At 70.3% G+C, this 55741-nt stretch carries 50 protein-coding genes (2 of these 50 running past the window's edge); 26 read left to right on the top strand and 24 right to left on the bottom strand.

The window, feature by feature from the left end:
• From DFR41_RS14965 to DFR41_RS14975, 3 genes are all read left to right on the top strand, one after another.
• Positions 1-472 carry the 3' portion of a hypothetical protein gene (locus DFR41_RS14965; RefSeq protein ID WP_211322595.1) on the top strand. Its footprint begins 404 nt before the window's first position, so only the last 472 of its 876 coding nucleotides appear in the window; its start codon lies beyond the left edge, outside the window; it ends in the stop codon at positions 470-472.
• Positions 473-557: 85 nt separating this feature from the next.
• Positions 558-1100 carry a hypothetical protein gene (locus DFR41_RS14970; RefSeq protein WP_114803280.1) on the top strand — a complete coding sequence of 181 codons (543 nt, stop codon included), beginning with the start codon at positions 558-560 and terminating at the stop codon, positions 1098-1100.
• A gap of 69 nt (positions 1101-1169) precedes the next feature.
• Positions 1170-2444, top strand: a complete 1275-nt coding sequence (locus DFR41_RS14975) for an MFS transporter (protein ID WP_244917760.1) — start codon at positions 1170-1172, stop codon at positions 2442-2444.
• Here the strand turns inward: DFR41_RS14975 and DFR41_RS14980 are convergent.
• The gene (locus tag DFR41_RS14980) at positions 2371-2949 is read right to left on the bottom strand and encodes a sensor histidine kinase (protein ID WP_114803281.1); all 579 of its coding nucleotides are present in this window, start codon (positions 2947-2949) and stop codon (positions 2371-2373) included. The two genes, DFR41_RS14975 and DFR41_RS14980, sit on opposite strands and share 74 nt — an antisense overlap.
• A gap of 33 nt (positions 2950-2982) precedes the next feature.
• The gene (locus tag DFR41_RS14985; protein ID WP_170159379.1) at positions 2983-3543 is read right to left on the bottom strand and encodes an RsbRD N-terminal domain-containing protein; all 561 of its coding nucleotides are present in this window, start codon (positions 3541-3543) and stop codon (positions 2983-2985) included.
• A 152-nt stretch (positions 3544-3695) separates the two neighbouring features.
• Between DFR41_RS14985 and DFR41_RS14990 the strand changes: the two genes are divergently transcribed.
• The 5 genes from DFR41_RS14990 to DFR41_RS15010 all read left to right on the top strand — a co-directional run bounded on the left by DFR41_RS14990 (position 3696) and on the right by DFR41_RS15010 (position 9278).
• Positions 3696-4619 carry a LysR family transcriptional regulator gene (locus DFR41_RS14990; protein WP_114803283.1) on the top strand — a complete coding sequence of 308 codons (924 nt, stop codon included), beginning with the start codon at positions 3696-3698 and terminating at the stop codon, positions 4617-4619.
• Positions 4620-4720: 101 nt separating this feature from the next.
• Positions 4721-5737, top strand: a complete 1017-nt coding sequence (locus DFR41_RS14995; protein ID WP_114803284.1) for an ornithine cyclodeaminase family protein — start codon at positions 4721-4723, stop codon at positions 5735-5737.
• Positions 5738-5769: 32 nt separating this feature from the next.
• Complete coding sequence (locus DFR41_RS15000; RefSeq protein ID WP_114803285.1) at positions 5770-6789, top strand: dihydrodipicolinate synthase family protein; 1020 nt, start codon at positions 5770-5772, stop codon at positions 6787-6789.
• Entirely contained in the window at positions 6783-8276 is a 1494-nt protein-coding gene (locus DFR41_RS15005; protein ID WP_114803286.1) for an NAD-dependent succinate-semialdehyde dehydrogenase, read from the top strand. The genes DFR41_RS15000 and DFR41_RS15005 overlap by 7 nt, the downstream gene beginning before the upstream one ends.
• A 39-nt stretch (positions 8277-8315) precedes the next feature.
• On the top strand, positions 8316-9278 hold the full coding sequence (locus DFR41_RS15010; RefSeq protein ID WP_114803287.1) for a tripartite tricarboxylate transporter substrate-binding protein: 963 nt from the start codon (positions 8316-8318) through the stop codon (positions 9276-9278).
• A 57-nt stretch (positions 9279-9335) separates the two neighbouring features.
• On the opposite strand, the gene DFR41_RS15015 is transcribed toward DFR41_RS15010, so the two are convergent.
• From DFR41_RS15015 to DFR41_RS15055, 9 genes are all read right to left on the bottom strand, one after another.
• Complete coding sequence (locus DFR41_RS15015; protein WP_114803288.1) at positions 9336-10322, bottom strand: Bug family tripartite tricarboxylate transporter substrate binding protein; 987 nt, start codon at positions 10320-10322, stop codon at positions 9336-9338.
• 99 nt (positions 10323-10421) lie between these two features.
• Positions 10422-11411, bottom strand: coding sequence for a Bug family tripartite tricarboxylate transporter substrate binding protein (locus DFR41_RS15020; protein WP_170159380.1), 990 nt, complete (start codon positions 11409-11411; stop codon positions 10422-10424).
• A gap of 26 nt (positions 11412-11437) precedes the next feature.
• Positions 11438-12604: an alpha/beta hydrolase family protein gene (locus DFR41_RS15025; protein WP_114803290.1), complete on the bottom strand. Its 1167-nt coding sequence runs from the start codon at positions 12602-12604 to the stop codon at positions 11438-11440.
• A 56-nt stretch (positions 12605-12660) separates the two neighbouring features.
• Entirely contained in the window at positions 12661-13452 is a 792-nt protein-coding gene (locus DFR41_RS15030; RefSeq protein ID WP_114803291.1) for an SDR family NAD(P)-dependent oxidoreductase, read from the bottom strand.
• Positions 13445-14464, bottom strand: a complete 1020-nt coding sequence (locus DFR41_RS15035; protein WP_114803292.1) for a Bug family tripartite tricarboxylate transporter substrate binding protein — start codon at positions 14462-14464, stop codon at positions 13445-13447. Before DFR41_RS15035 ends, DFR41_RS15030 begins: the two co-directional genes overlap by 8 nt.
• A gap of 28 nt (positions 14465-14492) precedes the next feature.
• Positions 14493-15458, bottom strand: a complete 966-nt coding sequence (locus DFR41_RS15040) for an NAD-dependent epimerase/dehydratase family protein (RefSeq protein WP_114803293.1) — start codon at positions 15456-15458, stop codon at positions 14493-14495.
• 6 nt (positions 15459-15464) lie between these two features.
• Positions 15465-16250: a cyclase family protein gene (locus DFR41_RS15045; protein ID WP_114803294.1), complete on the bottom strand. Its 786-nt coding sequence runs from the start codon at positions 16248-16250 to the stop codon at positions 15465-15467.
• Positions 16251-16264: 14 nt separating this feature from the next.
• On the bottom strand, positions 16265-17254 hold the full coding sequence (locus DFR41_RS15050; protein WP_114803295.1) for a fumarylacetoacetate hydrolase family protein: 990 nt from the start codon (positions 17252-17254) through the stop codon (positions 16265-16267).
• Positions 17251-18288 carry an SMP-30/gluconolactonase/LRE family protein gene (locus tag DFR41_RS15055; protein ID WP_114803296.1) on the bottom strand — a complete coding sequence of 346 codons (1038 nt, stop codon included), beginning with the start codon at positions 18286-18288 and terminating at the stop codon, positions 17251-17253. The genes DFR41_RS15050 and DFR41_RS15055 overlap by 4 nt, the downstream gene beginning before the upstream one ends.
• 177 nt (positions 18289-18465) lie before the next feature.
• On the opposite strand from DFR41_RS15055, the gene DFR41_RS15060 reads away from it, so the two are divergent.
• The 6 genes from DFR41_RS15060 to DFR41_RS15085 all read left to right on the top strand — a co-directional run bounded on the left by DFR41_RS15060 (position 18466) and on the right by DFR41_RS15085 (position 24486).
• The gene (locus tag DFR41_RS15060) at positions 18466-19383 is read left to right on the top strand and encodes a LysR family transcriptional regulator (protein WP_017761602.1); all 918 of its coding nucleotides are present in this window, start codon (positions 18466-18468) and stop codon (positions 19381-19383) included.
• A gap of 131 nt (positions 19384-19514) precedes the next feature.
• Positions 19515-21806 carry an FdhF/YdeP family oxidoreductase gene (locus DFR41_RS15065; RefSeq protein WP_114803297.1) on the top strand — a complete coding sequence of 764 codons (2292 nt, stop codon included), beginning with the start codon at positions 19515-19517 and terminating at the stop codon, positions 21804-21806.
• Entirely contained in the window at positions 21803-22915 is a 1113-nt protein-coding gene (locus tag DFR41_RS15070; protein WP_114803298.1) for a catalase family protein, read from the top strand. The genes DFR41_RS15065 and DFR41_RS15070 overlap by 4 nt, the downstream gene beginning before the upstream one ends.
• A 126-nt stretch (positions 22916-23041) precedes the next feature.
• Positions 23042-23401, top strand: a complete 360-nt coding sequence (locus tag DFR41_RS15075; protein WP_114803299.1) for an NIPSNAP family protein — start codon at positions 23042-23044, stop codon at positions 23399-23401.
• Positions 23398-23769, top strand: coding sequence for an antibiotic biosynthesis monooxygenase family protein (locus DFR41_RS15080; RefSeq protein ID WP_114803300.1), 372 nt, complete (start codon positions 23398-23400; stop codon positions 23767-23769). Before DFR41_RS15075 ends, DFR41_RS15080 begins: the two co-directional genes overlap by 4 nt.
• Before the next feature lie 12 nt (positions 23770-23781).
• On the top strand, positions 23782-24486 hold the full coding sequence (locus DFR41_RS15085; RefSeq protein ID WP_114803301.1) for an ArsR/SmtB family transcription factor: 705 nt from the start codon (positions 23782-23784) through the stop codon (positions 24484-24486).
• Positions 24487-24534: 48 nt separating this feature from the next.
• Here the strand turns inward: DFR41_RS15085 and DFR41_RS15090 are convergent, their stop codons facing one another.
• The 5 genes from DFR41_RS15090 to DFR41_RS15110 form a co-directional block, all read right to left on the bottom strand.
• Positions 24535-25002, bottom strand: coding sequence for a carboxymuconolactone decarboxylase family protein (locus DFR41_RS15090; RefSeq protein WP_114803379.1), 468 nt, complete (start codon positions 25000-25002; stop codon positions 24535-24537).
• Between the two features lie 33 nt (positions 25003-25035).
• A complete protein-coding gene (locus DFR41_RS15095) occupies positions 25036-25956 on the bottom strand; it encodes an RNA polymerase sigma-70 factor (protein WP_017761232.1) in 921 nt (306 codons plus the stop codon).
• 68 nt (positions 25957-26024) lie between these two features.
• Complete coding sequence (locus tag DFR41_RS15100; protein WP_114803380.1) at positions 26025-27326, bottom strand: aspartate aminotransferase family protein; 1302 nt, start codon at positions 27324-27326, stop codon at positions 26025-26027.
• Between the two features lie 100 nt (positions 27327-27426).
• Complete coding sequence (locus tag DFR41_RS15105; protein WP_017761230.1) at positions 27427-27915, bottom strand: DUF421 domain-containing protein; 489 nt, start codon at positions 27913-27915, stop codon at positions 27427-27429.
• A complete protein-coding gene (locus tag DFR41_RS15110) occupies positions 27915-28442 on the bottom strand; it encodes a hypothetical protein (RefSeq protein ID WP_114803302.1) in 528 nt (175 codons plus the stop codon). The genes DFR41_RS15105 and DFR41_RS15110 overlap by 1 nt, the downstream gene beginning before the upstream one ends.
• Positions 28443-28678: 236 nt before the next feature.
• Between DFR41_RS15110 and DFR41_RS15115 the strand changes: the two genes are divergently transcribed.
• The 3 genes from DFR41_RS15115 to DFR41_RS15125 all read left to right on the top strand — a co-directional run bounded on the left by DFR41_RS15115 (position 28679) and on the right by DFR41_RS15125 (position 33288).
• Entirely contained in the window at positions 28679-29695 is a 1017-nt protein-coding gene (locus DFR41_RS15115; protein ID WP_114803303.1) for a tyrosine-type recombinase/integrase, read from the top strand.
• Positions 29696-29932: 237 nt separating this feature from the next.
• Entirely contained in the window at positions 29933-32536 is a 2604-nt protein-coding gene (locus DFR41_RS15120) for a glucose/quinate/shikimate family membrane-bound PQQ-dependent dehydrogenase (protein ID WP_114803304.1), read from the top strand.
• A 137-nt stretch (positions 32537-32673) separates the two neighbouring features.
• Positions 32674-33288, top strand: coding sequence for a DUF4142 domain-containing protein (locus DFR41_RS15125; RefSeq protein WP_170159381.1), 615 nt, complete (start codon positions 32674-32676; stop codon positions 33286-33288).
• Here the strand turns inward: DFR41_RS15125 and DFR41_RS15130 are convergent.
• From DFR41_RS15130 to DFR41_RS15145, 3 genes are all read right to left on the bottom strand, one after another.
• Positions 33273-35138, bottom strand: a complete 1866-nt coding sequence (locus tag DFR41_RS15130; RefSeq protein ID WP_114803306.1) for a phage integrase family protein — start codon at positions 35136-35138, stop codon at positions 33273-33275. The genes DFR41_RS15125 and DFR41_RS15130 overlap by 16 nt on opposite strands.
• Before the next feature lie 1217 nt (positions 35139-36355).
• Positions 36356-37438, bottom strand: coding sequence for a ParB/RepB/Spo0J family partition protein (locus DFR41_RS15140; protein ID WP_114803308.1), 1083 nt, complete (start codon positions 37436-37438; stop codon positions 36356-36358).
• On the bottom strand, positions 37435-38667 hold the full coding sequence (locus DFR41_RS15145) for an AAA family ATPase (RefSeq protein WP_196933612.1): 1233 nt from the start codon (positions 38665-38667) through the stop codon (positions 37435-37437). The genes DFR41_RS15140 and DFR41_RS15145 overlap by 4 nt, the downstream gene beginning before the upstream one ends.
• A gap of 634 nt (positions 38668-39301) precedes the next feature.
• Here DFR41_RS15145 and DFR41_RS15150 point away from each other — a divergent pair.
• On the top strand, positions 39302-40693 hold the full coding sequence (locus DFR41_RS15150; protein WP_170159383.1) for a replication initiation protein: 1392 nt from the start codon (positions 39302-39304) through the stop codon (positions 40691-40693).
• Between the two features lie 42 nt (positions 40694-40735).
• On the opposite strand, the gene DFR41_RS15155 is transcribed toward DFR41_RS15150, so the two are convergent.
• On the bottom strand, positions 40736-41680 hold the full coding sequence (locus DFR41_RS15155) for a LysR family transcriptional regulator (RefSeq protein WP_017760940.1): 945 nt from the start codon (positions 41678-41680) through the stop codon (positions 40736-40738).
• 230 nt (positions 41681-41910) lie between these two features.
• Here DFR41_RS15155 and DFR41_RS15160 point away from each other — a divergent pair, with 230 nt between their 5' ends.
• The 4 genes from DFR41_RS15160 to DFR41_RS15175 all read left to right on the top strand — a co-directional run bounded on the left by DFR41_RS15160 (position 41911) and on the right by DFR41_RS15175 (position 49303).
• Positions 41911-42792 carry an alpha/beta hydrolase gene (locus DFR41_RS15160; RefSeq protein ID WP_114803310.1) on the top strand — a complete coding sequence of 294 codons (882 nt, stop codon included), beginning with the start codon at positions 41911-41913 and terminating at the stop codon, positions 42790-42792.
• 199 nt (positions 42793-42991) lie between these two features.
• Positions 42992-44242: an efflux RND transporter periplasmic adaptor subunit gene (locus DFR41_RS15165; protein ID WP_114803311.1), complete on the top strand. Its 1251-nt coding sequence runs from the start codon at positions 42992-42994 to the stop codon at positions 44240-44242.
• A 133-nt stretch (positions 44243-44375) separates the two neighbouring features.
• Positions 44376-47657, top strand: coding sequence for an efflux RND transporter permease subunit (locus tag DFR41_RS15170; protein ID WP_114803312.1), 3282 nt, complete (start codon positions 44376-44378; stop codon positions 47655-47657).
• A gap of 89 nt (positions 47658-47746) precedes the next feature.
• Positions 47747-49303: an efflux transporter outer membrane subunit gene (locus DFR41_RS15175; RefSeq protein WP_114803313.1), complete on the top strand. Its 1557-nt coding sequence runs from the start codon at positions 47747-47749 to the stop codon at positions 49301-49303.
• A gap of 56 nt (positions 49304-49359) precedes the next feature.
• Here the strand turns inward: DFR41_RS15175 and DFR41_RS15180 are convergent, their stop codons facing one another.
• From DFR41_RS15180 to DFR41_RS15195, 4 genes are all read right to left on the bottom strand, one after another.
• Positions 49360-49626 (bottom strand): YkgJ family cysteine cluster protein, encoded by a 267-nt coding sequence (locus tag DFR41_RS15180; protein ID WP_017759195.1) that lies wholly within the window; start codon positions 49624-49626, stop codon positions 49360-49362.
• A 68-nt stretch (positions 49627-49694) separates the two neighbouring features.
• Positions 49695-51050 (bottom strand): type II toxin-antitoxin system HipA family toxin, encoded by a 1356-nt coding sequence (locus tag DFR41_RS15185; RefSeq protein ID WP_114803314.1) that lies wholly within the window; start codon positions 51048-51050, stop codon positions 49695-49697.
• 3 nt (positions 51051-51053) lie between these two features.
• Positions 51054-51320: a helix-turn-helix transcriptional regulator gene (locus tag DFR41_RS15190; RefSeq protein ID WP_114803315.1), complete on the bottom strand. Its 267-nt coding sequence runs from the start codon at positions 51318-51320 to the stop codon at positions 51054-51056.
• Between the two features lie 109 nt (positions 51321-51429).
• Positions 51430-52356 carry a LysR family transcriptional regulator gene (locus DFR41_RS15195; protein ID WP_170159384.1) on the bottom strand — a complete coding sequence of 309 codons (927 nt, stop codon included), beginning with the start codon at positions 52354-52356 and terminating at the stop codon, positions 51430-51432.
• 122 nt (positions 52357-52478) lie between these two features.
• Here DFR41_RS15195 and DFR41_RS15200 point away from each other — a divergent pair, with 122 nt between their 5' ends.
• From DFR41_RS15200 to DFR41_RS15215, 4 genes are all read left to right on the top strand, one after another.
• Entirely contained in the window at positions 52479-53444 is a 966-nt protein-coding gene (locus tag DFR41_RS15200; protein ID WP_342354302.1) for a Bug family tripartite tricarboxylate transporter substrate binding protein, read from the top strand.
• A 22-nt stretch (positions 53445-53466) separates the two neighbouring features.
• Positions 53467-54504, top strand: a complete 1038-nt coding sequence (locus DFR41_RS15205) for a zinc-dependent alcohol dehydrogenase (protein ID WP_114803317.1) — start codon at positions 53467-53469, stop codon at positions 54502-54504.
• A complete protein-coding gene (locus tag DFR41_RS15210) occupies positions 54497-55081 on the top strand; it encodes a DUF4286 family protein (protein WP_017759189.1) in 585 nt (194 codons plus the stop codon). Before DFR41_RS15205 ends, DFR41_RS15210 begins: the two co-directional genes overlap by 8 nt.
• 249 nt (positions 55082-55330) lie before the next feature.
• A protein-coding gene (locus tag DFR41_RS15215; protein WP_114803382.1) for a TerC family protein crosses the window boundary here: on the top strand, positions 55331-55741 show its start. The gene runs 1164 nt beyond the window's last position; 411 of the gene's 1575 nt are visible here — the first part of the coding sequence; its start codon is at positions 55331-55333; its stop codon lies beyond the right edge, outside the window.

Consider the following 55741-nt stretch of genomic DNA (forward strand, 5'->3'; position numbering starts at 1 on the left):
GGTCCGCCCCGGCGAGCGCATCGACGTCACCGGCTTGCGTGCGACGGATGGCGCGCCCATCCAGGCGCAGCAGATCGGCGCGCGCGGCCGCATGGTGGTCGACCAGCCCCCGGCCCCCGGTGCGGTGCCGCCCGCACCGCGTCCGATGGGCGCCCTGGCCGCGATGAACGCCGGCGGCCGCATCGTCCGCGTGCTCGCCACCGGCCGTGGCGACGTCAACGGCGTGCTGCTGGAAGACGGCACCATCGTGCGCTTCCCGCCGCATGTGGGTCGCATGATCAGCGGCCTGCTGCAGCCTGGCGCACCCCTGTATGCGCAGGGTTGGGGCACCCGCGGTCCGCTGGGTGCCGCGCTGGAGGCCACGCGCCTGGGCGCCTCGCCGCAGGCCCTGCAGGACGTGCTCTCCGGCAGCGTGGACATGCCTGCGCCCCGGCCCGGCCCGGTGCCGGGACCGCAGCGCCGGCCGGTCTGAGAGCGTCTGATCCGCGCCCACGCCAACGCGGCGCGGCATGCCTGCGCCGCCATCCCTCTCCCTTTTGCCAAGAACAGGAGCATCCATGCCCCACCATGAAGAAATGATCGACGTCTATGCCGTCGAAGGCCAGTTCCAGCACCTCATCTACAGCCCGCGCGGCGGCTACGAGGGATTGCTGATCGACACCTACGGCATCCCCACCCAGTTCGTGTTCGACAAGCACGACGAGACCGCGGCCGATGCCTTCGCCCACCTCCAGCCCGGGCAGTCCGTGACCGTGGAAGGCAGCCTGCGCCAGCCTTCCGACAAGGGCGAAGGCGACCATGTGGTCTACGACTTCCACCGCCTGAGCCATGTGGCGGGCAAGCCGGTCGAATCCGCACACACCGAAGGCCCGGTGCGCGGGCGGGTGGTGCGCATCAACCATGCGAAGCATGGTGTGCCCAATGGCGTGGTGCTCGACTCCGGCGACTTCGTGCACCTGAAGCCCGAGGGCTTCGCCCTGGCCGGGCTGGAGGTCGGCGACGAGGTCGAGGCCGACGGCCCCTCGCGCCCGCTCGCAGGTGGGCAGGGTCGCGTGATGGAGGCCCGCACCGTCAACGGCCACGCGCTGGCGCCGCGCTGACGCGCGTTCGAGGCGCCCATGTCCAGCCCCCCGACCACGCGAACGATGCCCGGGGCCCCCTCCCTGCGCATGGCGCCCTCTGCCTCCACGGCCACGGCCGGCTCCCTCACGGCCCTGGCCTGGATGGCCTTCTTCCTTGCAGATGTGCGGGATGGCCTGGGGCCCTTCCTGGCCACCTACCTGCAGAGCCAGCAGGTGGACCAGGCGCTGATCGGCGCGACCCTGACCGCTGGCGGCTTGGCCGCCGTGGTGATGACACCGCTGGCCGGCGCGTGGGTGGACCGCTCGGCCGCCAAGCGCCTGCTGCTCGGCGTCGCCGTGGTGCTGGTGCTCCTGGGCAGCGCCTTCGCCTTCACCACACGCTCGCCGGCGCTGCTGATCGCGTCGCAGGCGGTGGCCGGCGCGGCAGGGGCCCTGCTCGCCGCTGCGCTGGCCGGCCTCACGCTTGGCCTGGCGCGGCAGGAAGGCCTGCGCAGCCAGACAGGCCGCAACGAGGCCTGGAGCCATGCGGGCAACATCGTCTCGGCGCTCGGCGCCGGCGTGGTGGCTCACCTGTTCGGGGCGCCCTGGATGATGGCCGTGATGCTGGCCATGTCGGTGGGCGCGCTGCTGTGCGTGGTGGCCATCCGGGCTGGTGACATCGACCATGCGGCCGCGCGCGGCGTCGACGCGGCCCCGCGCTCGGAAGGCCGGCCAACGTCGCCTGCGGCGCCGGAAGGCTTCGGCGACCTGCTGCGCCACAAGGCCTTGTGGCTTTTCGCGCTGACCTGCGCCCTCTTCCACCTGGGCAATGCCGCGATGCTGCCCTTGCTCAACCAGCGGCTGGCGGCGACCCAGCCGGATGCGGCGCCGCTGCTGTGGACCGGCGTGGCCATCGTGGTGGCGCAGCTCACCATGGTGCCGGTGGCGCTGTGGGTGTCGCGCAGCCGGCGCTGGGACCTGTCGGCCTTCATCTATCTCGCGATCCTGATCCTGCCGGTTCGCGGCCTGCTGGCCTGGGCCTTTCCGAGCGTGTGGGCCAACCTGCCGGTGCAGGTGCTGGACGGCATCGCCGCCGGTGCGCTGGGCGTGGCCACGCCGCTGATGGTCGAGCGCTATGTGCGCGGCTCCGGCCGCTACAACCTGGCGCTGGGCCTGGTGCTCACCTGCCAGGGCGTCGGTGCGGCGCTGAGTGCCGGGGTGGCCAACGGTGTGGTCGGACGCGAGGGGCACTTCGGCCTGGCATTCGCGGTGCTGGCCGGCTGTGCGTTGTTGGCGTTGCCGATCTTCGTCATGGCGCAGCGCGCTGCGGGCCGGGTGCCAGCGCCAGCGCCGCTTCGGGCGCGGTCTCGCGTGGCAGCGTGAAGCGGAAGGTGGTGCCCTGCGCGTCGGAGGCCACCTCGATGGTGCCCCCGTGCGCGAGCACGATCTGGCGGCAGATGTAGAGCCCCAGGCCGATGCTGCCCTTGTGCGGCGGCAGCCGGCCACCGGCGCCGCGTGTGAGCGGGTCGAAGATGCGCGCCCGCAGTTCCTTCGGGATGGCCGGTCCTTCGTTGTGCACCGACACCCGCACCTCGGCGGCCAAGCCCTGCAGCCGCACGGTGATCGGCCGCTCGGCGCGGCCGTGCTGCACGGCATTGCCGCCCAGGTTGGAGATCACCTGCGCCAGGCGGCCGGCGTCCCAGTCGCCGTTGAGGTCCCCGTCGCGCTCCAGGACGAAGGTGGATGCCGGGTGATAGGCCTCCAGCTCGTCGATCACATGGCGGGCGACGGGGCCGAGGTCGGTGCGCTGGCGGTGCAGGGTCAGGGCGCGGCCCAGGCGGGTCTGGGTGAAGTCCAGCAGCTGGTCCAGCATCTGGCGCAGCCGCACGCAGCTGCTGTAGATGCGCGCGGAGACCTTGGTTTAGACGGGCGACAGGTGGTCGTCCTTGAGCAGCACCTGCGAGCCCGACATGATCGCGCCCAGCGGCGAGCGCATGTCGTGGCCCAGCACGCCGAGGAACAGGTCGCGGCCGTGGTGAAGCTGGTCCTCCACCGAGTTGGCCGACACATTCAGGGCTTCGTCGATGGCCTCGTTGAAGCGCACGATCTCTTCGGCGTCCGTCGCCTCGTTGGCGCCCTTCTCGGCCCACAGCCGCATGACGCTGGCACGCGCCGCGCGGTACTCGGCAATCAGGGCCAGCAGCGAGAACCCCTGCGCCAACCGGGCATCCGCATGCACCAGCGCATGCCGCGTGATCGCCTCGGAGTTGCCAGGCCGCAGCCCATGCGACTTGTCGCGCTGGGCCTTCTCGGATTGGATCTTCTCCATGTCGTCCGCGATGGCGCTGAACAGCTTGCCGGCGCTGTCGCGCAGATCGTCCCGGCTGAGCACCTGTGCGGCCTTGATCTGCGCCGACGCATAGCTGGCCCATTCGTCGACCAGGCGCTCCCGGTAAGTACGGATGAGGTCGGACAGGCTCATGCAGGGCTCCTTCCAGCAGGCAGGGTGACGCACTGCCCGGCACGGCCGAGCGGTAGGCGACACCGTGCGGCGAGCATGGCGCACCGACATCCAGCTCCAAGGCTGGCCTTTTGTAGGCGAATACGGATGGCGCGGGTGCGCACAATCCCGGCATGGCCGCAGCAACCCCCACCATCCTGGACGCCAAATGGCAGCTCTTCGTCAAGATCGCCCAGGCCGGCAGCGTCACGGGCGCTGCCGTCGCGCTGGACATGCCGGCCTCGGTGGTCAGCCGCACCCTTGCCCAGCTGGAGGCGGATGCCGGGGCCCGGCTGTTCCGGCGCACCGGCCGCGGCGTGGTGCTGACCGAGTTCGGCGAGCAGGTGCGCCCGCGCATCGAGGCGCTGCTGCGCGACGCGGCGCAACTCGCCGACGAGATGCGCACCCGCAGCGGACTGCCGATGGGCGACGTGCGCTTCGGCCTGCTGCCCTCCACCGTGGCCGTGCTGGCCGGGCCGCTGTTCACCGAGGTGCGTCGGCGATGGCCCGAGGTGCGCCTGCACCTGACCGAGGGCGCCAGCGGCCAGCTGGAGGAGTGGCTGGGCCAGGGCCGGCTCGACATGGCCACGCTGCTGCGCGAGACCGACACGCCGGACGACGCCACCGAGCCCGTGCTTGCGCGGCTGCACCTGAACCTCGTGATGCCGCGCCAGCATCCGCTGGCCGGGCGCAAGACCGTCTCCTTCGATGAGCTGGCCGGTCTGCCGCTGGTGCTGCCGAGCGACCCGCATCCGCTGCGGGCCCGGCTGGTGAAGCTGGCGCGGGACCGTGGCGTCGCGCTGACCTGCGCGCTCGAGGCCGATTCCATCCGGCTCCAGCACCAGATGGTGGCCAGTGGCGGCGGCGTGGCCATCACCGCCGGCACGCTCGACGCGCCGCTCGCGCGCCAGCTTGCCGTGGTGCGCATCGCGCGCCCCACGCTCACCCGCGCGGTCGTACTGGCCGAGACGGCCCAACGGCCGAGCACGCTGGCCACGCGTTCGGTGGCGGCGCTGCTGCGCACGCTGGCGCCGGGTGTGCTGCGGCTGCACGGCTGAGTCTCTCCGCTTTGCGTTTGCGCGAATTCTGCTTTCGCGCCGATGCGCTCGCCTGGGAGGCAGGGGCTCCTTAGCATCGGGTCTCTTTCCAAGGAGACACCATGGGCTCGCCCCACTCAGAAGCGGCTTCTGCGCCGCCGCCGACCCTGTTCCTCAGTGACGAGGACGTGGGCCAACTGGCCGATTGGCCGGCCGCCATCGCCGCCCTGCGCCAGGCCTATGCCCAACCGACCGCACCGGCAGCAGTGCCCCCTCGCTCCATGGCCCGCGGCGACGGCCTCTGGCTGCGGGGACTGAGCGCCGTCTCGCCCACCGGCGCGCACATGGGCTGCAAGCTCATCGCCGCGTCGATGACGGCGCGGTGCGCGAGCTACCTGGTGTCGCTGTTCGACCAGCGCACCACCGCGCTGGCCGCCCTCATCGACGGCAACCGCATCACCGGCATCCGCACCGCCGCGACGGCGGCCCTGGCCGTGGATGCCGCAGCGCCCCGGCGGCCGCTCAGCGTGGCGGTGATCGGTGCGGGCTTCGAGGCGCGGGGCCTGCTGTCGGCACTGGCCGCCGCCCGCGCACTGTCGCGGGTGCGGGTCTACAGCCCCACGCCTCAGCGCCGCAAGGCCTTCGCGGCGGACTTCCACCAGCAACTGTGCGACGACGTGCAGGCCAGCCCCAGTGCCGAAGCGGCCGTGGCCGGCGCGGACGTGGTGCTGTGCGCCGCCCGCAGCCGCGACGAGACACCGGTGCTACAGGGCCGCTGGCTGGACGTCGGCACCACCGTCGTCTCCATCGGCTCCACCCTGCCCGAGCAGCGCGAGGTCGACGCGGACACCGTGGCCCGCAGCGCCTTCATCGTGGCCGACATGCCCGAGGAAGTGGCGCACGACACGGGCGACATGCTGGCCGCCCGGTCGGCCGGCGTGGCCTTCGAGGACCGCCTGCACCCGCTCACCGAACTCGTGGCCGGACGGCTGCCCCGCAAGGCGGAGGACATCGTCCTCTACAAGTCGGTCGGCTCGGCGCTGCAGGACGTCGTCGTGGCCGAGGTGCTGCTCCAACGTGCCCTGGCCAGCGGCCACGGGCAGGCACTGGCGCGGTCCATCGTGCCGGTTGCCAAGTGACGAATCCATTTCCCTTCCACCGGAGACTTTCCATGCCCTCCTATGCCCGCAAAGACGCCCGTGCCTGGGCGCGCGAACACCTGACCGGCTGCTCGGCCGTGACCATTCCCAGTTACTCGGCCGACCTCAAGCGGCTCAACGAAGCCGGCATCCGCCATGACGTGGCCCTGGCGCGCGAGTTGGGCTACCGCTACACCCTGCTGTGCAGCGAGGTGGCCATCACGCCGCAGGAGAACGCCCAGTTCACCGCCTGGGCCCGCGACACCGTGGGCCAGGAGATGGGCCTGTTCTTCCATGCCGCCTTCGGCACGCTGGCCGAGAACATCGAGGCCGTGCAGCTGGCGCAGAAGGCCGGCGCCGACATCGTGCTGCTGTCGTACCCGCCCCAGTTCTGGCCCACGACCGAGCAGGAGATCTACGACTACACCCGAGCCTTCTGCGAGGCGACCGACCTGGCGGTGATGCTCTTTCCCATTCCCCTGTGGGGTTTCGAGCGGGTGCACCCGGCCGGCATGTCGGTGAGCCTGGTGCGCCGGCTGCTCGATGACTGCCCGAACATCGTCGCCATCAAGTCCGAGCAGGGCTTCCCGCTCATCGCCGGGCTGTGCGAGATGTACCGCCACTTCCGCGACGAGGTGGTCATCAGCTGCCCCATCGAGGGCGACGCTATTCCCATGATGAGCCTGATGCAGCTGCAGTTCTCGGGCACCAGCAACACGCAGTGGATGAGCCACTATTACCCGCGCGCCTTCGAGCTGGCCCGTCGCGGCGAATGGGACGCCGCCATGGAGGCCTACTGGCGCGTCGGCCCGGCGCGCAATGCCAATGGCGCCGCTGCACAGACCTACGCGGGCGGCACCGGCGTGCTCAACCGCACGATGTGGAAGTACCAGGATTGGCTGGCCGGCTTCAACGGGGGGCCGCTGCGCGGGCCCGCCATGCGGGTGCCCGACCGGCTGATGAAGATGCTGCGGCAGGGCCTGGTGGCCTCGGGCCTGCCGGTCACGGCCGATGCCGACAGCGCCTTCATGACGGGGCGCCATCCATGCTGAACGCATCGCCCGTTGCATCGCTGCTCCAGGACGCCTGCCTCCTGCGAAGCGCGGCCTTCGTCGATGGCCGCTGGATCGACGAGACGCCCCATGGCCGCTCGGCCGTGCACAACCCGGCCGACGACACGCTGCTCGCCGAGCTGCCGCGGCTGCGCGAGGCCGAGACCGAGGCCGCGATCGAGGCCGCCCAGCGCGCCTTCCTGCGCTGGCGCGCGACCACGGCGCGTGAACGAGCCGATGTGCTGCGGCGCTGGTACGACGGCATGGTGACGCACCGGGAAGACCTCGCGACGCTGATCACGCTCGAAGGCGGCAAGCCGCTGGCCGAGGCGCGTACCGAGGTGGACTATGCGGCCTCCTTCCTGCGCTGGTTCTCCGAAGAGGCGACCCGGGTGGCCGGCGAGGTGCTGGCCGGGCCGCGCACCACGGCCCGCATCGTCACGCTGCGCGAGCCCATCGGCGTTTGCGCGGCCATCACGCCCTGGAACTTCCCCGCGGCCATGATCACCCGCAAGGCAGGACCGGCGCTGGCGGCCGGCTGCACCATGGTGGTCAAGCCCGCGAGCCAGACGCCGCTGACCGCGCTGGCGCTGGCCGAACTGGGCCGGCGCGCCGGCGTGCCCGACGGCGTCTTCAACGTGCTCACCGGCCACGACACGCGGGCCATCGGCGGCGTGCTGTGCACCCATCCGCTGGTGCGCAAGATCACCTTCACCGGCTCCACCGAGGTCGGGCGCCTGCTGCTCGCCCAGGCGGCGGACACCATCAAGAAGTGCTCGATGGAGCTGGGGGGCAACGCGCCCTTCCTGGTCTTCGACGACGCGGACCTGGATGCGGCCGTGGAAGGCGCCGTGGCCGCCAAGTTCCGCAACACCGGCCAGGCCTGCATCAGCGCCAACCGCCTGCTGGTGCAGTCGGGCGTGCACGACGCCTTCGTCGAGCGCCTGGTCCGGCGGGTCGCGCAGCTGCGCGTGGGCCCGGGGCTGGAGGCCGGCTCGCAGCTCGGCCCGCTGATCGACGACGCGGCCGTGGCCAAGGTCGAGGCCCACATTGCCGATGCCTGCGCGCACGGCGCCCATATTGCCCACGGCGGCGGGCGGCATGCGCTGGGCGGTCGCTTCTTCGAGCCCACGGTGCTGGTCGGCGCAACACCGGCAATGGCCGTGGCGCGGGAAGAGACCTTCGGCCCGCTTGCGCCGGTGTTCCGCTTCGACACCGAGCAGGAGGCGCTGCAGATGGCCAATGCCACAGAGTTCGGCCTGGCAGCCTATTTGTACAGTCGCGATGCCGCACGCCTGTGGCGCGTGTCGGCCGGGCTCGAATCGGGCATGGTGGGCATCAACTGCGGCCTCATCTCCAACGAGGTGGCGCCCTTCGGCGGGGTCAAGCAGAGCGGCCTGGGCCGCGAGGGCTCGCGCCACGGCATCGACGAATTCATGGAGATCAAGTACCTCTGCTGGGACGGGCTGGCGCCCGCCGGCGGCTGAGGACGCCATCCCCAGGACAGACAACGACGGAGACACCTCATGACAGCCCACCCCTCCCTCCTCCGCCGCGCGCTGCTGCTCGGCCTCGGCGCCCTGGCCTGCGGGCCGGCTCTGGCCCAGCCGCAGGCGATCAAGATCGTGGTGCCCTTTCCGCCGGGCGGCGTGACCGATGTGGCCGCCCGCGCGCTGGCCGAGCGCATGTCGCGCCTGCTGGGCGAGACGATGATCGTGGAGAACCGCCCCGGCGCCGGCTCGCGCATCGGCATCGACGCCGTGGCACGCGCAACGCCCGACGGGCGCACGCTGCTGTTCACCAACACCAGCTACAGCATCCTGCCCATCGTCGACCCGACGGCGCGCTACGACCCGACGCGGCTGCTCGCGCCCGTGGCAATGGCCGGTACCTACGGCCTGCCGGTGGTGGTGAGCAACAAGCTGCCGGTGACCGACCTGCAGGGCCTGATCGACTATGCCCGCAGCCACCCGGGCAAGCTCAGCTACGGCAGCGCCGGCCAGGGCAGCGGCACCCACTTCGGCGGCGAGTACTTCAAGCTGCTGACCGGAACGAACATGGTGCACGTGCCCTACAAGTCCACCGCGGCGGCGGCGGCCGACGTGGCGGCAGGCCTGCTGGATCTGACCTTCGATGCGGCGTCGAAGGCCTATGCGGACGCAGGCAAGGTGCGCACCATCGCGGTGACCGGCTCACGGCGTGACCCACGCCTGCCCAACATTCCCACGGTGGCCGAGGCCGGGCTGCCCAAATTCACGCTCGACTCCTGGGTCGGGCTGCTGGCCCCGCAGGGCCTGCCGCAGCCACTGACGGAGAAGCTGCAACGCGTAGCGGCCACGGCCCTGGCCGACCCGGGCCTGCGCCGGACCCTGGAAGACCTGGGCCTCAATGCAGCCAGTGGCGAGCCGGGCCAGCTGAGCCGCGCCATTGCCGAGGACATGACGCTCTACCGGCGCATCGTGACCGAGGCCAGGATCCGGATCGAATGAAGGATGCGCGGCGTGTCCCGCTCCGCGCCCCACAGGCCATGGGCCGCCGCCGACCGCTCATTCGGCCGTGATGTGGTTGTCCTTGACCACCTTGGCCCAGGCGCGGGCGTCCTCGTCCAGGAACTTGCGGAAGGCCTCGGGCCCCTCGCCCACGGGCGTGAGACCGTAGTCGAGCAGCTTGGCGCGGAAGGCCGGGTCGGCCATGATCTTCTGCGAGGTGGCCAGCAGCGCGGCCTGGACCGCGTCGGGTGTGGCCTTGGGCACGAAGATGCCATGCCAGGAGTCGCCGACGAAGCCGGGGTACAGCTCCGCGATGGCGGGCACGTCGGGCAGGCCCGCGATGCGCTGCGCGCTGGTCACGCCGAGGGCCCGCACCTTGCCGGCGCGCACTTGCGGAATGGCGCCGGTGCTGGCGTCCAGGGCCACGTCGATGCGACCGGCGATCACGTCGGGCACGAACTGGTCCTTGTAAGGCACATGGGTCATCTTGAGGCCGGCCTGGTTCAGCCACCGTGCCAGGGCGACGTGCGTGCCCTGGCCGATGCCTGCGCTGGCATAGCTGAGCGCATCGGGCCGGGCCTTGGCCTCGCGCACCAGGTCCTGCAGCGTGCGGTACTTCGAATCCACCGAGGTCACCAGCACATAGGGCACCGAGAGGATGCGCGTGACGGGCACGAAGTCCTCGGCCTTGTACGGCAGTTTCTTGTAGACGTAGGGGTTGATCGAGAAGGTGTTGTTGACCGTCCAGAGCAGGGTGTAGCCGTCGGCCGGTGCATTGGCCACGGCCTGGGCGCCGATGATGGTGCTGGCACCCGGGCGGTTCTCGACCACCACCGGCTGGCCCGTGAGGCGGGTGAAGCCCTCGCCCCACAGGCGGGCGATCACGTCGGGCGAGACGCCGGGCGGAAAGGGCACCACCAGCTTGACGGCCTTGGCGGGATAGGGGGACTGGGCCAGTGCCATGCCGCCCGGCAGGCCGGCGGCCAGGAGCGACGCAGCGGCCACGGTGCACAGATGGCGTCGCGAAAGAGAAGAGAAGCGCATGTCGTTTGTCTCGTGATGTTCAAGGAATGGATCACGCCGGCCGCTGGCGGGCCGGGCATGGTCGTGGTGCGGCGACCGGGCGAGGAGGCGATCAGGCGATCAGGCCTTCAGGTCGAGCCGGCGCACCAGCGGTGGAAAGTCGGTCATGTCCTGCCGGATCAGCGCCTCCAGGGGCGCGGGGCCGCCACCGGCCAGTTCCCAGCCGTTGACCTGGGCCCGGGCCTTCATCTGGGTGTCGGCCAGCGCGGTGTCGAGCGCCTTCGACAGCCGGGCGATCACGGCGGCCGGCGTGCCCTGCGGCACGGCCAGGCCGATCCAGAAGGAGGCATCGAAGCGCGGGAATCCCTCTTCGGTGAGCGTGGGCACCTCGGCCATGGAGCTCAGGCGCCGCAGGCCGGTCTGCGCCAGCGGCACGATGCTGCCGCCCTTGAGCGCCGGCTGGGCCGAGGCGAAGTCCAGCAGCGCGAGTTGCACCTCGCCCGCCATCAGGCCGGTGATGAGCGGACCCGAGCCCTTGTAGGGCACATGCACGAGCTCGATGCCCGCCAGCGTCTTGAACTGCTCCAGGGCGATGTGGTTGGTGGCGCCGATGCCGGCACTGCCGTAGAAGAGCTTGCCCGGCTGGGCCTTGGCGGTGGCCACCAGCTCGCGCAGGTTGCGCCAGGGCGAGCGCGCCGGTGTCGCCAGGATGCCCACCGCCCGCAGCGCCAGGCCCACCGGCATCAGGTCGCGTGTCGGCTGCACCGTGGCGCCCTGCTGCACCAGCGGCGCAATGATGTGGTTGGAGCGCGAGGTGACCAGCACCGTGTAGCCGTCGGCCGGCGCCGCCGCGGCGGCGGCCGTACCGATCAGGCCTGCGGCACCGGGCCGGTTGTCGATCACCAGCGGCTGGCCCAGGCTCGCACGCATGCTCTCGGCCAGGAAGCGGGCCACGATGTCCGAGGGCCCGCCGGGCGGCTGGGGCACCACGAGCTTGATGGGACGCTGCGGGTAGCTGCTCTCTTCCGCCGCGAAGGCGGAGGTCGGAAGGGCCAGCGGCAACGCGAGCGGCGCGATGCCGGCGAGAATATGGCGGCGGGTGGATGCCATGGTCATGTCTCCTTGTCGTTCTTCGTTCAGCGTGCGGCGGTGGTGCGTCCGCCCAGCGTCTCGGCCACCCAGTCGGCGATGTAGGCGCCGGCGTTGGCCGAGTTGTCGAAGCTGGAATGCTGGGCGCCGCCTTCGCGGTCGGTGAAGATCTTGAGCTCGCGCTTCGGGCTGTTCACCAGTTGCTCGTAGGTGCGCTCGGCCCACTTGAGCGGGATCTGCGAATCCTTCTGCCCATGCGTGACCAGGAAGGGCACGCGGATCTTCTCGACCACGCCGTCCAGGTGCACCTGTTCGGCGATGCGCATGAAGTCGTCCATGTCCCTGGCGCCCCAGACCCAGCGCACATGCTCCCAGTAATGCGGCACGGGAAAGCTGCCCTCCTTTTCCAGCCGGCGCTTCTGCACGTCGCGCCAGTCATGGTTGGCGCCCCAGACCACGCCGCAGGCAAAGCGCGGCTCGAAGGCCACGGCCCGCGGGCAGTAGTAGCCACCCAGCGAGACGCCTTCGCAGCCGATGCGCTGCGGGTCGATGTCCTCGCGTGCCTCCAGCCAGTCGACCACGCGGCTGGCCCAGTGCTCGGCATCGAAGCGGGCCGTCATGCCGTGCAGGCGCAGTGCCTCGCCGGTGCCGGGCTGGTCGAGCACCAGCGACGAGATGCCGCGCTGCGCCAGCCAGTGCGGCAGGCCGACGCGGTACTTCATCTCCTTGGTCGAGTCCAGGCCGTTGAGCTGCAGCAGCACCGGCGCGCGGCCAGACACGCCCTGGGCGCGCACGTACAGCCCGGCGAGCACGCCGCCCTCGTAGGGAATCTCCACGCGCTCGCAGTTCTCGCCCGCCAGCGCGATGCCGCGGGCGAAGGTGTCCAGGAAGCGCCGGTACAGCGCGGCACGGCCCGGCGCGCCATGGGCCTGAAGGCGCTCGGCGGTGATCAGGTAGGTGGCCGCGCGGCCCAGCTTGTCGCCGGCCGAGATGAGGCGGCCGCGGGCCTCGTCCTCGGCCGCCAGTTCGCACAGCCGGTCGGCCATGGCCTCCCAGCTGTGGCGGAAGGCCAGCGTGGCCGCCGCATCGGGCTGGCGTGCCGCGTCCTGCAGCGGGGCGCACATGGTCTCGATCTCGCCGATGCGCGCGCCCATCTCGATGGCAAGGTCGACCGAGAGGTTCCAGACGTAGTTGGTGGGGAAGTACTTGAACATGGTTGCCTGTCTCCTGCCTCTTGGATGAGGCCTGCTGTAGGGATGGTCGGCGCAGGTCAGCTGCCGTCCGAGATGAGCGTGCCGCCGTCCACCACCAGCATCTGCCCGGTGATGAAGCCGCCGGCCGCCGAGGCCAGCATCACGGCCACGCCCGCCACCTCGTGCGGCTCGCCGACGCGGCGCAGCGGCGTGGCGGCCAGGCGCCGGGCCATGAAGGCGGCGTTGGCCATCAGGCCGTCGGCGAGCGGTGTGCGGATCAGACCTGGGGCGATGGCGTTGACGCACACGCCGCGCGGACTCCACTCCACAGCCAGGTTGCGGGCCATCTGCGCCAGGGCGGCCTTGCTCAGGCCGTAGAGCCCGATGGCACCGTTGCCGCGCAGCGCGGCGATGCTGGCCATCAGGACCACGCGGCCGTGGCCGCGTGCGCCCATGGCTGGCACCAGCGCGGCGCACAGCGCGTGGGCACTGGCCAGGTTGACCTGGAACACGCGCGCCCAGTCCTCTGCCGGCACCGCCAGCAGCGGTCCGGCCGGGCCCTGCATGCCGGCATTGCAGACCAGCAGGTCGATGCGCCCGAAGGCGGCCTGGGCCTGTTCGGCCAGGCGCTGCACCTGCGCGGTCTCAGCCAGGTCGGCGGCCACGGTGTGCACGGCGGTGCCGAGCGACTCGCAGCGCGCGGCCACCTCGCGCAGGCCGTCGCCCTTGCGGTCCGACAGCACGAGCCGCGCGCCGTGCTGCGCATAGGCGAGCGCAATCGCCCGGCCCAGGCCGCCGGCTGCGCCCGTGACCAGGGCCACCTGCCCGTCCAGTGCGAACAGGCGCGGCGCCGGCGAAGCCTCACTCAAGCTTCACCCCGACCTGGTGGATCACCTGGCCCCAGCGCGCCGTCTCGGTGCGGATCAGCTCGGCGAACTCGGCGCGGGAGCTGGGCGCGACGATCAGGCCCAGGTCGGTGTAGCGCTGCACCACGTCGGGCGCGGTCACGGCCTTGACCAGCTCGTCGTGCAGCCGATTGGCGATGGGCTCGGGCGTGCCGGCACGCACGACCATGCCCGTCCAGCCGGGAATGTTGAGCGCGGGCATGCCCAGCTCCGCAATGGTGGGCACCTGCGGCAGCTGGGGCAGGCGCTTGTCGCTGCCCACCACGGCCAGGGCGCGCGCCTTGTTCTCGCGCACCAGCGGGATGGCGCTGGGCGACACGTCCAGCATGGCGTCGATGTGGCCGGCCATCAGGTCCTGCACCGCCGGGGCGCCGCCCTTGTAGGCCACATGCGTGAGGTTGCCCTTGATCTGGCCGCGCAGCATCTCCATCCAGATGTGGGGCTGGCTGCCCATGCCGTAGGAGCCGTAGTTCAGGCCTGCGCCGCCGGCCTGTGCGGCGCGCACGAAGTCCGCGAAGCTCTGGTAGGGGCTGGCGGTGGGCACCAGCAGCACGGTGGGCGAGACCAGCAGCCGCGTGAGCGGCATGAAGTCCTTGAGCGTGTCGTAGCTCAGCTTGGGGTACAGGCCGGCGTTCATCGAGAAGGGGCCGAGGTCGCCGTAGAACAGCGTGTGGCCGTCGGCCGGCTGTTGCTTGACGAAGTTGGCGCCGATCTGACCGCCCGCGCCGGGCCGGTTGTCGATGACCACCGGCTGGCCCAGGCTGGCCGACAGCTTCTGCGCCAGCATGCGCGACAGCGCGTCGCCGAAGCCGCCGGCCGGATAGGGCACCACCCAGGTGATGGGGCGCGAGGGAAAGCCGGCCTGGGCGTGGGCGGCCGTGCCGGCCAGGCCCAGCGGCGCAGCGGCCAGGGCCGCGGCGCCGCGCAGCAGCGTGCGGCGGGTGGGATGGGCGAAGGGCGAGGCGGAATCGGTCATCGAAGAAGGTCTCCTGAATGGGGTGAAATCAAAAGTCGCCGGTGTCGCCGGCCGGTGCGAGCGCCCGGCGCACCAGCGCCCGCGCGTCGCCGTCGTCGCGCAGGCCCAGGGCGCGGGGTATGCGGTCGTCCAGCGGCGGATAGCGGCCGAACACGGCCTCCACGTCCGGCTGCGGCGCATGGCGCACCAGGGCGTGGCCGTCCACGCCGAACTCGGCCGACAGCGCCTGAACGACATCGGCCATCGACAGGTGCAGCACCGGCAGTGGCCAGGCGCGGGCCGGGTCGTCGCCGACCGGCATGGTGGCGGCATGGACCAGGTTCCAGGCGCAGCGGCGGGCGGACATCCACCAGGCCGTGGCCTCGGGCCCCACGGGCAGCGTGACGGGCTCGCCGGCCGCGAGGGCATGCAGCAGCTCGCTCATGAAGGCCGACACCAGCCCCGAAGGCGCGTGCGGGCGGGCCACGATGCCGGGCAGTCGCAGCGAGCGCCCATCGAGCCGGCCGCGGCGCGAGAAGTCCGCCAGCAGCACCTCGCAGGCCAGCTTGTGCGCCCCGTAGATCAGCGGCGGCCGCAGCGGCGTTTGGGGGGTCACCAGCTCGGGCAGCGCACTGCCGTAGACGGCGATGGTGCTGGCATAGACCACCACCGGCGGCGCATGGCCGGTGCCGGCCGCGGCCAGCGTGTCGAAGAGGTCCAGCGTGGTGTCGAGGTTGACGCGGCGGCTCAGGGCCGGATCGGCCTCGGCCGCGCCGCCGGGCACGGCCGCCAGATGAAAGCAGAGGTCCGGCGCGAGCGCGGCGATGCGTGCCAGCAGCTCGTCGCTGCCCAGGTCGCCTTCGAGCGCCACCACGCCGGCCGGCAGCGTGCCCAGCCGCTGGTCTGCCGCGGCCAGCACGTCGATGCGCCGGCCGCCCACCTGGCCCTGCCGGTGCAGCAGCGCGAGCACATGCGCGCCGATGAAGCCACCGGCACCGGTCACGAGGACTCGCATGCCTGATCAGTCCTGAAAGATCGCCACGGCCCGCGTCCAGCCGGCCGAGGCGCCGCGGATCTTGTGCGGGAAGCAGCAGATGGTGAAGCCATGCCCCGGCAGCGATTCCAGGTTGTGCAGCTTCTCCAGGTGGCAGTAGCCGATGTCGCGGCCGGCCTTGTGGCCTTCCCAGATCAGCGAGGCGTCGCCGGTCTCGGCGATGCGCTGGGCGGTGTACGAGAAGGGCGCGTCCCAGCTCCAGGCATCGGTGCCGGTCAGCCGCACGCCGCGCTCCAGCAGGTACATGGTGGCCTCGTAGCCCATGCCGCAGCCGGTGTTGACGTAGTCGCTGTGGCCATAGCGGCTGCCGGCCCGGGTGTTGACCACCACGATGTCCAGCGGCTGCAGGACATGGCCGATGCGGCCGAGCTCCGCCTCCACTTCGGCCGCGCTCACCACATGGCCGTCGGGCAGGTGGCGGAAGTCCAGCTTCACGCCGGGGCGGAAGCACCAGTCCAGCGGAATCTCGTCGATGGTCATCGACGGCCGCGCGCCGCCGGCCTTGGCGTCCTGCGTGGCATGGAAGTGCCAGGGCGCGTCCAGGTGCGTGCCGCTGTGGGTGGTCAGCGTCACCCACTCGGCGGCGGCGGCCTGGCCTTCGGGGTAGTCGTTGGCACTGGTGCCAGGGATCATCTGCAGGAATTCGGGCAGCGTGTCCTGGTGGGTCTGGTAGGTGATCTTCGGCGCCAGGGGCGGCGGGTCGGAGAGCACATCGTTCTCGAGGTAGATCGACAGGTCGACGAAGCGGGGCATGGCGGCAGGCTCCTTCAGGCGGTGGGCGGCAGGGCCTGCACCACGCGCTGGTCGATGGCGCCGAAGACCGGTGCGCCTTGCCACTGCGCTTCCATGCGTACCCGTTCGCCGAAGTGCAGGAAGGGCGTGCGGCTGGCGCCGTGCTCGATCAGCTCGATGGCGCGCCGCTCGGCGATGCAGGCCGAGCCGCGCTGGCCGCCAGCGTTCGAGACGGTGCCCGAGCCCACGATGGTCCCGGCCGTCAGGCGGCGCGTGAAGGCCGCATGCGCGATCAGCTGGTCGAAGCCGAAGCTCATCTCGCCACCATTGGGATGGCCGAAGCGCTCGTCGCCGCGCATCACGGTCAGGTCCAGGTGCACCCGGCCGTCCCGCCAGGCCTCGCCGATCTCGTCGGGCGTGACGGCCACCGGCGCGAAGCTGGAAGAAGGCTTGGCCTGGAAGAAGCCGAAGCCGGTGCGCATCTCGCGCGGGCCGAAGCCGCGCAGGCTCACGTCGTTGATCTGCACCAGCAGGCGCACGTGGCGCAGTGCCAGCGCGGCGGGACAGCCCAGCGGCACGTCGCCGACGATCACGCCGAACTCGCCCTCGAAGTCGATGCCGTGGGCCTCGTCGGGCAGCGGCAGGTCGTCGTGCGGGCCCAGCAGGTCGTCGGAGCCGCCCTGGTACATCAGCGGGATGCGGTCCGAATCCGGCGCGGGCTCGATGTTGAAGGCCTTCTCCATCAGCCGGCCGTGGTTGAGGAAGGCCGAGCCGTCGCACCACTGCGGCGCCCGCGGCAGCGGCGCGGCGGCCTGTGTCGGGTCGAAGGCGAAGGCACCCCCGGCCTTGCCGGCGTTGAGCTGGACATACAGCGCCAGCAGCGGCGCCTCGGTCTCGTGCCAGCGCTCCAGCGCGTCGAGCAGGGTGGGCGCGATGGCCGCGGCGTCGACGGCCTGCCGGAGGTCGCGCGAGACGACGACCAGCCGGCCGTCCTTGCGGCCGTTCTTGAGGGTGGCGAGTTTCATGCGGGGAAGTCCTCGTTCCAGTGGATGGGGGCCTGGCCGGCCACCGGGGCGCGGAAGCTGGGCAGGGTGGTGCCGCGCAGGCTTCCGAGGTAGACGGTCTGCAGATCGGGGCCGCCGAAGCTGAGGCTGGCCATCCACGGCGCCAGCGTTCCGTGGGCGGCGGCCATGATCTCGGGCGTGAGCGTGCGGGCCTCGTAGTGGGCATCGAGCGACTGCGTGGCAGCGGGGTTGCCGTCGTCCAGCAGGGTGAGCAGTTCGCCGTCGGGTGTGATGGCGACCAGGCGGTCGGTCATGATCAGCGTGACCCAGAGGTTGCCGAAGACATCGAAGGCGAAGCCGTCGGGAAAGCCGGGCAGCCGTGCCGGGCCGTACACCTCGCGCTCGCCCAGCGTGCCGTCGGGCCGTACGCGCAGGCGCGAGATGCGGCGGGCATTGCTCTCGACCACGTACATCCATTCGCCCGCATCGTCCAGCCGGATCTCGTTGGTGCCCTCGAAGCCGTCGGCCACGATGCGGGCCTGGCCGTGTTCGTCGAAGAGGGCGATGTAGCCGTCGGTGGCGCGGGCGTTGATGGACTCGGTCCAGGGCTGCATGCGCGTGGTCACCGTGAGGTAGAGCCGGCCCTGCCGGTCGCGCAGCGGAAAGTTGGCCTTGCCCAGCGGCTGGCCGTCGATGCGGTCGAACAGGCGGCGCACGCGGCCCTGGCGGTCCATGACCTCCACCGCGTCGGTGCCCCAGTTGGCGATCAGCAGCTCGCCATTGGCCAGGAAGGTCATGCCGTTGGGCAGCGAGCCTTCGCTGCGCACATAGCGCTGGTCGAAGTCGATGGCGTCCGGCTGGGCCGGTGCGGCCGGCGCCAGCAATTGCTGGCTGCCGTCGGGCGCGATGCGCATGGCGCCGCCGCGGGCGTCGGCCGCCCACACGGTGCCGTCGCGCTGGCACAGGATGCATTCGGGCCGCTGCAGGTCGCGGCCGACATGGCGGATGGCGGCGCGGTCAACCTGCCAGCCGCGCAGGGGGTTGTCTCGGGTCATGGGGAATCTCGAAGCGGGCCGCAGTGTGTTTCGGCGCCGCCACGAAGACCAACAGATTCGGCCGATGCCAGCCATCGGCCGGCGCGATGGATCGGCTCCCGCCATATGCGTGCGCAGCCCGGGCCCGCCTTCGCGAGGCGCCTCCTTATGATCGGCGCCCCACCGGAGACGACCTGTATGCGCTACCAACGCATCGACCTCAACCTGCTGGCCGCGCTCGACGCGCTGCTGGCCGAGCGCAACGTGACCCGCGCCGCCGAGCGGCTGCACATGACGCAGTCGGCCATGAGCGGCGTGCTGGCGCGCCTGCGCGACTATTTCGGCGACGCCCTGCTCGTGCCCGTCGGGCGCACGCTGCAGCTCACGCCGCGGGCCGAGGCGCTGATCGCGCCGGTGCGCCAGATCATCCTGCAGGTGGATGCCACGCTGGGCGTGCAGCCCGAGTTCGACCCGGCCACGGCGCGGCGGCACTTCACCGTCATTGCTTCCGACTACGTGGTGCAGGTGCTGATGGCCGAGGCCCTGCGCCGCATCGCGCAGATGGCGCCGGGCCTCAGCTTCGACGTGCGGCCCACGCATGCCGCCATGGCGCAGGACCTGGACCAGGGCCGCGTGGACCTGCTGGTCACACCCGCGCACCTGACGCTGGCCGACCATCCGCAGGAGCTGCTGTTCGAGGACACCTACCACGTCGTCGCCTGTGCGCAGAACGACGCCTTGGCCGATGGCATCAGCGCCGCGCAATATGTGGAACTCGGTCATGTTGTCTATCAGGCCGACCTGGGCGCCAACCCGTGGTTCGAGCAGTGGTACGCCAACGAGCATGGTGGCAACCGTCGCGTCGAGGTGGTGGCTCACGGCTTCCTGCTGATGCCGCGCTTCATCGTGGGCACGAAGCGCATCGCTACCATCCAGACCCGGTTGGCCCAGCAGTTCGTGCAGGCCATGCCGCTGCGGCTGCTGTCGCCGCCCATGCCCACGCCGCGGCTGACCGAGGTGCTGCAGTGGCACCGCCTGCGCGACGATGACCCTGGCGTGCGCTGGGTGCGCGAGCAGATCGTCGCCGTCGCGCAGCAGATGCCGCCAGTGAGCTGAACGCAGGCTGACCATCCGGGGGCGCGGCGGCCCCGCCGGCGCGGTAGATGACACGGGCTGGCCGTCTGGCCTACGCAGCGGGCGCGCCCGGGACGACGCGGCGATGCGTGAGGCGGTCCGACGCTCATGCGATGACCCGAAGCTCCACCGATCCCCAAGAACCCATGGCCGCCGGCGGCTGGCAGTCGCTGAAGGCCGTGGCCCGCTACACCCTGGAAGAAGGCAACGCCGCGCTGATCACGCGTGCCCTGCTCCAGCAGAACAAGACCGACGGCTTCGCCTGCGTGAGCTGTGCCTGGGCCAAGCCGGCCGAGCCCCGGGTGGCCGAGTTCTGCGAGAACGGCGCCAAGGCCACGGCCTGGGAGCTGACCTCGCGTCGCCTGTCGCCCGAGTTCTTCGACACCCATCCGGTGAGCGAGCTGCGCGGCTGGTCGGACCATGACCTGGAGGCGGGCGGCCGGCTCACCGCGCCGATGCGCTATGACCGCGCGACCGACCGCTATGTCGAGGTGACGTGGGACGAGGCCATTGCGGACATCGCGGCCCGGTTGCGGGCCCTTCGCGCCGAGGACCCGAAGTCCGCGGTCTTCTACGCCTCGGGCCGCGCCTCGCTGGAGACCAGCTATGCGTGGCAGCTCTTCGCCCGCGTCTACGGCAACAACAACTTGCCCGACAGTTCGAACATGTGCCACGAGAGCACCTCGGTGGCGTTGCCGGAGAGCATCGGCGTGCCCATCGGCACGGTGCACCTGGAGGACTTCGGCCAGGCCGACTGCCTGCTCTTCGTCGGTCAGAACCCGGGCGTGAACAGCCCGCGCATGCTGCACCTGATCAAGGAGGCGCGCGACCGGGGCGTGCCGATCATCAGCTTCAACCCGCTGCGTGAGTCCGGCCTGGTGCGCTTCGTCGACCCGCAGTCGCCGATGCAGATGCTCACGCCGGCGTCGACGACGGTGTCCACGCAGTACCTGCAGGTGAAGGTGGGTGGCGACCTGGCCGCCATGACCGGCGTGGCGAAGGCCTTGCTCACCTCGGCCGTAGCTGGCGGCCAAGGCCTGGACCGCGAATTCATTGCGCAGCACACACACGGCTTCGACGCGTTCGCCGCGTGGGCGATGCAGCAGCCCTGGGAAGACATCGAGCGCGAGTCGGGGCTGGCGCGTGCCGCGCTGGAGCGCGTGGCCGCCGTATTGGGCGGCGCCAAGGCGGTGATCGCCGTCTACGGCATGGGCCTTACGCAACACCGCCTGGGCGTCAAGAACGTCCAGATGCTGTGCAACCTGCTGCTGATGGGCGGGCACATGGGCAGGCCGGGCGCTGGCATCTGCCCCGTCCGCGGCCATTCCAACGTGCAGGGCCAACGCACCGTGGGCATCACCGAAAAGCCGGAGCTCGCGCCGCTGGACCAGTTGGCGGCGCAGTACGTCTTCAAGCCGCCGCGGGACAAGGGGTTGGACACGGTGGGGGCGTGCCAGGGTGTGCTGGACGGTAGCGTGCGCGCCATGCTCAACCTGGGCGGCAACCTGCTGCGCTCGGTACCCGACAACACACGGCTGGAACCCGCATGGTCTCGGCTGGCGCTGACCGTGCATGTGGCGACCAAGCTCAACCACACCCACCTGGTACCCGGCGAGACGAGCTACCTGCTGCCCTGCATCGGCCGCATCGAAATCGACCGGCAGGCAGGTCGCGAACAGCGTGTGTCGATGGAAGACTCGACCGGCTTCATCCACGCCTCGCAGGGGGTGGCCGAGCCGGCCGACGAGCGCTTCCGATCGGAGCTGGCCATCGTCAGTGCGCTGGCCGAGGCCACGGTGGGCGATGCGGCGCAGGTGCCCTGGGCCGGGTGGCGCGAGGACTATGCCCGCGTGCGCGCCGCCATCGCCACGACCTATCCGAAGATCTTCCACGACTTCGAGACCCGTTTCGTGTTGCCCGGCGGCTTTCCCAAGCCCAACGCGGCGCGCGAGCGCGACTGGAAGACACCCACGGGCAAGGCCAACTTCATCGTGCCCGGCGCGCTGGTGGCCGACCCCGATGCACCGGGCCACCCGCCGCAGACGCTGCGCCTGATGACGATGCGCAGCGACGACCAGTTCAACACCACCATCTACAGCCTGGACGACCGCTTCCGCGATGTGAGCGGCACGCGCAATGTGCTCTTCATGAACGAGGCCGACATCGCCCGCCACGGCCTGCAGGCCGGCCAGCGCATCGACGTGCGCACGGCCGCAGACGACGGCGTGGTGCGCGAGGTGCGCGGCCTGACCGTGCGCGCCTACGACATTCCCGAAGGCTGCGTGGCCGGCTACTACCCCGAATGCAACCCGCTGGTGCCGCTGTGGCACCACGCGGAAGGCAGCCATGTGCCGGCCTACAAGTCGGTGCCCATCCTCGTCCAACCCGAGAACGCCATCCCATGACCCCACCCTCCCCCGCTGCCGTCGCGCCCCTGGCCTACCGGCCCGAGTTCGAGCACACCGAGGACGACGAGCTGCAGACCGCACGCGAGCTGGGCGAAACCATGATCGCGATCGCGCAAAAGGTGCATCGCGACGAAGGTCACGCCTACCGGAGCGTGCACGCCAAGTCGCACGGGCTTCTTCGTGCCGAGGTCGAGGTGCTGTCGGGCCTGCCGCCCGGGTACGCCCAGGGCCTGTTCGCCACGCCGGCGCACTATCCGGCCGTGATGCGCCTGTCCACGCCGCCGGGCGACCTGCTGAGCGACAAGGTGTCGACACCCCGCGGCGTGGCGCTGAAGCTGGTGGGCGTGCCGGGCGAGCGCATGGAAGGCTCCGAGGGGGAGGTGACGCAGGACTTCGTCATGGTCAACGGGCCCGTGTTCCGCACGCCCAATGCGAAGAAATTCCTGGGCAACCTCAAGCTGCTGGCCGCCACCACCGACCGTGCGCCCAAGGCAAAGGAGCTGCTCTCGGCGGCCCTGCGCGGCGTGGAGAAGACACTGGAGGCCGTGGGTGCAGAAAGCGGCGCGCTCAAGTCCATGGGTGCGCATCCGCTCACGCACCTGCTCGGTGAGACTTTCTTCACCCAGGTGCCGATGCTGTACGGCACGTACATGGCCAAGCTGCGCCTGACGCCGGTGTCGCCGGAGCTGCGGGCGCTCAAGGACCAGGTGTTGGATATGGGCGACAGCCCCAACGCCATCCGCGATGCCGTTGTAGAGCACTTCCGGACGCAGGGCGGCACATGGGCGCTGCAGGTGCAGCTGTGCACCGACCTCGACCCGATGCCCATCGAGGACGCGACGGTCGAGTGGCCGGAGGACCGCAGTCCCTACGTGACGGTGGCCCGCGTGACGGCCGGGCCGCAGAACGCCTGGAGCGAAGCGCGGGTCAAGGCCATCGACGACGGCATGGCCTTCTCGCCCTGGCACGGCCTGGCGGCGCACCGGCCGCTGGGCTCCATCATGCGGGTGCGGCGCATTGCCTACGTGGCCGCCGCGGCATACCGCGAGACGGGCAACCGCACCTCCGTCGCGCAACCCACCACGCTGGACGGTCTGCCGGACTGAGGGCGAAGACTCGGCGCCGCGGGTAGCGGCGCGGTCACCGCATGCGCCGTGACGCTTCGGCCCAACCCGAAGCATCTGCCCGCACGCGGCGCCTACGCTCGGGGCACTTCATCAGTTCGAGTGCCCATGACCCTCACCTGCTTCATCCGCTACGAGATCGACCCCCTCCAGAAGGAGGCCTTCCGCCTCTATGCCCAGGCCTGGGGCCGCATCATTCCCCGCTGCGGCGGCCACCTGCTGGGCTACTTCCTGCCGCACGAGGGCTCCAATGTCGAGGCCTGGGGCCTCGTCGCCTTCGACAGCTTGGCCGCCTACGAGGCCTACCGCGCCCGCCTGCGCGACGATGCCGAGGGCCGCGCCAACTTTGCCTATGCCCAGCGCGAGCGCTTCATCCTGCGGGAGGAGCGGCGCTTCCTGGAGGTCGTGCCCGAGGCCTGGCTGCGGCCGGCCGAGCTGCCGCCGCCCGCCGCGGGAGCGGCGGCGTGATCGCCGTCCTCTTCGAGGTCGAGCCGCAGGACGGCCGCACGGACCAGTACCTGCAGATCGCCGCAGGGCTGGCGGGCGAGCTGCGCGGCATCGATGGCTTCATCGCCGTGGAGCGCTTCCAGAGCCTGTCCGTCCCCGGCAAGCTGTTGTCGCTGAGCTTCTGGCGAGACGAGGAAGCGGTGCGGCAGTGGCGCAACCGGCCTGCCCACCGCGGCGCGCAGCAAGTCGGGCGCGGCGGCCTGTTCCGCGGCTACCGGCTGCGCGTGGCCCAGGTGCTGCGGGATTACGGACTCGACGAACGTGCCGAGGCGCCGGCGGACTCACGCGAGGCGCACCCCATGCACCATGCGCACGACGCCGCGCGCTGAGAAGATCGCAGGATGACCTCCCCCACCGACGAACCCCGCATCGCCCGGGTCGCGGCCCAGATCGCCGAGCCCGCCCGCGCCCGCATGCTGACCTACCTGATGGGCGGCGACCTGGCCAGCGCCGGCGAGCTGGCGCGCACGGCCGGCGTGGCGGCGTCCACTGCGAGCGGCCACCTGGCCCGGCTGGAGGCCGAAGGCCTGGTGACGGCCGAGGTGCGCGGCCGTCACCGTTACTTCCGGCTCGCGGGCGAGGACATCCTGCGCGTGCTGGAGGCGCTGGCGCTGGTGGCCGAGCGCGAAGGCCATGCGCGGGCCTGGTCCAGCCCGGCGCGGCTTCGTCTGCGCTGCGCGCGCAGCTGCTACGGTCATCTGGCCGGGCGCCTGGGCGTGCAGATGCTGGACGCGATGCTGCGGCAGGGCTGGCTGCGCAGCGTGCCCGGCGGCTACGGCCTGACCGCGGCGGGCGGTGAGGCGCTGGTGGCCCTGGGCGTGAGGCTGGACGGGCTGGAGGCGAAGCCGGCCGGCGCCGCCATCGCCAAGCCATGCCTGGACTGGTCGGAGCGCCGCGACCATCTGGCGGGCCCGCTGGCCACTGCGCTGCTGCGCCATTGCCTGGATGCCGGCTGGCTGCGCCGACGCGACGGCGAGCGTTCGCTCGCGGTCACACCGCCCGGTCTGCAGGCCCTGGGTCGCTGGATGACGGTGCCCGAGACTTGAGCGTGCGGCCGTCGGGGCGACGTGGCGCCGCAGCGTCGTGGCGGGCCGTCAGGCGATGTCCTGCGCCGGCACGGGCGCGCTCATGCCGACCGCCATGCGGTTCCAGGCGTTGATCTGGGCGATGGCCCAGCTGAGCTCGACGATCTCCTGCTCGCTGAAATGCGCGCGCAGGTGGTCGAAGACCTCGTCGTGGCCTGCGTGACCATCGGGCAGGCGCGTCAGGGCTTCGGCCCAGGCCAGCGCGGCGCGCTCCCGTTCGGTGTAGAGGCGCGCGTCGCGCCAGGTGGCCAGGCTGTTGATTCGCTGCCAGAGCTCGCCCAGCTTGCGCAGGTCGCGCACATGCATGTCGAGGCAGAAGGCGCAGCCGTTGATCTGCGAGACGCGGGTCTTGACCAGCTCGATGAGCACCGGTCCGAGGGAGGACTCGGCCAGCGTGGCGCCGGCGGCGATCATGGCCTGGTAGGGCCTGGGCGCGATGCGCATCCAGGAGAGTCGGGGTTGGGCGTGCAGGGTCATGGCGGTCATCTCGAAGAGGGTTGGAACACACCCTCAAGACGAGCGGGACCCGGCCCCTGTGACAGCGGCCAGTGGCCGGCCCAGTGCGGCGGCGATGCGGGCCAGTTTGTCGGGATTGCGCTGGGTATGGACGACCTGGATGTGCTGACCATCGGTCTGGAAGGTCTGGGCCGATTCGAGCGCCTCGTCAATGAAGCGCAGCACGCTCCATTGGCCGTTGAGCACCACCACCTCGTAACGCACGCGCGCGCCATGGCGCCGGTGCACGGCCCAGTAGAGCTGGGCGATGCGGCGCGACCCCACGAGCGGAACGCCGAAGCTCGGCACCTTGCCGCCGCCGTCGCTGACCAGTTGCGCATCTTCGGCCAGCAAGGCCTGCAGGTCGGCGAACTGACCGCTGGCAGCCGCGTCGGCGAAGCCGCGCAGCAGGCGCAACTGGTGCTCGGGCGGCACATGATGGCGGGGCCGTGCGTCCTGCAACTGGGTGCGGGCCCGGTGCACGATCTGCCGGCAGGCGGCCTCGCTCTTGCCCAGGGTGCGGGCGACCTCGTCGTAGCCCGCATCGAAGACCTCGCGCAGAAGGAAGGCCGCGCGGGCCTCCGGGGTCAGGCGTTCGAGCACCGCGAGGAAGGCGACCGACAGGTCGTCGGCCCGCTCCAGCAGGGCCTCGGGCGAGGGCGCCGCCCCGTCGGCCATCAGAGGCTCGGGCAGCCAGGTGCCGACATAGTGCTCGCGCTGGTGCTGGGCACTGCGCAGCCGGTCGATGGCCAGGCGCGTGGTGATGGTGACCAGCCAGGCCTCGGCGCTTGCGAGCGCGTCGTGCGGGCTGGACTGCCAGCGCAGCCAGGCGTCCTGGACCACGTCCTCCGCCTCGGCGGGCGAGCCGAGCATGCGGTAGGCGATGCCATGCAGCCGGGGCCGCAGGCGCAGGAACAGGTCGGTCGTGTCGCTCATGTCCGGCAGACGGATGGGCCGGGCCGTTTGTGACAGGTCGTGGCGAGGGCGCTGCCGAAAGGATGCGCTCAGCGGCGGGGAAGCACGTCGCGATGGGTGCGGATCGCGTCCTCGAAGGCGGCGGCCAGCGTGTCGCACTCGGCGTCGCCGAAGGGCAGCGAGAGCGCGATCATCCCGCGGCGGGCCATGAAGATGCCGCGTTCGAGCAGGGCGAAGAAGACCAGGTCCTTGGCGCGGCCGTCCGTGCCGGCCAGGTCGGCCGGCGAGCGTACCGGCCGGGCCGTGGCATGCAGCGTCATGAGGGAGCCGAGACCGGTGAACTGCATGTCGACGGCCTGGTCCGCCAGCGTGGCGTTCAGGCGCTCGCGCAGCGCATCACCGCGGCGGTTGAGCGCATCGAGCGCCTCGGCCGTGAGTACCTGCGTCAGCCCGGCCAGGCCGGCTGCCATGGTCAGCACGTTGTTGTTGAAGGTGCCGGCATGGGCCAGGGCATCGGGCCGGCGCGGGTCGAAGCGGGCCATGACTTCGGCGCGTCCACCGAAGACGCCGAAGGACAGGCCGCCACCCAGGTACTTGCCGGCCGTGGTCAGGTCGGGGGCGATGTCCAGCAGCGCCTGGCGTCCGCCGAAGGACAGGCGCGAGGTCATGACCTCGTCGAAGATGAGTTGCACGCCGTGCTCGGTCGCCAGCGCGCGCAGGCCGGCCAGAAAGGCGGGGTCACCCGGGATCGTGCCGCCGGCGCCCAGCATCGGCTCGACCAGGATGGCGGCCACGTCGGGGCCATGGTCGGCCAGCAGGGCTTGCACGCTACCCAGGTCGTTGTACCGCGCGAAGACGAAGTCGTGCGGCACGTTCATGGGCGAGGGGCCGCCGCCGAAGGTGAGGACGCCGCCGTGGTACGCACCCTCGAACACCACGACCTTGCCGCGGCCGGTGTGGGCCTTGGCAACTGCCAGTGCCAGCAGGTTGGCCTCGGTGCCCGAGTTGGCGAATCGCAGCAGCGCCATGCCGGGAAAGCGGCGCTGGATCTCGCGGGCCAGCGCCGCCTCGCGCGCCGTGTGGGACGACAGGTTCAGGCCCGCCGAGAGCGCATCGGCGATGGCCGCGCGGATGTGCGCGTTGGAGTGGCCATAGAGGGCAGCGGTGAACTCCCCAAGGGCGTCGAGGTAGGCATGGCCGTCCTCGTCCCACAGGCGGCAGCCCTCGCCCCTGCTCATCGCGAGGGGGAAAGGTGGGTGAAAGAGCACGCTTCGGGTGTTGCCACCGGGCATCGCCGTGGCTGCTTCGTCGAGCAGGCGCGCGCTGGTTGGATTGCGCGCCGCATAACGCGCAAGGGTGGCTTCGAGGGCGTGGGAAAGGGCGTCGTTCATGGCAGGCACGGAGGGGTGATGCGGCAAGCCGGCCATCTTAGGCCGCAAGAGCCGCCTGCTCGCAAAGTCGACGGCCCACGTGGCGGGGTCGGGTGGCGCCTCAGCCCGCGGCCTGGTCGTTCTGCTGCCGGGATGGCTCCTGCGCGCCCTCCTCCTGCTTGATGAAGCTGATCTTTCCGTTGGGTTCGAGCACGGCCCAGGCCACGTCGCCCATTGATGCGATGCCCGCCAGGCGCATCTCTGATTCGATCTCCGAGCGCGTCAGCCGGTCGCGGCGCAGGCTGTGTTCCAGCAGTTGGCCGTGCTGGATCAGCACGCGGGGTTCTCCCTCCAGCAGGCGCTCGGCCTTGGGCGACAGGTAGGCGGCCCAGCTCAGCACCACGCCCCAGAAGGCGAAGGTGCTGATCGCGAGCGTGGCGCCGGTCAGGCTGAAGTCGTTCTGCGTGATGCCCTGCTGGATCAGGTCGCCCACCACGACCATGACGATGAATTCGAAGGGGGTCATCTGCCCCAGTTCGCGCTTGCCGAGGACTCGCACCAGCAGGTACACGACCGCAAACATGGCGGTGGCGCGCAGGACGACTTCCATCAGGGCAGCACCCGCAGTCGGCGCGGCGCACGCACCAGAACACGTTCGCCATCGCGCAGTTCGAGGTCGCCTTCGAGGACGCCATGCAGGCGCGGGTTGACCTGGGCCGCGATCTTGATGCGCATCTCCTTGCCGGCGCGAAGCGGGCCGAAGTCGAAGGTGTAGGCCTCGCCGTCGGCGCTTTCGGACTCGGGCTGAGGGACCATCGCGTTGACGGTGATCTCCCGCCACAGGCCGACCGGTACGGCCAGGGTGAGTTTCGCAATGTCGGCACCTGCTTTGACGTGCAACCGCGTCTCGAAGAAGTCACCCGTGCGGATCACCACGGGCATCTCGACATCGAGGGTGTGGGACAGCGTGTCGCTGCGGTACGTATCGCGGTCCATTCCCGCATGACCGAGCAGACCTGATACGCCCAGCAGCAGCACCCCGCCCAGTACCAGCAGTGACAAGGGGCTGGCGTGCCGAACCAGCCCTTTGTGCGGCAGTGTGTGGGCCCGGACGATGCCGTCGGGCGCCCGGGTCATGGGCAGCGGGTTGTTTTCTTGGGACATGGTGCGCGGGCGGTTAACGCGGGTGATCGTCCCGGATTGGGGAGGTGTTTACGTCAGCGGGCGTTGACGAGCCGTGCCAGCCATCGGTGGAGGAGCCGAGCAGGTCGGTCAATAAATAAGTTAACGGCAAACACAACACCCAAACAGGCTGGCCTTCAATCCAGAAGACACTCCGACCGTTAACTTATTTTTATGGTGTCTCCCCTCCCATGATCGACACGTCCCTTCCCCCGATCTCCGTGGACTTCCAGCATGCCTTCGAGGCATGGGCTGCCGACCAGCAGGGTGCCGGCGTTCTTCGCAAGGCAGGGGCCCACGAGGTCTACCGCGCGATGTGGGAGAGCTTTGCCACTTGGTGCATCGGCCAGTCCCCCGCCGTCCGGCTGGACGCCGTCGACCCGCGCGACCTGCATGCCTTCCAGGCGGCGCGTTATGGCCGCAAGGCGTCGGACCAGTCCCTCTCGCCCCGCTACGCCCTGCGGCTGATGCGGCTGATCGAGCGGGTACTCGCCCACCATGCCAGCCGCACCGGCCGCCGTCCCAATCGCGCCCCTGCAGACTGGGTCCGCGCGAATCCCCAGGTGCGCTATGCCGAATCGCAACAGGCCGACCCGCCACCCGAGGTGCTGACGCCCCAGGAGGCCAGGCAGCTGCTGACCCACCTGTCCGCCGCTCGGCCCCGCCCGGGCCAGGACCCCGCCGCCCTCGCCAGCCTGCCCTGGCAGGAGGTGCGCAACCGCGCCTCCGTCGCGCTCCAGTTGGGTGCCGGGCTGGCGCCCAGCGATGTGCGCGCCCTCACCCTGGCGTCACCCGTGATGAACGGCGTGGGACCGAAGGCCCGCACCTGGAAGCTGCGCGTGCCCGCCAATGGCACGATCCGGGCACGCGAGACGCCGGTCGCGCCCTGGGCGGCCGAGTTGCTTCACCATTGGCTGGAAGTGCGCGCGGCCTCGCGCATCGCTGGCGAGTTCCTGTTCCCCTCCACCCGGACCGGCAAGCCGTGGCTGGCCGATTCGCAATACCAGTGCGCACGCAAAGTGCTCGAAGCCGCTGGCGTGGCAGGACGCGGCGGCGCCGGCGGCTCGTTCCGGCTGCGGCACACCTTCGCGCTGCGGCAGTTGCGCCGCGGCACCCGGCCCGAGATGGTGGCGCGATGGATGGGCGTGGAGCCGGGGGAAATGAGGCGGTACGACCGCGTGCTGCTGGGCCCCGAAGCTGTGGTGTGACGCGCAGGCGCGCGCCCCGCCGCCAAGGCATCCATGGTGTCGATGCCAAAGGTCCGGCGCCGATCCCAGACCGCATCGCCATCGCCGCAGCTCCCCGCGTATGACGACAGACCGGCCGGGCGATGACCGACAGCGCAGCGGCCCTGTCGGCGGCAACCTCATCGGCGTGTACCTCCTGCGCCGTCGACGCGTGCCCGCCGGGCCGCGGAATGCGGCGCCTCATCGCGAAAGGCTCCCATGGCACGCATCACCGGCGTCGTCTTCCTCCTGCTCGGCCTGGCGCTGGCCGCGGCCGGCGTCTGGCTGCTCACCCTGGGGGGCAGCGCCTACTACCTGATCGCCGGCGCGCTGCTTGCCGTGACCGGTATCCTGCTGATGCGGCGGGCCCCATCGGCGCTGTGGCTGTACGCCGCCCTGCTGCTCGGCTCGGCCGCCTGGGCCTTGTGGGAGGTGGGGCTGGACTGGTGGCCGCTGGCCGCGCGGCTGGACGTGCTCTTCGTCCTCGGCCTCTGGCTGGTGCTGCCCTGGATGCGCCGGGCGCTGTCGCGCGACATCGCGCGCCCCCGGCCGCTGGAACGCGGGCTGCGGCCGAAGATCGTGGCGTCGCCCGCGAGCGCGGCGGTGGGTCGCGGCAGGGCGGCACTCGGGCTGGTGCTGATGGCGTCGGCCGCGCTGGCAGTGGCCTCCTGGTTCCGCACTCCGCATGAGGTCGACGGCGAGCTGCAGGCAGCAGCTGCCGCGGCGGCGCGGCCGCCCTCCCCTGCCGTCCCACCCGGCGAATGGCATGCCTACGGCCGGACGGGCGAAGGCCAGCGCTACTCACCGCTGTCGCAGATCACGCCGGCCAACGTCGACCAGCTGAAGCTGGCGTGGGAGTTCAACACCGGCGACCTGCGCGGCCGGCCGGGCGATCCTGAAGAGACCACCTTCGAAGTCACGCCGCTGAAGATCGGCAACCGGCTCTTCCTGTGCACGCCGCACCAGTCCGTCATCGCCCTCGACGCGACCAGCGGCAAGCAGCTGTGGCGTTTCGATCCGCAGATCGCGGGCGACCTCGCACTCCAGCACCTGACCTGCCGGGGCCTTTCGTACCACGCCGCGTCGGTGGCAGAGAGCGCCATCGAGACGGCGGCACAACCCGCAACAGAGGCCGCCACCGCACCTGCGCCGGCACGTCCCGGCGCCGGCACTGCGGCCAACCCGGCCCCGATGAACGCGCCCACCGGCGAAAACTCGAAGCAGGAGGACAGCCATCCCGCGACCCAGCCCCTTCCGGTGGCCGCGCGCCAGGGACCCACGGCGCCCAGCTGCCCCGCCAAGCTCTTCATGCCCACCGCCGATGGCCGCGTGATCGCGCTCAACCCGGAGAACGGCGCCGTGTGCGCCGACTTCGGCCGCGGCAGCGGGCAGATCGACCTCTGGCGCCACATGCCCAACGTGCGGCCGGGTGCGTACTACTCCACGTCGCCCGTGGTGGTGACCGAGCGGCTCATCATCGTGGGCGGCACGGTGCTGGACAACGCGTCCACCAAGGAGCAATCGGGCGTCATCCGCGCCTTCGACATCCAGACCGGCGACCTGGTCTGGAACTGGGACTCGGGCAATCCGGACAACACCGCACCCCTGCCCCCGGGCCGCACCTACACGCCCAACTCGCCCAACAGCTGGTCGATCTCGTCCGTGGACGAGGCCCTGGGCATGGTCTACGTTCCCATGGGCAACCAGCCGCCCGACCAGTGGGGCGGCAAGCGCAGCGAGGCGGTGGAGCGCTACTCGTCCTCGGTGGTCGCCCTCGACCTGACGACCGGCCGCGTGCGCTGGCACTTCCAGACCGTGCACCACGACCTGTGGGACTACGACGTGCCCTCGCAGCCCACGCTGATCGACCTGGACATCGGAGGCCAGCGCGTGCCGGCACTGGTTCAGCCGACCAAGCAGGGCGAGCTCTTCGTGCTCGACCGGCGCACCGGCCAGCCGCTGCTGCCGGTGACCGAGCGGCCCGCGCCGCAGGGCGCCGCCGAGGGTGACCACACCGCGCCCACGCAGCCCAAATCCGCCCTCTCCTTCGAGCCGCCGCCGCTGGCCGAGCGCGACATGTGGGGCGCGACGATGTTCGACCAGCTCGCCTGCCGCATCGCCTTCCATCGGCTGCGCTACGAAGGCCGCTTCACGCCGCCGTCGGAGCAGGGATCCATCATCTACCCGGGCAACTTCGGCGTCTTCAACTGGGGCGGGATCGCGGTCGATCCGCAGCACGGCTGGGCCTTCACCACACCGACGTACCTGGCCTTCGTGTCGCGGCTGGTGCGGCGGCCCGACGACACCACGCTGATGGTCCAGGACGGCGGGCCGCCCAAGGGCTCCCTGCCCGCGCTCAATGAGAACTTCGGTGCGCCCTTCGCGGCCTCCATGAAGCCCTTCATGTCGCCCGTCGGCCTGCCCTGCCAGGCGCCGCCCTGGGGTTATGTGGCCGGCGTGGACCTGCGCTCGGGCCAGGTGGCCTGGAAGCACCGCAACGGCACCGTCCGCGACCTGTCGCCTCTGCCGCTGCCCTTCCGCATGGGCGTGCCCGGCATCGGCGGCCCGATGATGACGGCGGGCGGGGTGGCCTTCTACTCCGGCGCGCTGGACAACTACGTGCGGGCCTACGACGTGCGCAGCGGCCGCCAGCTGTGGGAAGACCGCCTGCCTGCGGGCGGCCAAGCCACGCCGATGAGCTACACCGGCGAGGACGGCCGCCAGTACGTGCTCGTGGCCGCGGGTGGTCACGGCTCGACGGGCACCAAGCCAGGCGATGCCGTGCGCGCGTATGCCCTGCCCGCCGACACGCGGGCGCCGTAAGTCAAAGGGATCGGCGGTCCGGCCCCGGGGTCCCACGCCGGGGCATGAATCGTCCGACGGAGAGGGCGGACTGGCTGCCTAGTCTGGACGAAGGCCGGCGCTTTTCGGCGCCGCCCTTCTTTCAGAAAAGGACCTTCATGAACCGCCAAAAAGCCACCCGTCTGCATGCCCTGGGCTTTGCCGCCGCGCTCGCCCTCGGCCCCGCACTGCTGCACAACGCCGCCGCCCAGCAGGCGCAGACCTCGCCCACCGCACCCGCCGCGCCCCAGCCGCCCGCGCAGCGGGCCACTGCCCAGAAGACGCCCGGGGTCGCGGTCGCCGACCAACGCATGATGCGGGACCTCGCCCAGGCCAACATGGCCGAGATCGAGACCGGTCGCCTGGCGCAGGAGAAGGCCGGCAGCGAGGACGTGAAGCGCTTCGGCAGCCAGATGGTGGAAGACCATCAGAAGGCGCTTTCCGAGCTGCAGGAACTCGCCCACGGCAAGAACGTGGAGCTGCCGACGGAGCCCGACGCAAAGCACAAGCTTGTCGCCACGGGCCTCAAGGCGCTGAGCGGCGAGGCCTTCGACAAGCAGTACATCCGCATGGTGGGCGTGACCGACCATCGCCAGACGGTCGAGAAGCTGCAGCGCGTACAGCGCGAGACAGGCGACAACGACCTGCGTGCCTACGCCGCCAAGACCCTGCCGGTGGTGCAGAAGCACCTTCAGCATGCCGAGGGCCTGCGCGGCGCTCAGGCGCGCAAGTGATTGGCGGCCGCGACCGCTGCGTTCATTGAAGGGGCCTGCGCAGGGGCCCGATGTCGGCGCAGGCGCTGGGGGGATGCGGCCTGCAGCGCCTGCCGCTGCGGCTCGGGCATGCCGACGCTGCAGTGGTGCAGGAGCCGCTTGATGGCCTTGTAGACACCTTCTCGGCTCAGCCCGACGACGCGGCCGTCGCGCGCATCGAAGATCAAGGGAAGTTCCGCGTTCACCTCGTCGCACGGATCGGCCGGGCGGCCCATCGTGCGCAGCAGCGACTGCAGCTGCGCGACCAGGGCGGCCGGCACCTCCACCATCGCATCCTGTTGCGCCGCCCTGCGCCTGCCGCGCCGCTCTCCTTGCACACGCAGTCGCCATGGTGTGTCAGCAGCGTCGGTGGCCGCGGGTGGAACGAGATCCGCACAGCGAGCGCGGGCCAGGGCGCCGGGTTGGACGTCCGTTTCCTGCAACCATGCTGCTACGCGCCGGGCGCGTACCAGGCCCGGCGTCGCCGGAGCCATGAGGGAGGATTGCTGGACATCCAGCGCCATGGGCTGGGCCGCGCTCGGCGTGGAAGCGTCGGGCACCCCACCCCCGCCCTCTGGCCGCAGCCCGCCTGATGGATCGTGCGTCAGATAGCCGCAGTCGTGCAGAAATCGGAACAGCGCCCGCAGCACGGCGATGCAACGCTGCAGCGCCGCGGCGCGCAGAGGACCTTCGAACGGTCGCCAGAGGGGCGACCAGCGCTCATGGTGACGCGGACCGCACCATTCCGGGGGTGGTGAGCGGACGAACGCGACGTATGCGGCGCAGTCCTCCTCGTCAAGCGAGGACAGCGCTTTTCCTTGGGCCAGGACTGCCCACAGCAGCAGGCGCTCGGCTTCCTTGCGATAGGCACGCCGCGTCTCTTCGGCGGGCGCCGCACCCTCGCCGCCGCCCATGCGGCGGCCGCGGCCCTGAAGCCAGACGGCCACCGCCTCCAGATCATCGGACGCAGAGATGCGGCAGGTGGCCGGCGGTGCCCGAAAGCGCCCGGTCCTGCCGCGCAGCACCTCGGGCACCACGAACTTCTCGAGCGGACGCAACGCAGTCGCAGGGGGCACCACGGGCTGCAAGGCGGCGCGGCCCAGGTGAGCGATCGGCGCGAAGGCGTGGGGGCCCAGCGCCAGACCCGTCTCCTGCTGATGGACGCGCAGCCACTCGACGATGCGCGCCCCCTTGGTGGGCCCGACGGCCGGCACGGTCGTCCACCATCGCACGCCGACGGCCTGGATGCGGTCCGCCACGCTGCGCAACGTGGGCATGCCCGCCGCCGCGACGCGCTGCGCCAGTGCGGGCGCGAGCCAATCCTCTACAGGGTCGTCGGCCCTGGGGGCGCGGGAGGCCAGCCCCTCCAGCCACGAGAGCGCCTCCAGTTGGCGGTCCACCAGCCGCCGGCGCTTGGACTGCTGACGACGGTCCTCCGTCTCGGCACCCCAGGCTTCCTCGAAGGCGGCGAGCTGGTCCTCCAGCGAGAAGTCTTCGAGACCCCGCACCAGCGCGAACTCCTCCAGGCTCGGACGGACCCGGGTGGCGTCGGGGAGCCTACTTGCGTCCATCAGCACCAGGCGGGCGGTGCCCGGACGCGCATGGCGGCGCGCCGCCGCTGCCAGCTCGTCCCGGTAGGTGTTGATGACGCGGCGGATCAGCCGCTCGTCCACGCGGTCGTCCTCGCCCTGCATGTAGCGCGACCATGCCTGCCGCGTGTCGATGCCCTGGATGACGGCCCGCATGAAGGCGAAGTGGCCGCGATGCAGGGCACGCGGTTTGGCAGCGGGTGCGGAGACGGGGTCAGCCTTAGGGGCGCGAGCAGGCGTCATGGGCGGGAAGGTGGCGGCTTGAGGGCGGCATGGGATCGACGTCGTGGAGCGCACGGACCGTCTTTCACGTCGCTCAGCTTCTTCCGGTTGTAGAACGGGAAGCCGGTGCCTGGTCGACACTCTGAGTTTATTACCAATACATGGTTTTTTGGAGGTTTAGCGCCGGTTTCTTCTCCGAAGACCTTCTGATTCTTTGGCAACTGGTTGATCGATAAGGACTTTTTTGCATTGGGCATGGGCGTTTGAACGCGCCTCCGCCAGACGGAGGTCTGGGACTGTCGAACCATCGGTCGGCAGAGAAGGGGCACGCTGAGCGCGCAAGCGGCCTCCTGGAAGCAGCACATCCACGGGGCCGCGGGTGGAGCGTGGCGCGGATGGTCATTCGTTCCTCGGAGCCTTGGACAGGCCCGAATCGACGGAGCGATCCTGCCCCGGCGCATCCACGTCTCGCCATAGCGAAGTCGGCGCGGCCCGCCTCGGAGGTCAGTGGAAAGGCCGGCTCCTGCCCTGCCCTGCCCTGCCCTGCCCTGCCCTGCCCTGCCCTGCCCTGCCCTGCCCTGCCCTGCCCTGCCCTGCCGATCAACAGGATCTCAAGATTCCCGCCTTCCGAGTGCAAGCCCATCCCGGCTGCGAGTTGCGGCGGGTGCTCAATCAGAGGAAGGCGTACCTGTGCGGCGCGTGGCCGAGAGCAAGCGACATCTGCAGGCTTGCACTTTGCCTGCAGACGCTTGCCGACAGCTTTGATAGGGGCTTCGACGGCGCACGCCTAGCGCCCGGCAATGGATGCCCACGTTCTTGCGCCGATAGACGAGTGCGGCTCACCAGTGCCCAACGCCCGACCTTCGAGGGGCAAGTACCGCCACCGTATGTTTGAGAGCACAAGATGAACTCGGCCAGTCGGCATAGCAACGGGACGGCGCAAGAGTGGGCGTCTCGCGATGCATCTGATCTAGGACCTGTGCGATGCCAGTGCGGTCCGAACGCACGGTCAGGGTCTGCCCCTTGGGGGGACGTTGCGCGCGGACGAAATGGCGACACGAAGTACCAAACCAATGCACACGCATCGGCGGAACAATGCGCCATTGCCCGCGAGGAAGAATTCTGGGAATCGGGGACACGAGGCGGAGGGTGGATGAACGCTCTCCTCCAACTGGTCATGGCCCCGGCACCATGACGCCAAATGGTGGTGTTGAACGGTTCAACACCACCGCGCGCGATCAATCTGCCCCGAACTGTGCGTTCAACCAGTCGATCAGCGCCGCCTCACGCGTCGGTGTCAGAACACCCGGGTCGAAGCGCAGCGTCATTCGTCCGGTCGCGTCCGCAGCCAGCACAGCGCCCTGCCCTGCCCTGCCCAAACGTCTTTCAGCCGGGGATGTTGAACGGTTCAGCGCCTTGTCGGCCTGGCCCAGCAGGGCGTCGAGCACCTGCTTGGCATTCAACGCCACCTTGCTGGCCTTTAGTTCCTTGGCGCGTGCGACGAGGCCTTCGGGGTCCCGCTGCAGCACTTCGCTGAGCGGCTGTGCCCAACGGAACTGCACGTCGAGGGGCGATGGAAATGCCTCGACCACGGCATCGGGCAAGCGCGCCAAGGCAAGGCTCTTGGAGATCAGCGACAAGTCGACGCCCACTGCCTCGGCCAGCTTGCGCTGGGAAGGGTACAGCCCGTTGTCCAGCGCCCGCCGGTACATCATGCCCTGCTCCCAGGCGCTGAGGTTCTTGCGGGCGCGATTCTCGCGCTCCATGGCCTCGAACAGGCCTTTGTCGTCGATGTCCGCAATGATGGCTTGGACGGGGATGCCCAGTTCCAGACAGGCGCGGTGTCGACGATGGCCAAACACGAGTTCATAGTCGGCCGACGGATCGGCACCTACAGCCAGCGCACGGACACAGACAGGTTGCACGTTCGTCCCGCTCGACGCGATGTCCGCCTTCAACTCTTCGAACGCCTTGTCGGCAAGCGCGTTGGCATGCCGGTTCGCCCACCGGGAAGCGCGGATCCGCCGGGGATCCAAAGCCTTCATCGGCACCGCACCCTCGAAGGCGCGCAGCTTGAGCTTCAGCTCTTCCGCCTCTTTCACCGCCGCCGACTGCGATGCCATGAACACCGCCATGGACCCGGGCGCGGTCTTGGGTCGCGCCTCCGGGTTGGGTGCGCTGGCCGCGGACGGCCCGCCCGTGGGGCTGACCGGCAGTTCGCGGGGCTGCTCGTCGACAGCCGGGGCGGCCGCCACCGCAGGCGGCGTGCGAAAGGGCGGCAGCTGGATCAGGCTGGCCTTGGCTGCAAGCTTCTTGCTCATCGACGACCCTCCTTAGGCGAGTTGGCTGGGGGTGTTGAACCGTTCAACACCCCGGCCTGCCCGTTCCAAACGGCGCGGACTGACCCTTCGATCTGCCCAACGAAACTGTCATAGGCGTCCCGAGCACGTTTGAAGGTGCGGGCGCTTCCGTCGTAGCGGGAGACGTCGTACACGGTGCCGAATTCAGCACTGGCCACCCCGGTGACGGCGGTCTTGGGAATCTCCACGGGGAGCACCTTTTCCGCATAGGTCTGGCCGATCCATTGGCGGATCACCGTACTGGCGGCGTCGGCCGAATCGACCCGGGCCAGCAGCACATGGATGAAATCGAAATGCTTGTCCAAACCGCGTTTGGTGAGCAGTTCCCCGGTCAGGTCGGAGAAAAGGCTCCAGAACTGCGAGGCGGAAGCAAAGTCGAGGGCATTCGGCGGCAACGGCATGATGATGCCGTTGGAGGCCATGAAGGCATTGATGGTCGTGTACGACAGGGCAGGGGGGGTGTCGATCACGATCACGTCGTAGTCGCCGCGCACGTCATCGATGCCGAGGTCCAGCACCCGCCAGAACTCGAAACCGGGCTCCTGCGTCTGCCGCGCAGGGAGCGCGAACTCTGCACCGAACAACACGGGCGCGGCAGCCACCAGGTCGATGCCGTCCCAATAGGTGGAGCGGATCGCGTACCGAATCGAGGTCTCCGTTCCCATGGCCAGAGGCAGGATGGTGTCCTGTTCCTCGACTTCCGTGTCTGGGAGGATGCCGAACAGCGTGGTCAGCGAACCTTGAGGATCGGTGTCGATGACCAGCACGCGATGCCCCAGCAGCGACAGGCCTTGCGCCAGGGTGACGGCAGTGGTCGTCTTGGACACGCCGCCCTTGAAGTTGCCAATGGAAATGGTCACGGCTTCGGCACCCTCGGGCCGCAGGCGGTCCTTGCGGTATTCGCGGACCCACTGACGCGCTTCGGCCAGCGTGAACTCCCGTCGGCTGCCCGATGCGTTGAGCCGCCCCGCGGGCAGGTCGCCTTTGCCTAGCCGGTGCGAAATCGAGCCTTTTTCCATCTCCAGCAGGCTGGCCAGCTGGGAGAGGCTGAACATGGGGGCTTCTTTGCGGGCAGTGGGCGCCAACATGGCGGAGCGAATCTGCTCCATCATGGCAACCGCGCGTTCGGCCTGCGCGGCAATGTCCGACAGGCTGATGGGCCGAGGGGCTGGAAGGGGGGAAGATGCCATATGAAACTCCTGATTGCTCGAGTTTACCGAGTCACTTGACGGAATTCAGTGAAATGGCTGGAAAAACGTCAAGGCCACCGCATCTGCGGTGTGATTCGATTTCTGGGGGTTGGATCGCCTTTAGGAAAGACTCTAAGTCCTTCAATTCCTTTAATACCTTTAGCCTCGAGAAACTCCAATGGTGACAACCACTTGGCGCCGAAGAGATGCAGGGATTCGGGACGATACGGCGACGGATCGGGAGCTGAGAGCCAGGGAGACGGGAGAAGACGGAGACTTTTCGGTAGTGAGGGTGCGTGTTTTCATGAGTCCGCGAGGTCCCGGCGAGACGGTCTGAGGTGAGTGTTTTCAGGAAAGAAGGGCGGGCCATCGCTCCGTGGGCCTCCGTCGAGGCGCCTGGCGCCGCTTTATGGTGCGCTGTGGAAGAGGGAAGGGCTCTCCAGGGCCGAAATCCGGGCGGCGCGCCGTGTCCAGGTGGCTGCGCCCAGACTCCTTCAGCCTGCAATCCCGAAAACTCTCCGCTTGCGCTGGTTTGAGCGAAGCGCGGCGCCGGTTTCACGTGAGAGTTTTCAGGAGCGGGATCCGAACGCTTTCAGGTGAAAGGCGCGATCACCTCTCGCGTACATTACCGTCCATGGCTCGAACCCTCCGGACTCCCGACATCGTGCGCGCCCGTGCTTCCGCGGGCGGCGGCGGTCCGGCCGTCTCCGACGACGTGCAGCTGCTGCGCAAGGCCGTCAACACGCTGGCCATCGTTCCCAAGTCGACGCGAATCACCACCCTTGGGCGCAAGAGCTACAACGTGCTCCTGTACCTGGCGCAGGAGCAGGGGATGGAAAAGGACGTCTTCCGGACCCCGCTCGACTCGGTGGTCCGCGGCCTGGATTTCGACAGCAACGACCATGCGCTGATCAAGAAGCACCTGCGAGCGATGGTGTCCACCACGGTGGAGTGGCAGTCGCCCACGAGTGGGGAGGGCGCGGCCTGGAATGTCAGTGGCCTGCTGGCCCATGCGCGACTCAGCAAGGAGCGCGGCCAGGTCTGGGTCGAGTGGTCTTATGCGGTCAACCTGAAGCAGGAACTGCTGGACCCGAGCGTGTTCGCGCGGCTTCGGCTGGAAGTGATCAGCCAGTTGCGCACCCATGCGGGCGTGGTGCTCTACGAGATCTGCACCCGCTACAAGGACATCGGCCGGACAGCGCGACAGCCCTGGCGCTGGTGGTATCCGGTGCTCAGCGGTAATCCCCACACCGAGAAGACCGACCGCCTCGAATACCGGATCTTCAAGCGCGACACCCTCAAGCCGGCCATCGCCGAAGTCAATGCGATCACCGATCTGGAGATCGAGCTGGTCGAGCACAAGCAGGGGCGCTTCATCGACGAGATCCAGTTCCACATTGGCCGGAAGAAGCAGTCTGCGCTCACATTGGCCCGCGCGCCCGCGCCGGTCGACATGGTCGCCGTGAGCCGCGCCATCGCGCTGGGCGTGAGCGAGGAAGCCTTCGAGCAGATGGCCGCGGGCTGCGACGAGGCTGCGGTGCGCTCGGCCCTCGATGTGCTGGAGCGGCGGGTGAACACGGCCTATCCCGAACCGCTGCGGGATCCGGCCCGCTATCTCAAGGCGCTGCTGGCGCGGGGCAGCGACCAGGTCGATACTGCGGCGCAGGCCGCCGCAGCCCATCCCGCCGCAGCGGCGCTGGCGGCGCGCGAGCAGCAGTCGCAGCGTCGCCAGCGCTGGCAGGCGGAGTGGATTCGCCGCGCCAACGAGCGTTGCCTGTCCGCCATCGAGCAACTGTCAGAGGAAACCCAGCACGAGCTGGAAGGCCAGCTGATGCTCACCTTGCAGGGCCGCGGCGCCCATCCGTCCATCATCAAGCGGCTAGGTTCCAGCGGCTGGCAGCATCCGATGGTGCGGCAGGAGATGCTGCGCTTCTTCGGCGATGCGACCTTCGGCCCCGGCTGGGACAAGCCCAGCGCCGAAGATCTGCTGGAGATCGCGACCGAGATGGGTGGCGACGAGGAGTGATGCCCGGCACGGCCGGGCAGGGCAGAGCGGCGAGCGCCGACGTCAGCCGGCGCGGACCGCTGCCGTGTCCGGCGCCCGGGCCAGATCCTGGTTGCGGGCGAACTCTGCCGCCGTCCAGTCCACGAAAGCGCGGACCTTGGCACTCAGGTGGCGGTTGGGCGGATACACCACATGCACCGGCAGGGGAGGGCATTCCCAGTCCGGAAACAGCTCCACCAGTTCGCCCCGGGCCACGTAGGGCGCGGCGATGAAGCGCACCATCTGCGCCACGCCGAAGCCGGCGAGCGCTGCCTCGGTGTAGGCATTGCTGTCGTTCACGGCAAGGCGGGCGGGGCCGGTTACCTCCAGCGTCTCGCCATCCTTGTGGAACTCCAGCGGATAGACCCGGCGCGAGTTGTGCGAGAAGAAATTGATGACGTGCTGCCGCCCGCGCTCCAGGTCATGCGGCGTGCGGGGCACGCCGTAGCGCTTCAGGTAGTCGGGCGAGGCGACCGTCATGAAGGGCAGGGTGCCGATGCGCCGCGCCACCAGCGACTGGTCGCCGATCTCTCCGCCGCGGATCACCACGTCCACGTTGTCGCCGATCAGGTCGACCGGACGATCGCTGACGCCCAGGTCGACCTGGATGTCGGGGTACTGGTCGCAGAAACTCTGCAGCCGCGGGATGAGGACGAGCCGCGCCATGGCGGTCCCCACGTCCACGCGCAGCCGGCCCGAGGGCGCGGCGTTGCTGTTGGTCATGCTCGACTCCAGCTCGTCGAAGTCGCTGAGCAGGCGCGCCACGCGCTCGTAGTAGGCCGCACCGTCCGGTGTGACGGTCACGCGCCGCGTGGTGCGGTTGAGCAGCTTGACGCGCAGCCGCGACTCCAGCGACTGGATCTGCTTGGTCACGGTGGCCTTGGGCAGGCCGAGCGAGTCGCCGGCGCGGGTGAAATTGCCCGCCTCCACGACACGCACGAACACCCGCATGGTCTGGATCTGGTCCATGGATCGATGTGCGAAAAGGGCTGACATCCCGCGCGCGCGGGATGCGGCAGGCTGGCGATGGCCAGGCCGCCTTGTGGCCCCGCATTCTGTGCGGCAACCAGCCCTCCATTGTTGCTGCCCGGGAAACAGAGTAGGGGCATCGGCACGGTCCGTGCAAGCGGCGGGCGTTCGTATAGTTCGATCCACGCCGCACCCCAAAGACTTCCCACGTCCGATCCGAAAGGCCTGCCATGAGCACGAATCCCCAAGCCCCAGCGTCCGCCGCCACTTCCCCGGCCGGCTGCGCCGTGGCAGAGGAGGATCTGCACATCGACCTGCCCGGCGGCGAGCCCGTGAAAGCCCGCATCTACGGAGAGCGTCTCAAGGGAGCGGCGGCCATGCCGCTCGTGCTGCATTTCCATGGCGGCACCTTCGTCTGCGGCGACCTGGACAACGGGCGCAACGTGGGCCGGCTGCTGGCCGCTGCGGGTGCGCGCGTCCTGTCGCTGGCCTATCCGCTGGCGCCCGAGCATCCCTTTCCCAAGCCTATCGAGGTGGGCTTCGCGGCCCTCGAATGGCTCTACAAGCAGCGCGTCAAGCTGGCGGGCAAGGGCGCGCAGATCTATCTGGCGGGCGAGGAGGCCGGCGGCAACCTTGCCGCTGCGGTGGCGCTGGTGGCCCGCGACCGTGGCCACCCGCCGCTGGCGGGCCAGATCCTCCTCTCGCCCATGCTGGACCCTTGCGCCGGCACCGCGTCGCTGCGCGAAGCCTCCTGCGCCGATGCGGCCTGCAAATGGGCCACCGGCTGGCAGCAATACCTGCGCCGCCCCATGGATGCCACGCATCCCTACGCGGTGCCCGGTTCGGCCCTGCGACTGACCGACGTGGCGCCGACGCTGGTGCTGGTCGGCCCCGACGACCCGATGCGTGACGAGGCCCTGGCCTATGCCAAGCGGCTTCGCGCCGCCGGCATCGACGTGGTGGCGGAAGTGCTGCCCGCCACCTCTCAGTGGCCGGAGGCGCTGTACCAGCCCGACGACCCGGGATGTCCGGCCTGCGGTGTGGCCGCGCGGCAGAGGGTCACGGCCTTCTTCGAGGCCCGGCGCGCGGCGGCGGCCACGCCGCCCAGCTGATCGGCGTTCCGACGGCGTCGCTGTGCGGCGCTGACCGATCACCCCCTTGCGACTGCGCTCGCGGCCTTGCCCGGCCGCGCGGGCCGTGCTGCGCCGGCTGAAGCCGCGCGCACGCCACCCCTTCTTCCACGCCCATGCCGCCTGCGCCACAAGCGCCGGGCTGGCCCCTGCATTCCTTCGATCCGAAAGAAAGACCTCCATGTCCCACCTCGACAAGACCTCCGCTGCCGCCACACCACCCACTCGCCGCCGCGTGTGGCCCGCCATCACGAGCCTCACCGCCGTGCTCGCCATCGGGGCCGGTGTGCTGGGCGTTCCCGGCCTGCGCGCCGAGGCCAGCGACACGCCCGTCCCCGCGACACCCCCTGCGAAGCCCGTGACCGTGGCCGCCGTCGAGTCGCGGCCTGTCAGCGCCTGGGACGAGTTCTCCGGCCGCCTGGAAGCCGTCGAGCGCGTCGAGGTCCGCTCGCGCGTGGCCGGCGCCGTGCAGGCCATCCATTTCCGCGAAGGCGCGCTGGTCAAGCAGGGCGAACTGCTGCTGACCATCGACCCGGCGCCCTACCAGGCCGAGGTTCAGCGCGCCGAGGCGCAGGTGGCCTCGGCCCAGGCCCGCGCCGCCTACACCCGCAGCGAGCAGGAGCGCGCCCGCCGGCTGTACGGCGAGCAGGCCATCGCCCAGCGCGAACTGGATGAGCGCCTCAATGCCGGCCAGGAAGCCGAAGCCAACCTGCGCGCCGCCCAGGCCGCGCTGCAGAGTGCCAGGCTGAACCTGTCGTACACGCAGGTGCGCGCGCCGGTGGCCGGCCGCATCGGCCGGGCCGAGGTGACCGTGGGCAACCTCGTGCCTGCCGGCCCGGGTGCGCCGGTGCTGACCACGCTGGTGTCGGTGAGCCCCATCTATGCCAGCTTCGATGCCGACGAGCAGGCGGTGGCCCGCGCCTTGAAGGCACTGCCCGGCGGTGCCAGCGCACGGGCCCAGCTCGCCAGCATCCCGGTGCAGATGGGCACTGCCGCCACCGACGGCACGCCCTACGAAGGTCGCCTGCAGCTGATCGACAACCAGGTCGATGCGCGCAGCGGCACGGTGCGGGTGCGCGCCCGCTTCGACAACGCCGACGGCGCGCTCATTCCCGGTCAGTTCGCCCGCATCCGCATGGGCCAGGCCGGCGAGAGCCGTGCGTTGCTGGTCAGTGAACGGGCCATCGGCACAGACCAGAGCAAGAAGTTCGTGCTGGTGGTGGGCGAGGGCAACAAGACCGAATACCGCGAGATCACGCTGGGTGCGCCCGTGCAGGGCCTGCGCGTGGTCAGCACCGGCCTGAAGGCTGGCGAACGTGTCGTGGTCAACGGCACGCAGCATGTGCGGCCCGGCATGGTCGTGGCGCCCACCGAGGTGCCGATGACGGCTGCCAGCTCGGCAGGTGCCGAACGCGTCGCCTCGCGCAGCTAAAGGCACCACACCGCCGACGCATCGCGCCGCACGCGGCGCGCTCCTTCTCTTTCCGCTTCCAAGTCGCCACCGTGCGCAGCCCTTCGTGCTGCGCGCGGGGGATCGCTTCACCCCGCCACCAGGAGTTGGCGCCATGAATCTCTCCAAGTTCTTCATCGACCGGCCGATCTTTGCCGGCGTGCTGTCGCTGCTGATGCTGATCGCCGGGTTGATCGCGCTGCGCGGCCTGCCGATCTCCGAGTACCCCGAAGTCGCACCACCGCAGATCGTGGTGCGCGCGCAGTACCCCGGCGCCAATCCCAAGGTGATCGCCGAGACGGTGGCCACGCCGCTCGAAGAGCAGATCAACGGCGTGGAAGGCATGCTCTACATGAGCAGCCAGGCCACCACCGACGGCGTGATGACGCTGACGGTGACCTTCCGCCTCGGCACCGACCCCGACAAGGCCCAGCAGCTGGTGCAGAACCGCGTGGCGCAGGCCGAGCCACGGCTGCCCGAAGAGGTTCGCCGCCTGGGCCTCGCCACCGTCAAGAGCTCGCCGGACATCACGATGGTGGTGCACCTGGTGTCGCCCAACAAGCGCTACGACATCGACTACCTGCGCAACTACGCGGTGCTCAACGTCAAGGACCGCCTGGCCCGCATCGAGGGCGTGGGTCAGGTGCAGATCTGGGGCGGCGGCGAATACGCGATGCGCGTCTGGCTCGACCCGCAGAAGATGGCCCAGCGCGGCCTGTCGGCCAACGACGTGGTCTCTGCCATCCGCGGGCAGAACATCCAGGCCGCGGCCGGCGTGGTCGGCGCCTCGCCGGGCCTCTCGGGCGTGGACCTGCAGTTGTCGGTCAACGCGCGTGGCCGCCTGGCCAATGAAGAGGAGTTCGGCGACATCATCGTCAAGGGCGGCGCCGCCGGTGAGCCTTCGACGCAGGTGGTGCGTCTGCGCGACGTGGCCCGCATCCAGCTGGGCGCGGCCGACTATTCGCTGCGTTCGCTGCTGGACAACGATCCGGCCGTGGGCATCGGCGTCTTCCAGGCGCCGGGCTCCAATGCGCTGCAGATCTCCGAGCAGGTGCGCCGCACCATGGCCGAGATCCAGAAGGCCATGCCCGAGGGCGTGGAATACCGCATCGCCTACGACCCGACGCAGTTCGTGCGCGCGTCCATCGAATCGGTGATCCACACGCTGCTGGAGGCCGTCGCGCTGGTGGTGCTGGTCGTCATCCTGTTCCTGCAGACCTGGCGCGCGTCCATCATTCCGCTGCTGGCCGTGCCGGTGTCGGTGGTGGGCACCTTCGCCGTGCTGCACCTGCTGGGCTTCTCGATCAACGCGCTGTCGCTCTTTGGTCTGGTGCTGGCCATCGGCATCGTGGTGGACGACGCCATCGTGGTGGTGGAGAACGTCGAGCGCAACATCGAAGCCGGCCTGACCCCGCGCGAGGCCACGTACAGAGCCATGCGCGAGGTGTCGGGGCCCATCATCGCCATCGCGCTGGTGCTGGTGGCGGTGTTTGTGCCGCTGGCCTTCATCTCGGGCCTGACGGGCCAGTTCTACCGGCAGTTCGCCGTCACCATCGCCATCTCGACGGTGATCTCGGCCATCAACTCGCTCACGCTGTCGCCGGCCCTCGCGGCCCTGCTGCTCAAGGGCCACGACGCGCCGCGCGATGCGCTCACGCGTGGCATGGGCCGGCTGCTGGGTGGCTTCTTCCGCGGTTTCAACCGCCTGTTCCATCGCGGCAGCGAGGGCTATGGCCGAGGCGTGCGCGGCGTGATCTCGCGCAAGACGCTGATGCTCGGCGTCTACCTGGCACTGGTCGCGCTGACCTTCGGCCTCTTCAAGGCGGTGCCCGGCGGCTTCGTGCCCACGCAGGACAAGCAGTACCTGATCGGCTTCGCCCAACTGCCCGACGGCGCCACGCTGGACCGCACCGACGACGTGATCCGCCGCATGGGCGACATCATGAAGAAGAACCCCAACGTGGAAGGTACGCTGGCCTTCCCGGGCCTGTCGATCAACGGCTTCACCAACAGCTCCAACGCGGGCATCGTGTTCGCCATGCTCAAGCCCTTCGACCAGCGCAAGGCGCCGGAGCAGAGCGGTGCGGCCGTGGCTGGCCAGCTCAACCAGGCCTTCTCGGGCATCCAGGACGCGTTCATCGTGATGTTCCCGCCGCCGCCCGTGGCGGGCCTTGGCACCACCGGTGGCTTCAAGCTGCAGCTGGAAGATCGCGCCTCCCTGGGCTACGAGGCCATGGACAAGGCCGTGCAGGCCTTCATGGCCAAGGCACGGCAGACGCCGGAGCTGGCGGGCATGTTCACCAGCTGGCAAGTCAATGTGCCGCAGCTCTTCGCCGACGTGGACCGCACCAAGGCGCGGCAGCTGGGCGTGCCGCTGACCGACATCTTCGACACGCTGCAGATCTACCTGGGCAGCCTGTATGCGAACGACTTCAACAAGTTCGGCCGCACCTACAGCGTGCGCGTGCAGGCCGATGCGCCCTACCGCGCGCGGGCCGAGGACATCGGCGCGCTCAAGGTGCGTTCGTCTTCCGGCGAGATGATCCCGCTGTCCGCCCTGATGAAGGTCGACGCGAGCTTCGGCCCCGAGCGCGCCATGCGCTACAACGGCTATCTCACGGCCGACGTCAACGGCGGCGCCGCGCCCGGCTATTCCTCGGGCCAGGCGCAGGCGGCCATCGCGCGCATCGCGGCCGAGACGCTGCCGGCGGGCATCGACTTCGAATGGACCGACCTGACCTACCAGGAGATCCTGGCGGGCAACTCGGCGATTCTCGTCTTCCCATTGGCGATCCTGCTGGTCTTCCTGGTGCTGGCCGCGCAGTACGAAAGCCTGACGCTGCCGCTGGCCATCATCCTGATCGTGCCCATGGGGCTGCTGGCGGCCATGACCGGCGTGTGGCTCTCAGCGGGGGACAACAACGTCTTCACGCAGATCGGATTGATCGTGCTGGTGGGCCTGTCGGCCAAGAACGCGATCCTGATCGTGGAGTTCGCGCGCGAGCTGGAGTTTGCTGGACGCACGCCCGTGCAGGCCGCCATCGAGGCCAGTCGCCTGCGGCTGCGGCCCATCCTGATGACCTCGCTGGCCTTCATCATGGGCGTGCTGCCGCTGGTGCTGTCCTCCGGCGCGGGCGCCGAGATGCGCCATGCCATGGGCGTGGCCGTGTTCGCCGGGATGATCGGCGTGACCGCCTTCGGCCTCTTCCTCACGCCCGTCTTCTACGTGGCGCTGCGCCGCCTGGCCGGCAACCGGCCACTGCGGCAGCACGGCCAGGTGCCGGCCCATGCCGAAGACTTCGTCTCTGCCGAGCATCCCGCCACGCCGGGCCATCACGGCGGCGGCGGCGGTGGCCTCGTGGCCCTGCCCGCGGCACCGCGCGGCGCTCACGAATGACGCCCATGCATTCCTTGTTCACGAGGACAACGACCATGACCCACACGCATGCACGCTCGTCGAGCGCACCGTCGACGATGGATACGACCATGAACCGCGCCACGCAGGCCCGCCCCATCTTCGATCGCCTCCAGCCGTTCGCGCTGAGCCTGTCGAAGCGCCGCACGCTCGTCCCGCTGCTGGCCGCCCTGGTGCTCGCCGGCTGCGCGACGGCACCCGCGGAGCTGCCTGCCATCCCCACGCCCGTCCGTTTCAAGGAGGCGCTGTCCGTCACGCAGACCACGACCGAAGGCCGCTGGACCGAGGCGGCTGCCGCCGAGGCCCAGCCCCGCGGCGAATGGTGGAAGGCCTTCCAGGACCCGGTGCTCGATGCGCTCGTGGCGCAGGCCGCCGAATCCAACACCAGCCTGCAGCAGGCCGCGGCCCGCGTGCGGCAGGCGAGGGCGCTGCTGCGCAATGCCGAAGCCGACCGCTCGCCGCAGATCGGCCTGGGAGGCGGCGCCACGCGTCAGCGCGGGCTGGATCGCAACCAGTCCACCCAGCCTTCCACGCTGCTCAACGCCGGTCTCAGTGCCTCGTGGGAGTTGGACCTGTTCGGCCGCCTGTCGCGCCTGCAGGACGCCGCTGCACTCGACGCCCAGGCGCGCGAGGCCATTCTGCAGAGCACGCGCCTGATGGTGCAGGCCGAGGTCGCGCAGACCTACCTGGCCCTGCGCGCCGCCGACGAGGAGCGCGCCCTGGTGCGCGACGGCGTGGCCGCCTACCGCGACACGCTGCGACTGACCCAGCGCCGCGAGCAGGCCGGCGACGTGGCCGCGCTGGATGTGGCGCGCATGCAGGCCGAGGTGTCGGCCAACGAGTCCGAGGCGCTGGCGCTGGACCGTCGACGTGCGGAACTCGAGCATGCGCTGGCCGTGCTGGTCGGCCGTGCGCCGGCGGACTTCGGCATCGGCGTCGATCGCTGGCAGACCGCACTGCCGGTGATGCCGGCCGGCGTGCCTTCCACCGTGCTGCTGCGCAGGCCGGACGTGGCAGCCGCTCAGGCCGCCGTGCTGGCCGCGCAGGCGCGCGTGGGTGCGGCGCAGGCGGCCTACTTCCCGGACATTGCGCTGACGGCCGGCGGTGGCTTCGCCTCGCCCGAGCTGGGCGACCTGTTCAAGTGGTCGGCGCGCTCCTGGGGCGTGGGTGCGCTGCTGTCGCTTCCGCTGCTCGATGGCGGACGTCGGGCCGCGGGTGTGGAGCAGGCGAGCGGCGTGCTCGACGAGGCGGTCGCGGCCTATCGCGCGCAATCGCTCGATGCCTTCCGCGAGGTGGAGGACCAGCTCTCGGGTCTGCGTCTGCTGCAGCAGCAGGCCGCTGCGCAGGCCACGGCCGTGGAGGCCGCGGCACGGGCCCTTCAGTTGTCAGATACCCGCTACCGCAATGGCTACATCAGCCAGCTCGATCTGCTCGATGCGCGCCGCAGCGAGCTGCGCAATCGCCGGCAGGCGCTGCAGGTGCGCTCTGCGCAGTACCAGGCCACGGTGGCGCTGGTGCGGGCGCTGGGCGGCGGATGGGGCGCCTTGCAGGCGGACGTGCAGTCCTCGAAGGTGGCAGGCCCGACAGACATCGCGGTTGCGGCGCCGGTGAAGAAGGACGGTTCTTAGGTCCCGAGTCGCGCCCGCGCCAGGTCACTGCGCCGCTGTCGGCGGAGCGTCGTCGCTCAACGTCCGGTCTCGGGCGCGGTCTCGGCTTCCAGCTGCGTCAGCCAGCGCAGCGCCTCGGTCCGCGAGCTGCCGCACATCTCGGCCGAGGGTGCCAGGCCGCCGCAGCAGGCCGGTCGCTCGGGCTGGCCGAAGATGCGGCAGCGGTTGTCGTCGGCGAGCTGGATGCAGCGCACGCCCGCGGGCTTGCCGTGCGGCATGCCGGGAATGGGGCTGGAGATGGAGGGCGCGGTGCAGCAGGCACCGCAGTCGGGGCGGCAATCCATGGCGGGCACTGTAGTGGACGCCGTGAACCACGGGCCGGCGCAGGGTTGGCCGTTCGGCACCGGTCGCATCAGAGCCCGGCGTAGAGCTTGCGCGCAGCGTCCTCCAGGCCACCCAGGATGCGGTCGGCCAGCTCGGCCGGAAAGCCCGCGGGCAGCTCGCCGCGGACCGCCGCCGCCACGCCCGGCGTGAGCATCGCGGCCGCCTCGATCAGCGCTTCCACACCGCGGCCATCCGCCGCCTGCACGCCATGGCGCTGCCCGAGCGCGACCCAGTGCCGCGGCAGGATTTCCCGCAGCTTCCAGTGCGCGTTGCGGCCACGCACCGCCATGGCCATGCGCGCCTTGTGCGCCGAGATGGCGCCCGGCCCTTCCCCGAGCACCGGCCAGGCCGACAGCACGTCGTACAGCGGCGTGAGCTGGTAGCGACCGCCGGGCCGCAGGAACAGGCTGAAGTTCTTGGCATGGCCATCGGTGGCGCCGAGCATCCAGAACAGCAGCTGGGCAAGGAAGAAGGTGCGGCGGTCGTCCTCGCGCGTCAGCGATCCATCGAGCACGCCCATGATGCGGTCGATGCCGGGCCCGCCGTCGGCCTCGTACTTGGCGTCGGGCGGTGTGCCCGTCGCCTGGCAGAAGTCCTCCTGCGGCAGACGCAGCAGTTGCTGCCCGCCGTCGGGCGCCGTCCACCAGCGCCGGTCGAAGCGCGCCACGGCCAGCACCCGCATGTCCTCGAACTGCAGCGGCCGGCAGTCGGCCACCGGCAGGCCGAAGGCGCGCAGGATGCGCGCGCACAGCCATTCGTTTTCCACCGAGTGGCGCATGTCGATCTTCATGCCGCCCACCAGGCCGAGCGGCAGCTTGAGGATGTGCGTGGTGGGCGTGCTGCCCTGCGGCAGGCACCAACGGCCGTCCTGCAGCAGCAGGGCGGTCTTCTCTTGCGCGCCCGCGATGGAGATGCGCAGGTCCTCGGCGTCGGCTGCGAGTCCCAGCGGCGCGGCAGCGGTGGCGCTGCGCAGGAGGGCCGCGACGCGCGCCTCGCTGAGCGCTTCGGCCTGGACGAGGCGGGCGGCGCCCGAGGCTTCCCCCTCGGGCAGTAGTTCCAGCGCCCCGACACAGTCCCGACCGATGCGGGCCAGCAGGTCGAAGGCGTCGGTGCTGCCCGTGCCGTGCCGCCGCGCGATGCGCTCGCGGATATCCCGGCTGTCGGGCAGCAGGTTCTCGAAATAGGCACGCACCTTCGGGCCTCGGTGTGGGGCGTTGCCGGGCGTGAACGGCAGCGACAGCGACACCGGACGGCCTTCGGGCGATTGGGTCCATGCAGCGTCGTACTGCAGCGTGTCGGGCGCGTTGGGCGCCAGGCTCCAGGTGCCGACGAAGGCGCCGTTCATCCATAGGCCCAGGGCCCGGCGGTGGGAGCGGCGGCCCATGGACTACCAGGCGGGCGAATCGCGCTCGGCCGCGCGAGGGGTGGTGTCGGCCTCGGTCGGCATGAGCACCATGTCCGCACCCAGGATGTGCAGCACCGACAGTAGCCGCGCCGCGCCCATGCTCTCGGCGTTGCGCTCCAGGGCCGAGTAGGTCTGCTGGGTCACACCCAGTCGCTGCGCGATCTGGGCCTGTGTCAGCCCGCTCTGCTTGCGAAGCGCTCGCAGCAGTCCGGGCAGCTGGTCGGCGGTTCGGACGGTGAAGGCAGACATACAGGGTTGGTTGCGTAACTCAGATTAACGCATTTCAATGCGTAAAAAAATTTTACTGCTCTTGAGCTGTTCCAGGGCGAGTTTCTTCCGAGCCGTCGGTCACATCGACTCAGCCTTGGAGCTTTGCGGCCGTGCGGTCGTGCAGGCGTTCGAACATGTCCACGATGTGCTGCAGACCCTCCTCGCCGACCAGCCAGGGCGTACCGGTGCCGGCCTTGCGCCGAAGCACCGTGAGCACGGCGCTCTTCTGGGGCATGGCGAGGGGCCGCAGCCGCACCCGTGGCGTGGCCAGCAGCACGCAGCTCGCGGGCACCAGTGCCACGCCCAGTCCGGCACCCACCAGGTCGAGCACGCCGTGCACCGTGCTGGCCTCGTAACGGATGCGCGGCGAAAAGCCCGCCTGCGCGCACAGGTGGATCGCCTGGTCGAAGTAGGCCGGACCCCGATGACGCGTGAAGGCCACGAAGTCCGCTTCGGCGTACGCGCGCAGGTCTGCCATGCCGCCCCGCGGGAGCCGGTGCGTGGCGGCCACGGCGACGCAGAAGGGATCGAGGATGCGGACCACGGTCGCGATACGAGGATGGCGCGTGTCGGCGCGCGCGATGCCCAGGTCGATCTGGCCGCTGGCCAGCGCATCGATCTGCTCGCTGCTGATCATCTCGCGCAGCTCGAACTGCAGGCCGGCGTCGTCTGCACGCAGCGCGGCCAGCAACTGCGGCAGCACGGTGCTGCCTGCGGAGGGCACGAAGCCCAGCGAGAGCCGGCGTGTCGGTGTGGCGCCGGCAATCCATGCCCGCAGTCCGCCGACCCGCTCCACCAGCGCGCGCGCTTCGGGCAGCAGCGCTTCGCCGGCCTCGGTCAGGTGCACGCCCTTGGGATGGCGCACGAAGAGGGAAGTGCCCAGCGCCTCTTCCAGCTGGCGGATCTGCACCGACAGCGGCGGCTGCGCGATGAACAGCTTCTGCGCCGCGCGGCTGAGGTTGCCGGCCTCGGCCACGGCGATGAAGTAGCGCAGATGGCGCATCTCGATGTTCATGGTGCCTCCATACCTCTCAGGTATGGGCAGCATAGCGAATCGGTGCTGGACGTATTGCCGGGCGGCACCAAGAATCCGGCCGACGCTGCTCGTTGCGAAGCGGCCCGAACGGAGACACCCCGATGACCATGAAGCGAATCCTCGCCCTCGCGCTCTTTCCCTTGTTGACGCTGCATGCCGCAGCCCAGTCCTGGCCCACCAAGCCCGTGAAGGTCGTGGTGCCCGCGCCGGCCGGAAGCTCGCTGGACTTCATCGTGCGCACCCTCGGCAACCGCCTGAGCACCCGCTGGGGCCAGCCAGTGATCGTGGACAACAAGCCGGGTGCAGGCGGCATGCTGGGCATGTCTGCGGTGGCCAAGGCCGCACCCGATGGCTACACGCTGGGCATCGGCTTCAACGGGCCCATCGCCTTCGCGCCCTTCATGTACAAGCAGATGGCCTATGACCCGGTCAAGGACCTGGCGCCCATCGTGATGACCTCGTCGCAGCCCAATGTGCTGGCGGTGCCGGCCAACCATCCGGCCAAGACGGTGCAGGAGTTCGTGAGCTGGGCGCGTGCCCAGCCCAATGGTGTGGCGTACGGTTCCGTCGGCGCAGGCAGCTCCTCGCACCTGACCATGGAGCTGTTGCGCACCACGGCCGGTTTCGAGGCGACGCATGTGCCTTTCAACGGCTCGCCGCCGGCGGGCATCTCCCTGGCCTCGGGCGAGACGCAGGCCTTGTTCACCGTGGCGCCTGCCCTGCTGCCGCTCGTGGCCAGCGGCCGCATCCGGCTGCTGGCCGTCACCAGTGCCAAGCGCATGGAAGGCATGGAGCAGCTGCCCACCATCGCCGAATCCGGCTACCCCGGTTTCGAGGCGCTGGCGTGGAACGGCCTGTTCAGTGCCGCCGGTACCCCTGCGGCCGTCATCGCCAAGGTCAACGCCGACGTCAACACCGCCCTCAAGGAGCCCGAAGTGCAGGCCGCCTTTGCCAAGCAGGGCCTGGTGCCGGGTGGCGGCACGCCGCAGGCCCTCGCCAGCTTCATGGCCCAGGAGCGCAGCAAGTGGGGCGCCATCATCCAGAAGACCGGCATCCGCCTCGACTGATGCCAACGAAAGCTCAACAACCATGCAAGCCCTGAGAAAGACCCGCGCCGCGGCTGGCCTCGAACTGGTGGAGGTGCCTGTGCCACGGGCCGCCGATGTGCGGGACGGGGAGGTGTTGGTGCGCGTGCATGCCGCCGGCATCTGCGGCAGCGATCTGCACGTCGACGACTGGACCTCCAGCTACACCTTCATCGCCCCATCGTTGCCCGTCACCATCGGCCACGAGTTCGTGGGCGTGGCACAGGCCGGGCCGCTGGCCGGCCGCCGCGTGGTGGTACGGCCTTCGGTGACCTGCGGCGTGTGCGCGGCCTGCACCGCCGGCGAGTTCGACCGCTGCGAGCAGCGCCGCGGCATCGGCATGACGCGCGACGGCGCCTTCGCGGCCTGGGTGCGCGTTCCGCAGCGCAACTGCGTGCCCGTGCCCGATGGCGTGAGCGACGAACTGGCCGCGCTGACGGAGCCGCTGACCATCTCGATGCAGGCCCTGCGCATCGCCGGCGACGTGAAGGGGGCGCGCGTGCTGGTGATGGGCCCGGGCACCATCGGCCAGGGCATTGCGGCTCTGGCGCGGCGGGCCGGCGCGGCGCAGGTGGTGGTCAGTGGCTTCGACGATGCCGTGCGCCTTGAGGCGCTGCAGCGCATGGGCTTCACCCAGCAGGTGGACGTGGCCCGCGGCAGCCTGGCCGAGGGCGTCGCTGCGTTCATGGACGGCCAGCGCTTCGACGTGGTGTTCGAGGCCACCGGCGTGCCCGAGACCATCCAGGAGGCGCTGCCGCTGCTGCGCCGCAACGGCGTGGTCGTGGTCACGGGCATCCATGCCCGCCCGCTGACGCTGGATCTCACCCCCCTGGTGCGCAACCAGCACCAGCTGCGCGGCTCCTTCCGGCCGCCGGAGTCGGACTGGCCGCTTGCCCTCGACCTGATGCAGGAACTCGCCCCGGTGCTCGAACCGATGGTGAGCCATGTGCTGCCCCTGTCGCAGGCGGCAGAGGGCTTTGCCCTGGCGCATGGCAAGAAGGCCTGCAAGGTGCTGCTGGCGCCGGAGCCTTCGGATGGCTGAGTGGCTCGCGGGCGCGGGCGCGCTGCTGGCGTTGTGGAACGACGTCGACCCGGAGGTGGAGGCGCCGTACGAGGACTGGCATGCCAACGAGCATGTGCCCGAGCGGCTGACCGTCCCCGGCATCCTCGACGCGCGCCGCTATGCGGCCATGGCGCCGGCATCGCGGCCGCGCTACCTCACGCTGTATGCGCTGGCCTCGGCCGAGGTGCTGGACAGTGCGGCATACCGGTATCTGCTGGGCCATCCCACGCCGGCCAGCGCGCGGATGCGGCCGCACCTGAGGAATGTCGCGCGCTGGGTATGCCGGCTGCACCACGTGGCGCCGGCGTGGCCGGAAGGACCGGTGCATGTCCGTACCTCCGGCGATGCCGCGACGATGCCGACGTCTGCGTCGCCATCGCTGCTCGTGGCCGAACACCTGCCGCAGGCACCGGGCCTGCCGTGGATGGCGCCGGGCCAGGCCTCCAAGGTCGAGGGTCGCTGGCTGATGGTGCGCGATAGTGCGTCGGCGCCATTGGCCGGCGACGAGGACCGCTGCCGCCCCCTGCCGGTGCGGCGCGCGCGAATAGCGCATTGAGCGTCCAGCGCCGCCAAAGCCCTTGAGCCGCGCCGGCCTTGTGCGGGCCGTGCCGGGACGCTCGCTAGACTGGTACGAGATGACCAGCGACTCTTCCGAGCCTCCCAGTCCGCGGCTGGCCTTCGCCAGCTCCTGCGCGCCCCGCACGCGTGCCTTCCCCGATCCCGCCGCCTCGCCCTGCCGCACCTCCCTGACGGGTGCGCCGCATGCGGCACGGCTGCACTGCCCACGCGCGCAGGGGCACCGATGATCGAACTCTTCAGCGATCCGGCCGTCTGGGCCGGCCTGCTCACGCTGGTGGTGCTGGAGATCGTCCTCGGCATCGACAACCTGATCTTCATCGCGATCCTGGCCGAGAAGCTGCCGCCCCACCAGCGGGACCGGGCGCGCGTCATCGGCCTGTCGCTCGCGCTCGTCATGCGCCTGGGCCTGCTGTCGGTCATCTCGTGGATGGTCACGCTCACGCGGCCGCTGTTCTCGCTCGGGCCGCTCTCGTTCTCGGGCCGCGACCTGATCCTGCTGTCCGGTGGCTTGTTCCTGCTGTTCAAGGCCACCTCCGAGCTGCACGAGCGGCTCGAAGGTGCCGAGCACCAGGTCGCCACCAACCCCGTCTATGCGGGCTTCTGGCTGGTTGTCGCGCAGATCGTGGTGCTCGACGCC

This window comes from Pseudacidovorax intermedius, from assembly GCF_003350475.1.
Classification (GTDB): domain Bacteria; phylum Pseudomonadota; class Gammaproteobacteria; order Burkholderiales; family Burkholderiaceae_C; genus Xenophilus; species Xenophilus intermedius.

Excerpts from the sequence above, each read along its gene's own strand:
- DFR41_RS14970 (WP_114803280.1), top strand. The coding sequence starts at position 558 with ATGCCCCACCATGAAGAAATGATCGACGTCTATGCCGTCGAAGGCCAG.
- DFR41_RS14975 (WP_244917760.1), top strand. The coding sequence starts at position 1,170 with ATGGCGCCCTCTGCCTCCACGGCCACGGCCGGCTCCCTCACGGCCCTG.
- DFR41_RS14985 (WP_170159379.1), bottom strand. The coding sequence starts at position 3,543 with ATGAGCCTGTCCGACCTCATCCGTACTTACCGGGAGCGCCTGGTCGAC.
- DFR41_RS14990 (WP_114803283.1), top strand. The coding sequence starts at position 3,696 with ATGGCCGCAGCAACCCCCACCATCCTGGACGCCAAATGGCAGCTCTTC.
- DFR41_RS14995 (WP_114803284.1), top strand. The coding sequence starts at position 4,721 with ATGGGCTCGCCCCACTCAGAAGCGGCTTCTGCGCCGCCGCCGACCCTG.
- DFR41_RS15000 (WP_114803285.1), top strand. The coding sequence starts at position 5,770 with ATGCCCTCCTATGCCCGCAAAGACGCCCGTGCCTGGGCGCGCGAACAC.
- DFR41_RS15005 (WP_114803286.1), top strand. The coding sequence starts at position 6,783 with ATGCTGAACGCATCGCCCGTTGCATCGCTGCTCCAGGACGCCTGCCTC.
- DFR41_RS15010 (WP_114803287.1), top strand. The coding sequence starts at position 8,316 with ATGACAGCCCACCCCTCCCTCCTCCGCCGCGCGCTGCTGCTCGGCCTC.
- DFR41_RS15015 (WP_114803288.1), bottom strand. The coding sequence starts at position 10,322 with ATGCGCTTCTCTTCTCTTTCGCGACGCCATCTGTGCACCGTGGCCGCT.
- DFR41_RS15020 (WP_170159380.1), bottom strand. The coding sequence starts at position 11,411 with ATGGCATCCACCCGCCGCCATATTCTCGCCGGCATCGCGCCGCTCGCG.
- DFR41_RS15025 (WP_114803290.1), bottom strand. The coding sequence starts at position 12,604 with ATGTTCAAGTACTTCCCCACCAACTACGTCTGGAACCTCTCGGTCGAC.
- DFR41_RS15035 (WP_114803292.1), bottom strand. The coding sequence starts at position 14,464 with ATGACCGATTCCGCCTCGCCCTTCGCCCATCCCACCCGCCGCACGCTG.
- DFR41_RS15040 (WP_114803293.1), bottom strand. The coding sequence starts at position 15,458 with ATGCGAGTCCTCGTGACCGGTGCCGGTGGCTTCATCGGCGCGCATGTG.
- DFR41_RS15045 (WP_114803294.1), bottom strand. The coding sequence starts at position 16,250 with ATGCCCCGCTTCGTCGACCTGTCGATCTACCTCGAGAACGATGTGCTC.
- DFR41_RS15050 (WP_114803295.1), bottom strand. The coding sequence starts at position 17,254 with ATGAAACTCGCCACCCTCAAGAACGGCCGCAAGGACGGCCGGCTGGTC.
- DFR41_RS15055 (WP_114803296.1), bottom strand. The coding sequence starts at position 18,288 with ATGACCCGAGACAACCCCCTGCGCGGCTGGCAGGTTGACCGCGCCGCC.
- DFR41_RS15060 (WP_017761602.1), top strand. The coding sequence starts at position 18,466 with ATGCGCTACCAACGCATCGACCTCAACCTGCTGGCCGCGCTCGACGCG.
- DFR41_RS15065 (WP_114803297.1), top strand. The coding sequence starts at position 19,515 with ATGACCCGAAGCTCCACCGATCCCCAAGAACCCATGGCCGCCGGCGGC.
- DFR41_RS15070 (WP_114803298.1), top strand. The coding sequence starts at position 21,803 with ATGACCCCACCCTCCCCCGCTGCCGTCGCGCCCCTGGCCTACCGGCCC.
- DFR41_RS15075 (WP_114803299.1), top strand. The coding sequence starts at position 23,042 with ATGACCCTCACCTGCTTCATCCGCTACGAGATCGACCCCCTCCAGAAG.
- DFR41_RS15085 (WP_114803301.1), top strand. The coding sequence starts at position 23,782 with ATGACCTCCCCCACCGACGAACCCCGCATCGCCCGGGTCGCGGCCCAG.
- DFR41_RS15090 (WP_114803379.1), bottom strand. The coding sequence starts at position 25,002 with ATGACCCTGCACGCCCAACCCCGACTCTCCTGGATGCGCATCGCGCCC.
- DFR41_RS15095 (WP_017761232.1), bottom strand. The coding sequence starts at position 25,956 with ATGAGCGACACGACCGACCTGTTCCTGCGCCTGCGGCCCCGGCTGCAT.
- DFR41_RS15100 (WP_114803380.1), bottom strand. The coding sequence starts at position 27,326 with ATGAACGACGCCCTTTCCCACGCCCTCGAAGCCACCCTTGCGCGTTAT.
- DFR41_RS15105 (WP_017761230.1), bottom strand. The coding sequence starts at position 27,915 with ATGGAAGTCGTCCTGCGCGCCACCGCCATGTTTGCGGTCGTGTACCTG.
- DFR41_RS15110 (WP_114803302.1), bottom strand. The coding sequence starts at position 28,442 with ATGACCCGGGCGCCCGACGGCATCGTCCGGGCCCACACACTGCCGCAC.
- DFR41_RS15115 (WP_114803303.1), top strand. The coding sequence starts at position 28,679 with ATGATCGACACGTCCCTTCCCCCGATCTCCGTGGACTTCCAGCATGCC.
- DFR41_RS15120 (WP_114803304.1), top strand. The coding sequence starts at position 29,933 with ATGGCACGCATCACCGGCGTCGTCTTCCTCCTGCTCGGCCTGGCGCTG.
- DFR41_RS15125 (WP_170159381.1), top strand. The coding sequence starts at position 32,674 with ATGAACCGCCAAAAAGCCACCCGTCTGCATGCCCTGGGCTTTGCCGCC.
- DFR41_RS15130 (WP_114803306.1), bottom strand. The coding sequence starts at position 35,138 with ATGACGCCTGCTCGCGCCCCTAAGGCTGACCCCGTCTCCGCACCCGCT.
- DFR41_RS15140 (WP_114803308.1), bottom strand. The coding sequence starts at position 37,438 with ATGAGCAAGAAGCTTGCAGCCAAGGCCAGCCTGATCCAGCTGCCGCCC.
- DFR41_RS15145 (WP_196933612.1), bottom strand. The coding sequence starts at position 38,667 with ATGGCATCTTCCCCCCTTCCAGCCCCTCGGCCCATCAGCCTGTCGGAC.
- DFR41_RS15150 (WP_170159383.1), top strand. The coding sequence starts at position 39,302 with ATGGCTCGAACCCTCCGGACTCCCGACATCGTGCGCGCCCGTGCTTCC.
- DFR41_RS15155 (WP_017760940.1), bottom strand. The coding sequence starts at position 41,680 with ATGGACCAGATCCAGACCATGCGGGTGTTCGTGCGTGTCGTGGAGGCG.
- DFR41_RS15160 (WP_114803310.1), top strand. The coding sequence starts at position 41,911 with ATGAGCACGAATCCCCAAGCCCCAGCGTCCGCCGCCACTTCCCCGGCC.
- DFR41_RS15165 (WP_114803311.1), top strand. The coding sequence starts at position 42,992 with ATGTCCCACCTCGACAAGACCTCCGCTGCCGCCACACCACCCACTCGC.
- DFR41_RS15170 (WP_114803312.1), top strand. The coding sequence starts at position 44,376 with ATGAATCTCTCCAAGTTCTTCATCGACCGGCCGATCTTTGCCGGCGTG.
- DFR41_RS15175 (WP_114803313.1), top strand. The coding sequence starts at position 47,747 with ATGAACCGCGCCACGCAGGCCCGCCCCATCTTCGATCGCCTCCAGCCG.
- DFR41_RS15180 (WP_017759195.1), bottom strand. The coding sequence starts at position 49,626 with ATGGATTGCCGCCCCGACTGCGGTGCCTGCTGCACCGCGCCCTCCATC.
- DFR41_RS15185 (WP_114803314.1), bottom strand. The coding sequence starts at position 51,050 with ATGGGCCGCCGCTCCCACCGCCGGGCCCTGGGCCTATGGATGAACGGC.
- DFR41_RS15190 (WP_114803315.1), bottom strand. The coding sequence starts at position 51,320 with ATGTCTGCCTTCACCGTCCGAACCGCCGACCAGCTGCCCGGACTGCTG.
- DFR41_RS15195 (WP_170159384.1), bottom strand. The coding sequence starts at position 52,356 with ATGAACATCGAGATGCGCCATCTGCGCTACTTCATCGCCGTGGCCGAG.
- DFR41_RS15200 (WP_342354302.1), top strand. The coding sequence starts at position 52,479 with ATGACCATGAAGCGAATCCTCGCCCTCGCGCTCTTTCCCTTGTTGACG.
- DFR41_RS15205 (WP_114803317.1), top strand. The coding sequence starts at position 53,467 with ATGCAAGCCCTGAGAAAGACCCGCGCCGCGGCTGGCCTCGAACTGGTG.
- DFR41_RS15210 (WP_017759189.1), top strand. The coding sequence starts at position 54,497 with ATGGCTGAGTGGCTCGCGGGCGCGGGCGCGCTGCTGGCGTTGTGGAAC.